Genomic DNA, 57,671 nt, shown 5'->3' on the forward strand with positions numbered 1-57,671 from the left:
CCATCAATGCCGCTTCGAGTGGCGGAAAGCCGTAGTGGTCCTCCAGCGGATGGAAGAGCGTCAGATGCGCGCCCCCGCCTTGTTGCGTCTGCCCCAATGTGACGCGTCGGTGCGTACTGCCTGCGCGATAATCCAGTGCGACGGGCCAACCGCTCGCATCGGTGACAACGGAAACGCGGTCGGGGCGCAGCATGTGCAATTCGCGCGCGTCATTGCCCGCATCTATCAGTTCGACATAGGCATTGCCGGCCAGCAGGAGGTGTCCATACAGGGCTTCCATGAATGTCGCGCCGGACTGGCGCTGGTTCGGGCGCTCCAGCAAATCGGTCAGCGGGTGAGCTTCCAGTTCGCTCGCTCCCTCATAAAGCAACCACGGAACCGCCGAGGCCGTTTCTGCGATCAAGCGCACCGCGCGGTGAACGATCGGGTTGCGCATGAAGCCTTCGCGAGCGAGCGTGGCATAGTCGCGCAGCGTCCATTGGGCGTCGCCCTGCGCGTGAAATGCTATGAAGCCGCCGGGTGCCGTACTTTTGAATTCAGTGCGCGCACCGGCGTTCCCCGCGGAGCGAGGCCAGGGCCATTTCCAAGCCATATCAGTTCCTGTTCTATAAAAAGTCGCGGATACGCGGTTTCGCCGATTGCTCGGGCATCAGTTCCGTAATCGCCCAGACCAGAGCATCAACTCGGTCGGGCGAATGGCCGTTGGACAGGCCGTTCGTGCCGAAATCGCACATTTCATCTTCCAGTTCGGCAAATCTGCCCGCATGATGCACCCTGCCCTGCTGGTACAGCGCAGCGATCGGCTCAGCGCGCAACCATTTGCCACGCCGCGCTCTTACCGCCTTGATCGGAACATCGGGGTCGACTGTACGGATCACCGCCGTCGCCATTTCGCCGCCCTGGTTCACCTCGACAACCAGACAATCGGCCTGCAACTTATGATAAAGGGCAACAGCCTTGGCTGCCCATTCCTGCGGCTTGACCGCATGAGCCGTCGCATCGGCCAGAACAACGGCTTCGCCCACACAATCAAGCCCGGCTGCAATGATGCCACAGGCGTCCGAGGTTTTACGTGAACTGGCAGGCGGATCGACGGCCACCACTATGCGGCGCAGCGCACCACCATCTGAAATGGCGGCCTGTTCGATCATCTGACGCGACCACAATGCGTCTTCCCGATCCTCGACCAATTCGCCGTTGAGTTCCTGTCTTCCCAGTCTGGTTCGGGCGTAACGCTCCTCTACCGTCTTCAGAAAACCGGGCGCCAGATGCTGACGGTTCTCGTCGGTGCGCATACGTGTCATCACCACGGCCGGATCGGCAAGCAGCTTCTTCATCAGTCTCGTCGGGCGCGGTGTGGTGGTTATCATCTGCACAGGTCGCTCGCCCAGTCGCAGGCCAAACTGGAGCATATCGTATGTCGCTTCGGCATTTTTCCATTTTGCCAGTTCATCGCACCAGGCCGCTTCAAATTGCGGTCCGCGCAGGCTCTCCGGGTCTTCCGAAGAAAATGCCTGTGCCACCGCTCCACTTGGCCATAGAAGCCGTCGCCTCGACGCCTCGTAGCGGGGCCGGTCGCCACGGGCGACGGTGGCGATGCCGGAGGGGCCATCGATCATCACTTCGCGCACATCGCCAAGTGTTTCACCGATCAGGGCGATGAGGCCATATTTCCGGCCCGCTCCGGCAAATGGTGGCAATCCTCTTGCCAAGCCTGTCACCCATTCAGCACCAAGCCTTGTCTTGCCTGAACCGCGCCCACCTGTAACCAGCCATGTCTGCGGCAGCTCGGGCATCATGGGAAGTTGGCTGAGTCTGCCTTTCAACAACCATTCATGTATGACGCGTTGCGCCACCTGCGGTTTCAGGTGGTTGCGCAACCATATGCGCAGCAAGCTCCGTTGCGAGGTCGACAATGCGCTCGTTGATACGTTCGAGAACGGCGGCCAAGTCTTCATTTTCTTTGATCTGGTTCTCTTTGGCAGCGGCATCCGGCTGCATGATTTCGCCAATTTTCTCAAGGCTGCGGATCATTGCGACAAGACCGTCGATCTCCGCCTTGTCGATCTTGCCCCCTCCCTGGTGGCGGCAATGCTGAGTGCTTCAGCCTTGCCCAGGAGCATGGCGGCAATTGCGCGCAACCGCTCGCTCACGCCCTCACCAAGCGTTGGTGCCTGCACTATCACCCAGCCTTCACGTTTGATTTGCCGCGCTAAAGATTGCGGCGAACGACCGCTCGCCTTGGCCAGCACGTCGATGGTCATTTTCGTACCCTCATACAAGGCACGCTGGGCGCAATCGCGCACGCTCCGCTCGTGAACAGCCATGGACCCTTCCAGAATTTCATGAAACCCGGGACCGCCGATACGACAGCAGGCAAGAGCTGGCATTTCCCGTTGAGGAAACCCTGCCAACGCCAAACTCGAAAGACGTTCTGAAGATGGGAATTTGCCAATAGGCGCGAACCAACTCCGTCCACCACGTTATCTCTGTCGTGGCCTGTCGCTCGCACTTTTGTGACTATACCCAGACACTACCAAAGCACCGTTACGCTGTCAAGAATTAATTCCTAGGATTTTAACCCTATTATCAATTCCAGCACGTCAAGGTGGTATTGCCACTTGTCGACATGGCGTGAATGAGTGAAAAGAAGTCGGCTTGCCTTGGCGGCGGATTTGCGGCCTCATGGTTCAAGCCAATTTCACAGACGGACAATTTCCGAATGGTCAGTCCATTGAAACCGCAGAAGAAACGAGGCGCAATCGCGGCATTCCTGCTGGCTATCGACGCATGGCTGGATTCCTCGCTTTACGAGATCGGCTTCAAAGCCCGCGAGTTCTGGGAAGCCGCCACGATTTTCGCAAGGCGTTTTCGCGTTAGCGGCTGGCGTCGAGGATTTATCGAAGTCTTCAGCGAAGCCTTCACATTAGGTGCCGTCGGAGCCGTCCTTATGTTGGCTCTTGCCATGCCGGCATTTCAGGATACCCGTGGCGACTGGCGCGTTCAGGATAATTTTGCCGTAACCTTCCTGGATCGCTACGGCAACGAAATCGGCCAGCGCGGCATCATCCAGCGCGATTCCGTGCCGGTAGACCAGATGCCGGATCACGTCATCAAAGCAGTTCTCGCCACTGAAGACCGTCGTTTCTTCGATCATTACGGCATTGACGTGCTTGGGTTGTTGCGCGCCATGTCGGAAAACATGCGCGCCAACTCGGTCGTGCAAGGCGGCTCCAGCATCACCCAGCAGTTAGCCAAGAACCTTTTTCTGACCAATGAACGAACCTTTGAACGCAAGATCAAGGAGGCGTTCCTTGCCGTGTGGCTTGAAGCCAATCTCTCAAAGAAGGAAATCCTCCAGCTATATCTCGACCGCTCCTATATGGGCGGTGGAACATTTGGCATCGAGGCGGCTGCTGACTTCTATTTTGGCAAGAGCGTCAAGGATTTGAACCTCGCCGAGGCTGCCATGCTTGCCGGCTTGTTCAAGGCACCTTCCAAATATGCGCCGCACATCAACCTTCCCGCCGCACGAGCACGTGCCAATGTCGTGTTGAGCAATCTTGTCGATAGCGGCTTCATGACTGAAGGCCAGGTTCTGCAAGCGCGCAGACATCCCGCCGATGTGGTCGATCGAGGCGACAAGAAAAGCCCGGATTACTACCTCGACTGGGCATTTGACGAGGTCAAACGTCTCGCCAAAAAATCGGGGCAACATTCCCTTGTCGCGCACACCACATTCGACCCCAATATCCAGCAGGCGGCGGAGGAATCACTTGAATTTCATCTGCGTCAGTTCGGCAAGGAGCGTCGCGTCAGCCAGGGTGCGATGGTCGTCATCGAAACCAATGGAGCTGTGCGGGCAATCGTCGGCGGGCGCGATTACGGTGAAAGCCAGTTCAATCGTGCCACGAAAGCGCTTCGACAGGCCGGATCATCTTTCAAGGCGTATGTCTATGCGACCGCCATGGAGAACGGCTTTACGCCGGACTCGATCGTCTCCGGTGGAGCCGTACGCTGGGGCAATTGGACGCCACAAAATTATAACCGGGCCTATGCCGGCAACATCACGTTGACGACGGCGCTGGTCAAATCGATCAACACCGTTCCGGTTCGGCTTGCCAAGGATAGTCTCGGCATTGAAGCGATCAAGGAAAAAGCGATCGCTATGGGGGTCGAGTCCGACCTGGGCTCCCACAAGACAATGGTGCTTGGCACATCAGGCATGACGGTCATGGATCAGGCGACCGGGTATAGCGTCTTTGCACAGAACGGGATGGTCGGTACCAGACATGGTATCACCCAGCTCGTTACACATACTGGCGATGTCATCTATGACTTTGCCAAGGATGCCCCACCACCCCATCGGGTTCTGACCGAACAGGCTCTCAAATATATGAACTCGATGCTGGTCCAGGTTCCGGTAATCGGCACGGGGAGACGCGCAGCCCTTCCGGGCATCGTCTCTGGCGGGAAAACCGGTACCAGCCAGTCCTATCGCGATGCGTGGTATGTCGGCTTTACCGGCAATTACACTGCTGCCGTGTGGCTCGGTAATGACGATTATACCCCAACGAACAGAGTGACAGGGGGTCGTTGCCGGCGATGATCTGGCATAGACTGATGGCCTACGCCCATCAAAATATCGACCTCAAGCCCATTCCCGGTATCGAGCACCCTTATGTCGATGCCGAAACCGCAGCAAAGGTAGCGGAAGCTGAAAAACGGAGGGCTCAGGACGAAGCCGACAAAGCCGCTGCAGAGCGGCCACCCGTCTTGTCCAATCGCACGACGCGGGTGTTGCGCGAGATGAGCAAGGCTTTCCAAGCTGCACCAATCCTGGAACCTGTCGGCGAGCCCGAAACCCTGTCGGCTCTCTGATGGCTTTCACACACCGGTGCGCGAATTCGCATCATGAACGATAACCCCCGCCAATACGCCAAGTGTCACTGTCGCTTGCTATTTGGCCCCACCCCGCGATATCAGCCAACGCCAAGACCAACTGCGTGATCCGCATGCTCAAAAATGCCCTGTTGACGTTCGTTTCATTCACGCTCGCTGTTGGCGGAGGCGGAGCCAGTGTCTGGTATATGCTCAAGGCCCAGAAGGGCATCGGTGCCATCACGATCGGCGAATGGACCGCATTTCCAGATGCCGGTACTTCCAGCGCCGATCCCTATTCGAAAGCGCGTGTGGCGCGTGAGGGCGTGCTGGCTCTCGGCCGCGCCGAGGGCTTGGCCTTCGTCGCCGAAAGCGATGCAGATGGCGAGGCGCTTCGGCGTGAATGTGCTTATGTCATCAAGGGAGATTTTCCGATTGCCCGTTTCTGGACGCTGTATGCAGCCGACCAATCGCTCGATGTGATAAAGACCGGCAAACCCCACCCTGCGGCTTTGCAATCCTATCAAATACTGCGTCAACCGGACAATACAGCCGCCATTTCAGTTGACAGCCAGCCTGCACCCGGCAACTGGCTTGCCATTCAGGGAACTGGCGCAATGTACTTCGTCCTGACATTTTACGATACGCCGATTGCCAGCAGCACCGGCTTGTCCGATGTCAAACTCCCGCAAATCCTGAAGTCCGGCTGTCATGCGTAGATTGCTATTCGCCATACTCCTTGGCTTGGTTGGCGCTGGCATTGTCCACATTGTCGTGTTGCTCCTGGTGCCGGAATTCTCGGAGCGCGATGCGTGGTCAAGACTGGCAATGTCGTCCGATCTTTACAAGATGACGCGGCTCGATGCCGAAGCGGGCGGCCCGCCGGTCGTCAAATCGGTCGACCCGCTGTTTTATGCCGCAGCCTGCCGTTTCGATCTCAATGACGGCCTCGTTCAGATCGAGGCACCCGACATCGTGCCTTTCTGGTCCATGTCCGTCTATGACCGCAACGGACACAACATCTACAGCTTCAACGATCATAGTGCCGTTAATGGCCATCTGGATGCCGTGGTTCTGTCGCCAGCGCAAATGCTTGAGGTGCGCAAACAGCTACCCGAAGATCTCGAAGGCTCAATCTTTATCGAAACGCCGATCAATGAGGGGATCGTCGTCATTCGCAGTTTCGTGGCGGACGACAGTTGGAAGCCCATTGTCTCACGCTTCCTGAAACGAAGCGTATGTGAACTCAAGGGTTTTTGAGAGATCCCGCCACCGTGCAGGATGCGAGTGGAAATCCGGCACCCACTTTTCGAGCCGATGCTCCAGAACATCGCGCCTAAAGGGTAATATGCAGGGTGCTTCAAGCCTTTGTTTTTGTGCATGTCGTTGCCCCAAAACCGCTGCACACTTTTGGGCGACATGCACTAATGACGCGGCACAGGTTTTCTCACTTGCGTTTGTGGCTTGCGTGAATCCATCGCACTGGTTCCACCCTCGCTGCCCCGAGGCCGCTCATAGCGCACTCCAGGGAAGATGATTACGGCAGCGGGGGTTCCGCTTTCTCGTGATGGTCTATTGGTAGCCGCTCGGCGCGGCATGAATGACAAAACTATGCCCATGATCCGTGCATTCCTCTCGGTTTTCCCGGAGCTCAACGCAACGCCTCCAATGTCGATAAGGCCACCAGAGAGTTAACGGAACGCTAACGGATCGCCGCTAATTTGATCTTTGTTTCAGGTCATGGCGAAGCCGACACATTGGCGGCCCAGCATGACGTGTGTTGTGTAGAGTGTTTCAAGGCGTATCTCTCGTGCCATCTTCGGATTTCCGACACCTCACCATTACGGGTGAAAGAGACAAGGCCGAAAGGCTTTTCCGCGCAGTGATTTCGGCTTACTGCGCACTTACACGTCCGTCGCGCCGGGAAACCGCGCAAGTTGACGTCCTCACACTTCCGCTGCTCGCCGACGTATCGCCCGAAGCGTTGCGCTATGCGGCGGCAACGCTTTCCGAATGCACACAAGCGCCGATGGGACTTTTGCAACGCCTGTGCGAGATGCCAGTGGGGATTGCTGCTCCATTGTTGATCCGCTCGGCACTGCTCGACGAAGTGCATCTCCTTTCGCTGATCGGGGCTCACGGCTTACCGCACGCGCGCGCCATAGCGCGGCGAAAAGACCTCAATCCGGCAATCGCTCATCTCATACGCGCACTTGAAAGGCGCAGCCCCGAGCACGCATCTGCGGAAACGGCAAGTTCGGGAGAGCTTACGCAAAACGCCGATGCAACAGGATCGAAAGCCGACCACAAACAGCCCACTACAGTGGAGGATGCGCGACTGCGTCTACGTTCAATGATGCGTGCCAATCAGCCTCCCGTTGAGGGCCAAATCGGCGCGCGCGACAACTCAATAATCCATGCCAGGTTGCTCGACACGGCGCTGAGCGGAAACACGGCATTTTTCCACACAGCGCTGGCCGATGCACTCGCTGTCGACTTTTCAACGGCGCAATCCCTTGCCACCGCAGCGCAGCCCTCATTGCTGGTCGTCTGCCTGCGTGCCCTTGATCTTTGCGAAGAGAAAGCTTTCCTCATTGCTGCTGCGCTCTCGCCGGGAATGTTTTCGTACTCACATGCCATTTTTCTCTTCCTGGAGCACTATCGCCGCCTCAGCCGCGCAGAGGCTGTCAATCAGATTAGAAGCAGGGCAACGGACGCATCGCCTCAAGCGGCCAACAGCACGTCGTCTGGCAACGCAACAACTGCTCAACTCATCAACAGCGACATACTCAGCGCTTGATCGAAATCAGGTCGTCGATCGAAATTGATCCGACTTCGATCTCGACAACCCAGATATCGGGATCAAAGCGCTTTTCCTTCTCGATCCGATTATCGAGCGCCTCGCCATCTTCGCCAATGCCGACAGGACAGAAGAAACGGTCGTCGGGCTTGGCGCTATCATAGCTGGTCTGCGGGGCTGGCCCGAACAATTCGACGTCGCCGATCCTGTCCCTTGCAAATACAAAGACGGCACCGGCTTCAGTTGCCCCGCGTTTGATCACGACGCTAAACCCGCCCGCACCGAAAACGCGCCGCATCAAGGCAGAAACCCAAAGATCGGTGGTTACGCGCATTTCGCGATCCTGATCATATTGCTGGCTGTCGCGGATCGGGTCAGCCGGATGCCCGGCCAGTGAGCGTGAAGCAGACCCTTGTCAATCGGTGAGGCCGATCTCGCGCATCTTTGTATAGACGGCTTCGTCGGGTTCACCTGTTTCCGGCAACCTGAAAATGGCCTGGAATTCGCGCAAGGCAGACTTGGTGCGCGCGCCCAATACACCGTCGAGTTGCATGTCTTCGTTGCCGAACGCTTTCAATCCTGCCTGAATTTTCAAGACAAGGACGTCCGATCCTGGCGCGGGAGCCACCACATTGTTGTCAGCGGCGATGGAAGTTGTCTCACCCGCACGCGGCGTTGGCGTTGGAACGACCGAGGCGGTCGTGGGTGTCGCGCCCAATTGATCGAGCAAGGCGCCATCTATTTCACCTGAGGCATCGAGGCCGATCCTCTGCTGGTATGAAGCTATTGCGCTTTTTGTGTTCGGCCCAGCAATCCCGTCTATCCCGCCAGAATAAAAGCCAAGATTTGTCAGGATGGTCTGCACCTGCTCAACAACCGGATCACCCTTTGCCACTGCATATGAAGCGGGGCGCACAATGTTGATGGTGGTCTCTGGTTCTACCGGAAGAGCCAGAGGCATTATCTGAACGGTTCGGGTTGCGAAAAACGCGCTCGAATGCGGGAAAGGCTGATACCACAAGGCATTTGCCGACACGTAAAACAGCGTCACAAGAAAAGCGGTCGATCCACCCACAAGCACCGGATTGCGTGAAACTGCGCCGCCCAGTGCCATTGCACCGTCGTGAAACAGGCGGTTGCGCCGAGGTGCAGCCTTTCTAGGCCGTTTTGCGGAGCGAGCCATTCGCATCCTCCTTATCGGTCCGCTCAGACGACAGCGGCAGTACAACCAGTTTCTCGGCTTGGCCCTTCGGCCCATCGACGGGCAAACTGATCGTTACAGTGGTTCCTTCGCCGGGCATGCTTTCAACCGACATCGTACCTTCATGCAGGGCAACCAGTCCCTTTACCAATGACAGGCCCAGTCCGGTCCCTTCAAATCTGCGTGTGTAATCATTGTGGACCTGCATGAAAGGCTGGCCAAGATTGCCAAGGTCCTCCTCGGCAATGCCAATCCCCGTGTCACGCACCCAAAGATGCAGGCGCGAGCCAATCCTCTGGGCACCGATCATCACCTCACCGCCTTCTGGCGTGAATTTGATCGCATTGGATACGAGATTGATCAAAATCTGACGGACAGCGCGGCGATCCGCGTTGATCTCCCCGGCATCCTGCGCAATCCGCGTGCCAAAGCTGATGCCTTTGGTTTCGGCCTGCAACTGCATCATCGAGCGGCACATCTCAACCGCCTCGCCAAAACGGAATGGCTCTGGCTGTGCGGAATAAGCGCCTGCCTCGATTCTCGAAACGTCCAGTATGGAAGTCACCACGTCCAACAGGTGATGCCCGGAATCACGTACGAGCCCGACATATTCCTTCTGGCGTGGATCTCCGAAGGGGCCAAACATTTCATGCAAGAGCATATCGGAAAAGCCGATGATCGCATTCAAAGGAGTACGCAATTCATGGCTCACTGCTGCCAAAAACCTGCTTTTGGCAACATCGGCGCTGGCAGAAGTCTCGTTTGCTTCCGAAAGCGCATTTCGCAGTTCAACGATTTCGTTGTTTTCACGCAGCACGGCGACATACAGGTCCGCATTGTCGGCGACGCTCATCAATTCAAACGCGAATGGTCGATAATTGTCGCCCATTGCAGGTGAGTCGTCCTTGGGCAATCGAATACGCAATTCCAATTTGCGCAGCGATGCTCCCTCACGCATGTCAGCCAATGCCTCCAGGTAGGCAATGCGATCAGCCAGGTGAATTCTATCGAAAAGACCTGTTCCGATGAGGAGTTCGGGCGGCAATTTCAAGATCGTGCGGGCTTTGTCGCTGGCATCAGCGATGTCACCCTGCCTTGCAACCCGCAATATAACAGCATTGAGGCTTTGTTCGAGGTCGTTGCCACTCGTCCTGTATTGTTCGGGCACCGCATCACGGCGAAATCCTGCGATACGGGGAACAAATGTACCTGCCCATGCGAACGGCAGCAGCCAATGCCAGGCCGCGGGCCCTGTCATATCCGGCGCCGGCATCCCGGCAAATGCGAATTGCATTGCGATGGCGCCAAGCGCGGCAAACACGCCCAACATGGCCTGTCGGCGAGAACCAGAAACCCAGCCTGCTTCCAGCGGAAGGGCAAGAGCCAATATGGCAACTGGCGAGGCAAGACCGCCAGCAGCGGCGATCAATCCACCAAGCATAGGCACCGCAGCCATCAGAGCGAGACAGGCTGCGCCATTCATTCGACCGGACGCGGCCACCAGAAGGGCTATCAGCCAGCAAATACTGAATGTTGCGAAGATCACGGCCAGCGTGACAGACGCTCCCAGATTGGCGGTCACCAGAGTGACTGCACTGCCCGCCACAATGAAAGGCGCACATAGCATCAAGCCGATGAAACGACGGTGACGCTGGCGGCAAGCGCGGTCCACGACCGAGGCATGCACGAGGCGTTCGCAACCGGCGGCGATCGCATCTGGCAGTTCAAGGTATCGGGTCGCGGCAGAACTCAACTCAACGCACTCACTGTGACCATCATGGAGGATCAATTCTTACTCAGCCCGAACCTCGCATTCAGCCTTTAAGGAAAGGATAAAGCAGGCCACGGTAAACCCGTCTGATCGTGCGAAAATGGGGCCTATTTCCTGATTTGCCGCGCGGATTGTTGCCATAGTAAACGGAGGGTTAGCCCATCTCGAGCCGGGGGACTTCCTCCTCGCGCGCATGAACAAGCCAATTCAGACCTGTACATTCAATAAAAACAGCAACTTGTATGGTTAGCAAATGGTAAAAAACAACGTTCAACTTGTTCTTGACCCCGAAATTGAGCGCTTTATTTCAAAATCATCTAAAATTTGACGAAAATTTTCGTGTTGCGCGCAATGGGGTTTTTCCTGCCTGTGTCAGTCTGATCCCAGAAGAAGGAAGAGCGCCGATATGGCGTAAAGTCCGGTCACGACAAGAGGGCACACAGATGGGATTTCTGATCAGAGCCGCATTTTGGTTTTCACTGGTGCTTCTGGCACTGCCGCTGGATGTAGCACCGGACCAGAATGGCCGGGAAAGCGTTGGCGCGATCCAGGCATTGGTCGCGGCTCGGGAAGCCGTCGGTGACATTGCCGGCATCTGCGAGCGCAAACCGGATGTTTGCGAGACAGGCAAGTCTGCCATGCACACAATCGCCGAGCGCGCCAGGCAAACCGCGAAACTTGCAGCCAACGTTCTCGAAGACACATCCCCCGAACCCGACACGTCGACGATAACCGGCAGCGTGCCACTTCAGGATTGAGTGATGGCGATCCTGCCCGGATCATCCACCGAGGCCAGCGCATTCTTTCACAAGGCGCGACAACTTTTTTCGTGACGATGTCACGGCGCATGTCTATATCCTTCGATATGGCAACGACCATTCAAACAATTCTTGACGACTTCTCGTTCCTTGACGAGTGGGAAGACCGCTATCGCTATGTGATCGAGTTGGGTGAAGCGCTTCCGGAATTCCCGGACAGCGCACGCACCGCCGCGAACAAGGTTCCCGGATGCGTCAGTCAGGTTTGGCTCACCACCGCTTATGGCGCGGGAGATGATCCGGTCATCACCTTCCAGGGCGATTCAGATGCGCATATCGTGCGTGGCCTGGTCGCCATCATTCTCGCGCTCTTTTCAGGAAAGCATGCGAGCCAGATCAACCAGCCCGACGCCGACGCAACGCTGAAGACGCTCGGTCTTGACGAACATCTGTCATCCCAGCGCGCCAACGGCCTGCGCTCGATGGTAAAACGCATTGTGCGCGACGCCGAAACGGCACTTCATCAAACCGCCTGACTGCCTTTTTTCTCCTCACGCAATCGTTGGCCGATATCCGTGCGCACCCCAATGCAGCGTCTTGCGATTGCTGGAATTGCGCATCTTCTGTTCGGGATTGTAGTGGCGCGCCAGAACACCAAGCGCGCTTTTCAGGACGATCTTTGCAGAACGTATCGGCCATCCGCGTTCTGTCTCGACCCGCTCCAGACCCTTCAGGAAGCAGCAGACATCAATCAAAACGCCTGAAAGTTCCGGCCCCACGGCAACGACCGCATTCTCCACACGCAAACGCGCTCCAAGTGCTGCGTCCGTCAGTTCCGCAATTCCACCCGAACCGCCCTTTGTCCCGGATGCGCCGCTGCCATCCCAACTGGCACCCAGACGCGGCATGATCTGGCCCTGCGTATAGTCCGCCCTCAGCCGCTCTCCCGCTTCATACTCGCCCATTGTTAAAAAGGCACGCCGGCCTTCGTCTTGCGCCGAACCAGTTGGGCAAGTGGAGATTCCGAAAGATTGGCCAGGACGATGCGAGTGCCACCATCAATATCTACCTGCGCGACACCGATCTCACGCTGGCTCTGGCCGTCCTTGCCTTTCAAAGCCATTTGATTGGCCAACGTCGCTCCGGCAGGTGCCAATGCGACACTGTGGGTCGCTTTGACAATCATGCCCTGCGATGCCAGCAATTCGAGAATTTCGTGGTCAAACGAAATCGCCCCTCGCTCCGCCGCCTCAATCAGCACTTTGCCATTGTTCGCGGCTGGGCGCACTGATGCCGGTCCCCTGGACAAGAAACGCAAAAGGCGGCGAGCGGCCTGTTCAAGCATATCATCCTGACGCATCTCATAGCCCCATCCGGCTGCGGAACGCCGCCGACGCCACACGTTCGAACGTCAGCACAACGCGATCGAAATCAGGATCGTCGCGCATGTCCTCAATAAGCTGACATGCATGCACCACCGTCGTGCGATCCCTGCCAAATCCGCGGCCAACCTCGCCCATATTCAAGCGAAGCACGACGTGGGCCACATACATGGCGATTTGACGGACCCGGGCCACCGGCAGCGTCGTTCTTCCGGGCTTGCGAATTTCCTTGCCAGACAAGGAAAACAACGCCGATGCAATGTCGATCAGACACTCGCACACTTCCATAGCCAACTCATCGCGCCGCTTCGGCGTCGATTGAAAATCACTGACGATGGGATGCGCTCCCGTCCTCGATTGGTTTCGATCATCTGAAAGGGTCGCTGAGTTGGCATGCACGAGAACATTCTCCATAATTAGGAATATGTTCTTATATTCACAATTCACTGATGTGTGAACAAACAAAGAACTCCAATATTCTCGTAATTTCCACAACCCATTGAATCAGCTTTATTTTCTATATCCACAAGGTGAAATATCGCGCAGTTTTCTCCCCATCCGCTCATCGTCACCGATAGTTGCCCAATCGAAATATGGAGAGATTGCGGATATGGGGCTATTTCACGAGGAGGCGGAAGCTTTTGCAGCGCAAAGGATAGCGAATACCGCATATGCAGGCGAAATTGTTGCAAGCCGCCTGATCTGCGGCGTGGATCTTGCAAACGCGCTTGCCGCTTCGGCTGAAACGAAGAAGAAAATCATCAATCGTCTCGAACGCATGATCGAGCGCGAACGTCTCAAAGGTCTTCGCAAGCACTGGAGCTACGACCTGAACCGCCATATCGCGCTAAAGCACGCTCTCGACAGGCTGAAGCACGTCGAGATTTAAAGGATCATCGCGCGCGCTAAATCAGCATGATCCAGCGCGCCCTATCGATTCGAAATTGGTAGATGGACTACCCGTCAGATATTCCAGCAGGACGAGGCTGAAAATTGCCGCAAAAACGCGGATCAGGGCGGATATCCCGAGTGATCGTACGCCTTAGCGGGCCTTGCGTTTGCGTCCAAGCCCCATCTGCTTGGCAAGTTGCGACCTGGCGGCCGCATAGTTCGGTGCCACCATCGGATAGCCTGCATCCAGGCCCCATTTCTCGCGATACTGATCGGGTGACAATCCGTAATGCGTCATCAGATGGCGCTTCAACGATTTGAATTTCTTGCCGTCTTCAAGACACACAATGTAATCATCATGAACCGACTTCTTCGGGTTCACCGCAGGCTTTTGCTTGTCGACAGGGGCCTGTTCGCTGGCACCACCCACGCGCCCCAATGCGGAATGTATATCTGCAATCAGGTTGGGCAACTCGCCTACCGGAACGGGATTGTTACTTACATATGCTGCCACCACATCGGCAGTCAGTTCGATCAGCATGTCGCTGTTACGTGAAGGTGTTTCAGCATGTTCCATTGTTCGGTGCCCTACCGTAATATATTGACTTTGATGGCCAGCTTACAAAAGAGCTGCACTCAGCTTCGTTGGGGGTGCGAGATCTACTATCGCAGTTACATCCTTCATGAGCCTGACATACAAGTAAGTCAATTCGTCCTACGGTCTATATCCAATGTTATTCACCAAACATCACGGTTAAACATCGATTAACAACCTCGATTACAACTTACACGATATATTTCAAAGATAAGTGCCACTACATGACGTTACGAAATATTTACGTTACGATGCTCGCACAACTCGTCGCGCGCGCCGTCATTGCCTTGACCGAGCGTCAATTCGCGCACGCTGCTCCCATGAAGACTGTATTTCCAATCACTTAACTGGACCGTTGGTTGGGGCAACCGGATCGCCGGTCCGTAACCCACACCGGAATATCCAATCACAATTCTTCCTGGCCCACTTGAATGGCATCAACTCACATGCTCATTCGGTGCACAAGATTTTCAGATGCGGGGCATGATGACAATATCCACAACATTTCTTTCGGCCATTCCTCCACAAGCTGAAAAACATCCAGTTTCCGACTCACGCCACGGCATTGCGCAGAATCGATGATTACGCTTGGCTCAGAGCCGCCAACTGGCAGGATGTATTTCGCGAACCATCCCTCCTGGACCCGGAAATTCGTACCCATCTCGAAGCCGAGAACGCCTATCAGGCCAAATTGATGGCCGACACCACTGATCTGCAAAAATCGCTATTTGCCGAAATGAAGGGACGCATCAAGGAAGACGATTCCTCGGTCCCCATGAAGGACGGACCCTATGCTTACGGGTCGTCCTTCAAGCTTGGCGGTCAACAGCCGCGCTTCTTTCGCCAATCACGCGATGGTGGCGATGAGAAAATATTGCTCGACGGCGATGAAGAAGCCCAGGGCAAAGCCTATTTCCGCATCGGCGGGATAGATCATTCATCCGATCACAAGCTGCTTTTGTGGGCGCATGACGACGTGGGTTCCGAATTTTTCACGCTGCGTGTCCGCGACGTCACCAACAATGTCGATCTGCCGGACGAAATTCCCGACAGTGGCGGGTCAGGCGTATGGGCTGCGAATAATGGCGGGTTTTTCTATTCGCGGCTCGACGCCAACCATCGCCCATCAAAGGTGCTGTTTCACAGACTGGGGGACAAGCCAGAAAACGACCGGTTGATTTATGAAGAGCCTGATCCGGGCTTGTTCATGAATGTCGGTGGCACACGCAGCGGCGAATGGATTCTGATCGGGATCAACGATCACGAAACATCCGAATACAGGATCATGAGCGCCAAAGGCCTTGATGAACAACCCAGGATTGTCTCACCGAGACAAACAGGGCTGCAATACGATCTGGAAGAGGGCGGCGATGTCTTCTTCATCCTGACCAATGCCGATGGTGCCAAGGACTTCAAGATCATGACGGCGCCCGCACCTGACCCCAGACGTGCCAACTGGAAAGAACTGGTGCCACACGAACCGGGGCGATTGATCCTCTCGCTGATTGGCTTTGCCAACTACCTCGTGCGCCTTGAGCGAAAGGATGGCTTGCCCCGCATCGTCGTGCATGAGCGCGCAAGCGGCGAAGAACACGTGATCTCCTTTAATGAAGAGGCTTTTTCGCTCGGTCTGGCCGGTTCTTATGAATACGACACCGACATATTGCGCTTTTCGTATTCCTCGATGACCACGCCAGCACAAGTCTTCGATTACAATATGCAGACACGCCAGCGTGTCTTGCTCAAAACGCAGGAAGTGCCCTCTGGTCACGATCCCGTAAATTATATCACGAGACGCCTCATGGCGCCCGCCCATGATGGCGAAATGGTGCCCATCTCCCTTATCCATCGGCGTGACGTCGCGCTTGATGGATCGGCCCCCTGTCTCCTTTACGGTTATGGTTCTTACGGGATCACCATCCCGGCATCGTTCAACACCAGTTGCCTGTCTTTGGTTGATCGCGGTTTCGTTTATGCCATCGCCCATGTTCGCGGCGGCAAGGACAAGGGCTACACTTGGTACGACGATGGCAAACGCTTGAAAAAAGCAAACAGTTTCAAGGATTTCATCTCAGCGGCTCGCCATCTCGTCAGCGAAAACTACACCTCCCATGAGCGCATCGTCGCCCAGGGCGGTTCCGCCGGCGGCATGCTCATGGGTGCTGTGGTCAACATGGCTCCCGATGCCTTTGGTGCCATCATCGCGGAAGTCCCCTTTGTCGATGTCCTCGCTACCATGCTTGACGAGACACTCCCCCTCACCCCGCCTGAATGGCCAGAGTGGGGCAATCCGATTGCATCGGAAGAAGACTATCAAACAATCGCGTCCTATTCGCCCTATGACAATGTCAGCTCTTACAACTATCCGCCGATCTTGGCGGTTGCAGGTCTAACCGATCCGCGCGTTACCTATTGGGAGCCGGCCAAATGGGTCGCCAAACTGCGTGAATACAAGGCAGGCACCAATCCCGTATTGTTCAAGATCAACATGGATTCAGGTCACGCAGGTGCCTCGGGGCGCTTTTCACGTCTTGAGGAAGTCGCTTTCACCTACGCGTTTGCACTGAAAGTAACGGGTGCACTGAATGTAACTGGCGCACAAAAACTAACGGGCGCGGAAACGCCGCAACAAACAGGCTGAAAACAGGTTCAGTTCGGCGCGGGTTTTCGCGCCGGATATCCATTTGGATGCGGCGGGATAGCCTTGAGATAGGCGGCAATTGCCGCGCGGTCCTGAGGCAAAAGTTCGGCGATGTTTTGCTGCACATCGACCATCGCACCGCCAACCGTATCGAAATCCGGCGTAAAGCCGGTTTCAAGGTAATCGGCGATTTCCGATTGCGACCACACGCCAATGCCGCCATCACCGGTGGTGATATTGGGTACGATCCCTTCACCTTCTGCTGCAACAGCACCCGAAAGCCATGCCCCCTTCTTGCTGCCTCCAGTGAAAAAACGAGGTGTGTGGCATTCGCCACAATGTCCGGGGCCTTCCACCAGATACCGCCCGGCAAGAACTTCATCGGAAACAGTGGCGTCAAACGCGACCACCGGTTCCTTGCTCAGATAAAGCCGCTTCCAAAGTCCAAGACCTCTGCGCAAGTTGAACGGAAAGCTCAGCGAATGATCGGGAGCCTTGCCCGCAACTTCTGGAAGCGTTTTCATGAAAGCATAGAGATCGGCAATATCTGATGGTTTCATGCGTGCATATGACGTGTAGGGAAATGCCGGATAAAAATGCTCGCCCGATGGAGATACGCCCATCAGCATTGCATTGGCGAGGTTCTCGAGCGACCACGTTCCGATACCGTCTTTCTTGTCTTGAGAGATATTCGGCGCGACGAAAGTGCCGAACGGCGTTTTCAGCGCCAGCCCACCGGTCAGTTGAAGGCGCGCATCGCCTTTCGACCCGGGCTTTGCATGGCATGAGGTGCAGCCACCCGCATAAAAGATGCGTTTGCCTCTGGCTGCATCGCCAGGGTCAAGATTTGCCAGAACTTGTGGGTCAAGCCTGACCGGTGCCGATAAAACCACCCAGCAAGCGCGCCGATACCGCCCAGCACAAGCAAGGCGGCGATGAGTTTCTTCAGCGATAGCATTGACGAGGATCAGCTCTTCTTGATTCGATAACTCTTGTGGCATGTACCGCAATTTGAGCCGATTGCACCGATCTCGGCCTTCAGCGCATCTACGTCGGCTGGAGCCGCCGCTACTGCTGCTTTCACGTCGAGAAGATATTTGTCTTCAATAGCGTTAAACCCGTCCATGTCTTCCCATATTTTCGGCGCAGCCGTTGTATCCCCGGTATTGCTGCCCTCAGGGAACATTGCATCCGCATCGAATTTTTCCGCATTGGCCTCTAGCGACTGCAAGGCTGCCAATACTTCGGCAGAATCAAAAGGCTGCTCGCCCTTGACCACCTTGACGAGACCGCCAACGATCTTTCCGCGCTCCTTCATCAATGCCTGTCGATCTGCCAACGGATCGGCAAACGCGGCTGTTCCGGCAAAAGCGAGCAGAGAGATGGCCAGTGTAAGCTTTTTCAACTTCATTCGTCAGGCTCCATGTTGAGGACAATGCGCAATAGGTATCCAACGATCAGGCTGGCTTAATTCTTCCAAAATTTCGCTTCACGCTTGCGTGAATGGCGTCCGGGACCGGTTGAAATGAAAAGCCCCGGTCGTGCCGGGGCTTTTGCATTGTGTCAGGATGTCGCTTTTTCGTACATCTCAAGCACATGATCCCAATTGATCAGGCTGTCGACAAATGCTTCGAGATATTTCGGCCGGGCGTTGCGATAATCGATATAGTAGGAATGTTCCCATACATCGACGCCCAGGATTGGCGACCCACCGTGAACAAGCGGGTTTTCGCCATTTGGCGTCTTCGAAATCGCCAGCTTGCCATCCTTGACCGAAAGCCAGGCCCAGCCCGAACCGAACTGCGTCGTGCCGGCGGCAATAAAATCAGCCTTGAACTTGTCGTAGCCACCAAGGTCGGCATCTACCGCCTTTTGCAATGCGCCGGGCAATTTGTTGCCGCCGCCGCCCTTCTTCATCCACTGCCAGAAATGGACATGATTGAAGTGCTGGGCCGAGTTGTTGAAGAGACCGGCATTCTTGCCGAATGACTGCTTGACGACTTCTTCCACCGAAAGATCGCCCATGCCGGCTTCAGCCGCCAATTTGTTGCCGTTGTCGACATAAGCCTTGTGATGCTTGTCGTGGTGATATTCGAGCGTCTCCTTCGACATATAGGGCTGCAAGGCCTCGTAGTCGTAGGGCAAAGCGGGAAGTTCGAAAGCCATAATATACTCCTCAATAATAATCCGGCACTGTTACCGGATAAAGATAGGTCTGTATCGCCCCGGAGCAACTCCTGAACGAAGCGCCGGTTCCCTTTTATGGGTTCAGTCGGTGGAAGTCGAATGCGCCCAGGACCAATAAAGTTCCCGTGCTTTCTTGGCGACCGGCCCAGGTTGCAAATTTCGATCCTCTATACGGGTAATCGGCACCACCTTTGAATGGTTGCCGGTCGAGAATATCTCATCTGCCTCCAGAAAGTCACGCACTGACAAGGTTTTTTCCGTCGTTTTGAACCCGTAATCGGCAAGCAATGTCACGGCACGAGCACGCGTTATGCCAGACAGAAAGGTTCCATTGGCGGCTGGTGTAAACACATGCCCCTCTTTCACCAGAAAAACATTGGAAGAAGCGGTTTCAGCAACATTGCCAAGCATGTCCAGGACAAGGGCATTGTCGAAACCTCGCATCTTGGCTTCCATGATGGCACGCCCGTTATTGGGATAAAGACATCCCGCCTTCGCATTTGTCGGCATGGTTTCAAGGCTTGGACGCCGGAAGGGTGAAACCGTCACCGAGAACCCTGATGGCGCAAGCATCGGTGCTTCATAAAGGCAAAGGCAAAAGCGGGTCGATGCCGGATCTGCCGGGACACCCATATAGCCGCCATGCTCGGCCCAATACATCGGGCGAATATAGACCGCCGTCTCGCCATCGAATTTCTTCAAGCCATCCAACGTCAACTCGACGATCGCCTCAGGGCTCATGGTGGGCTTCAACCCCAGCGCAATGGCCGAGGCATTCACTCTTGCGGCATGCAAATCAAGGTCAGGCGCGACACCTTCGAACCAGCGGGCACCATCAAACACACTGGTTCCCAGCCACATGGCATGGCTGCGCGGGCCAATAATTGCAACATTGCCGTCGTGCCAGTCGCCATCCACAAATGTCCAGGTTGTCGATTGAGCAGCAATGGCGAGTGTCATCTTATCATTCCGTTCGTTCGGCTGTGAAAGCACGTACCATTGGAAAACGCTTTTGGGGCGTTTCGTCAATCATCCTCACATTTATTTGTTGATGCCAGCAAGGCTGGATTCTCAATCAGTGCTTGCACCGGCACCCATCTCACTTCACAACGAACCTCATGCAACACACAGCCTATGTATTCGATGCCTATGGCACGCTTTTCGATGTTCACGCTGCTGTTCGCCGCCATGCGGAGGCTATCGGCCCGCACGGACCGTTGCTTTCCGAAATCTGGCGCACCAAGCAGCTGGAATATTCATGGGTCAGAACGCTGATGGGTGCCCATGTCGACTTTTGGCATCTGACCGAGCAGGCGCTTGACTTTGCGCTGCGCAAAGTCCCAACCGCCGACCCATCGCTACGCACAAACCTGCTTGAGGCATATTGGCATCTGGATTGTTACCCGGAAGTTCCCGGTGTGCTCAAGGCGCTCAAAGCCAATGGGGCCAAGGTCGGCATCCTGTCGAACGGTTCGCGGGAAATGCTGGACGCCGCCGTCAAGTCTGCTGCACTCGACCAGATCCTTGACGAAGTTTTTTCGGTGGATGCGGTCAAACGCTTCAAACCCGAAGCGCCGGTTTACGAAATGGTCACGACCGCCTGGCGGCTCTACCCCGAAGCGGTATCATTTCAGTCGTCCAATCGCTGGGATATTGCGGGCGCAACAAAAGCCGGGTTTCGCACCGTGTGGGTAAACCGCAGCAATCAACCCGAAGAGTACGAAGATTTTTCACCCGGCCTCATTCTTCCTTCGCTGGAGGGCTTGTTGAAAAGCGCCTGACGCACTGTTGCAAAATAACCACAACACCGGCTCGTCACAGCTTTGCCTTTGTTTGTCCACCCTCCAGCCAGATTTGCGGCTACCTATCGCCGTCGATTGTGCCGGTAGATACCGTGCGAACCTCGCGCCCAGACATTTTCTTATGCGCAGATTTCTAAGAAAAGGCCCAAATGTCCAAAATTGCTTCATCTTCCCCGGCCATTAGCCGGCGCGCTTTCTTGAATGTCACGGCGTTAGGCGCTGCTTCGCTTGCGGCTTCGGCTTGCACCACGACCGGCCGGAGAGCGCCAGAGGCGCAGTCGCCTGTTAGCGTTGAACCGGATATGGGCAGCTACACCACGATGTATGGGCCGATAATCGACGAAGGCTATGAAATTCCGGCCGTTCCGATCCAGAAGATCGATCCTCAGTTTTTGCGCCAGATCGTGACGGACCCAACCGGTGAACGCCCCGGTACGATCGTGGTCGATACGTCCGCGCACTTCCTGTACCTCGTGCGTGAAGGCAGGCAAGCCATCCGTTACGGCGTCGGTCTTGGCCGTGCCGGCTTCGAGTGGTCGGGCAGCGCCGTCGTTCAGTGGAAGCGCAAGTGGCCCACATGGACCCCTCCAGCGGAGATGATCGCCCGCCAGCCTGAACTGGAGAAATACAGCGCCGATAATGGTGGCATGGAGCCGGGCCTGAAAAACCCGCTTGGCGCACGCGCTCTTTATATCTTCCAAAATGGCGAAGACACGCTCTATCGCCTGCACGGATCGCCGGAATGGAATTCCATCGGCAAGTCGGTTTCATCGGGCTGTGTGCGCCTCATGAACCAGGACATCATCGACCTCTATGATCGGGTCCCCAACAGCACCCCGATCATCGTCACTTCAGGCATTGGTGCACAAATTGCGGCGACTGATTATCAAATGGCGAACCCCATCGATGCGGGCGTGCCTGAAGGTTCGGAGCTGCTTGGCAAAGTGCGCAGGTCGTGGTTCTAAACTTGAACCACGTTCTCGCCGGATAGTTTTGCTTTCACGCAATTGCGGACGGAAAACCGGAAACCACTTTTCCTGCAATTGTGACACTTGTTTCACGCAATTGCGGACGGAAAACCGGAAACCACTTTTCCTGCAATTGCTTTAACGACCCCGTGACAGGCTCCCCAATATGCCGCGCACGATTGCGCGGCCAACCGATGAGCCAACCGACCTGACAACCGATTTTATCGCCGCTTCGGTGACGCTCTGGCGATTAGAAGTTCTGCGCGCCGGCGCTTTTTCTTCCGCGTCGTTGTGCGACGCGCTGGCTCGGCTTCACCAGCGTCATCGCCAAAGCCTGGAATGGACCAGCGTGATCGGCTGCTGCCTTGCGCTTCTTGCGCTTCCTGTTCGGCGGCATGTGCCTCCAGCGCTTTCTTTTGCAGCATTTCGAAAGCGGACTCGCGGTCCACGGTTTCATCATACTGCCCGGCAACCGGGCTCTCGAGAATAAGCTTTCTGCGTTCCTCCGGTGTGATCGGGCCGAGGCGTGAAGATGGGGGTCGGATCAATGTGCGCTGCACCATTGAGGGAACGCCCTTGACCTCCAGCGTCGAAACCAACGCCTCACCGGTGCCAAGTTGAGTGATCGTGGTGGCACAGTCGAAATCGGGATTAGGCCGGAATGTATCGGCAGCCGTTTTGACGGCCTTTTGCTCGCGCGGTGTGTAAGCGCGCAGTGCGTGCTGAACGCGGTTGCCGAGTTGGGCAAGAACGGTCTCGGGTACATCCAGCGGGTTTTGCGTGACGAAATATACACCCACCCCCTTCGAGCGAATCAGGCGAACCACCTGCTCGACCCGTTCAATCAGCGCCTTGGGTGCATCGTCAAACAGAAGATGGGCCTCATCGAAAAAGAAGACCAGTTTTGGCCGGTCGGGATTTCCGACTTCGGGAAGAACCTCGAAAAGTTCGGACATCAACCACAGCAGGAATGTCGCATAAAGGCGCGGGCTCATCATCAGTTTGTCGGCGGCCAACACGTTAATGGCACCACGCCCGTCGCGGGTGGTGCGCATGATGTCGGCGATCTTCAAGGCCGGTTCACCGAAGAAATGGTCACCCCCTGCTGCTCCAGAACGAGCAGCGAGCGCTGGATTGCACCCACGGAGGGCTTGGTAACATTGCCGTAGCGTGCGCCGATCTCGTCTGCGCGCTCGGCAATGTTTGCCAGAAGCGACTGAAGGTCCTTCATGTCCAGAAGCAGCAACCCTTCCTCATCGGCGATGCGAAAGGCGATGTTCATCACCCCTTCCTGTGCGTCGGTGAGGTCCATCAGCCGCGACAGAAGCAAAGGGCCCATTTCGGAAACGGTGGCGCGAATGGGATGGCCTTGTTCGCCGAACAAATCCCAGAATATAACGGGAAATTCCTGAAATTCATATGGCTCCAGCTTGATCTGCTGTGCCCGCTTGGCGAGGAAATCCTTAGCCGTTCCCATCATGGCAATGCCGGATAGATCACCTTTGACATCTGCGCAGAAAACCGGAACGCCGGCATTTGAAAACCCTTCCGCCATGATCTGCAGCGATACGGTCTTGCCCGTCCCGGTTGCGCCCGTCACCAGCCCATGCCGGTTTCCATAGGCGAGCAAAAGGTGCTCCGGCCTTTGATAGCTGTCATCCGGCTTGCGGCTGGCGCCCAGGAACATGCTGTCGTCTTCACTCATAGTGCAATCTCCGCAAACCCGATGTGTTCAATTTCGCAAGCCGGTGCTTTGTGGCAGGTATAGTCAGGCGCTCGCGAAAATCAAAGACGCAAGTTTACGTCAGAACCTGCCAATCCAAGACATCTGTTGCATTGCGGTACGAGGCGAGGGCTCGTAAAGTAGGCGTGGTCTGGCCGATGTGGCCGAGAATTGAATGCAGTGGAGGGCGTCGCAACCTTGGCCGAAATCGGAAAAAGTCACGATGCGCAAGAGCAACAGTGGCTGGCGCTTGCCGAGAAGGCGTTGGCGGGCGCGTCCTTTGACGAAACGCTGGTGTCCCATACAGACGATGGAATTCGCGTCGAGCCGCTTTACGCCCGCTCCACCGATTCGAAGCCCGAAATTCGCGCCAAACCAACGGCTGCGTGGACAATCTGCCAACGCGTCGATGACCCTGATGTCGAGCGCGCCAAAACTCAAATCGCGGAAGATCTGGCCCAGGGCGCTACCGGGCTTTCGCTGGTTTTTGAAGGCGCACCCAATGCGTTCGGCTACGGTTTGCCGAACAGCGCGCAAACGCTCGAACAGGTATTGGACGGGGTGGCGCTCGATCGAACTCACCTGCGCATAGACGTTCACCCGGCGAGCCGCGCCATGGCCGATTGGTTGGCTGATCTGCTGAGCCGGCGTCAGGTCGACCCGGCAAAACTCAGTCTTTCATTCGGCATTGACCCAGCGGCCATATTTGCAGGAACCGGACGGCTGCGCATGTCCATCGAAGCGCTTCAGGCTTCCATGCCGCAATCTCTGGCGCATTTCTTCTCCGTGGGCGTGCCCGGCGTCCTTCTGGAGGCCGATGGCCGTGTATTCCACAATGCCGGCGCGTCCGAAGCGCAAGAACTGGGCATCATGCTGGCATCGGCGGTATCGCATCTGAGGTTGTTTGAAGAGGCCCGCCAGGCCCTTGTCTATGCAGCACCCCATATCGGCTTTGCGCTGAGCGTCGATCAGGATCAGTTCCTTTCGATCGCCAAGATACGCGCCTTGCGCAAGCTTTGGACGCGGGTGCAGGAAGCATGTTCGATCCCGCCGTCAACGGCCATCGTTCACACTGAAACATCTCAACGCATGCTGAGTGCGCTGGACAGCGAGACAAACATCTTGCGCAACACCATCGCGTGTTTTGCCGCTGCAACGGGTGGAGCCGATTCGATTTCGGTCCTGCCGCATACATTTGCCCACGGCCTGCCGGCTGGCTTTGCCCGGCGCGTTTCACGCAACACGCAACTCATCATTGCGCGCGAAAGCCATCTCGATCATGTCGCGGACCCGGCCAATGGTTCTGGCGGCGTCGAAGCGCTCACGGACGAGCTTTGCCAGGCTGCATGGACCGAGTTCCAGCGCATCGATGGCGAAGGAGGCGTCCTGCACAGCCTGAAAGCCGGACACATCCAGAAACGGATCAACGCCGCAATGGCCAGTCGCCGCAAAGCCTATCAATCTGGGGAACGGGCGATCATCGGCACCACACTTTACCCGGTGAAAAGCGAGCGGCCGGTCGAAACACTTGCTGCCGAGCAGCACCCTCTGCCAACCGATGGCATCGTCTTTTGCGAGGCGCTTTCTCCCATGCGTATCGACCAGTCGATCAAGGCCCATTCATGATACCTGATTTCAGCAAGATGAACTGGCAGGCCCCCAGCGCTGCGCCTGCAAAAGTGGACGGCCAGTGGCTCACGCCAGAGGGCATTGCCGTGAAACGGCTCTACGACCACGGTGATCTGGAAGGCATTGAAAATCTTGATACTTATCCGGGAATAGCGCCATTTCTGCGCGGCCCCTACCCGACAATGTACGTCCAGAAGCCCTGGACCATCCGCCAATATGCCGGTTTTTCCACGGCCGAAGAATCCAACGCTTTTTACCGGCGCAATCTTGCTGCGGGGCAAAAAGGGCTTTCGATCGCCTTCGATCTTGCCACCCATCGCGGTTACGACAGCGACCATCCCCGTGTCTCCGGCGATGTTGGCATGGCAGGTGTTGCCATCGATTCCATACTTGATATGCGCCAGCTTTTCGACGCCATCCCGCTTGACGAGATGACCGTGTCGATGACCATGAATGGTGCAGTCCTGCCAATTCTGGCGCTCTACATCGTGGCGGCAGAGGAACAGGGGATTGCCCAGAAAGATCTGGCAGGAACCATTCAGAACGATATTCTGAAAGAGTTCATGGTGCGCAACACCTATATCTATCCGCCAAAACCATCGATGCGGATCGTGTCGGATATATTCTCCTATACATCACGGCACATGCCGAAGTTCAATTCGATCTCCATTTCCGGCTATCATATGCAGGAAGCCGGAGCGACGGCGGACCTCGAACTCGCCTACACGATTGCAGATGGCATCGAATATGCCCGCGCGGGCGTGGCTGCCGGCATGGACATTGACCAATTTGCGCCGCGCCTCTCCTTTTTCTGGGCAATTGGCATGAATTTCTTCATGGAAGTTGCCAAGCTGAGAGCCGCCCGTCTCATATGGGCGCAGCTTATGCAGAAGAATTTTGCCCCGAAAAACCCAAAGTCGCTCTCACTTCGCACGCATTGCCAGACCTCCGGCTGGTCGCTTACCGCGCAAGACCCCTACAACAACATCATTCGCACCATGATCGAGGCGATGGCGGCAACTCAGGGGCACACGCAGTCTTTGCACACCAATTCATTTGATGAAGCTTTGGCGCTCCCGACCGATCATTCGGCGCGCATTGCGCGCAATACCCAGATCATCCTGCAAAAGGAGTCCGGTACGACGCGCATGATCGACCCATGGGGTGGTTCGGCCTATGTCGAGCGTTTGACGCATGACCTTGCGACGCGCGCACTTGCCCATATCGAGGAAGTCGAAAAACTCGGCGGCATGGCAGCGGCCGTGGAGAAAGGCATCCCCAAGCTGCGCATCGAAGAAGCCGCAGCCCGCACCCAGGCGCGCATCGACTCAGGCAACCAGACGCTGGTTGGCGTCAACGCCTTCCGGCCGGAAAACGATATCGAGGTCGATGTACTCAAGATCGACAATGCCGAGGTCAGGGCACGCCAGCTTTCCAAACTGCAACAGTTGAAAGGCACGCGCGATGTCGGCGCGGCTGAAAGTGCACTCGATGCACTGACGCGCGCAGCGGAAAGCGGAGAAAACCTGCTTGAATTTGCCATTCGCGCAGCGCGTGCCAAAGCCACCGTCGGTGAAATTTCACTGGCGCTAGAAAAAACGTTCGGACGTCACGTCGCCTCGGTTCAAACAATTGCAGGGGTTTATCGCAAGGAACTCGGTAGCAATCCGGTGGTTGATCGCCTTCAGGATAAAATTTCAACTTTTGAGAAGAAATCTGGCTGCAAACCGAGGATTCTTGTCGCCAAAATGGGCCAGGACGGTCATGATCGTGGCCAGAAAGTCATCGGAACCGCCTTTGCCGACCTCGGATTTGACGTAACAGTTGGAGCGATGTTCCAGACGCCGGAGGAAATTGCCAAGCTTGCGGTGGATCATGATGTCCATATCGTTGGTGCCTCTTCGCTCGCCGCAGGCCATTTGACCTTGATCCCGGAGCTGAAATCCACCCTCAAAAAGCTTGGGCGAGAAGACATGTTGATCGTTGCCGGTGGTGTCATCCCGCCACAGGATTATGATGCGGTACGCGCTGCGGGAGCCGCTGAAATCTTCCCGCCCGGAACGGTGATTCCCGAAGCTGCCGAGCGCCTCATGGATCGGTTAATTTCAGAGAGCTGACCACATTGCAGCGTGTTTTTAGGGACCGAAGTGCTTCGGGTTATTCGTCAATCCGGTATTTCCAAACCGACGATTTCCCATTCCTTGCCGTTTACGCTGGCGACATCGCCGGATTTCTTGCCGTAAAGAGCCCTTGCCATCGGCGAGACATGGGAAATTGATCCAGTGGCCGGATCGGCTTCGTCTTCACCGACAATTCTCCAGCTTACGGACCCGCCGTCCTCGTTTTCCAGGCGAACCTTCATGCCGAAGCGAACAACGTCACTATCCGGCTCCGGTCTCGACAATTCGGCACTTTCCCGCCGTGCCGTCCAATAACGCAGGTCGCGCGAAGTCAACGCGATGCGTTCCCGGTCGGAGGCCGCTTCTGCTTCCGCCAGATGTTCGCGCAGCTTTGCGAGTTCTGCCTCGATCAGGATCAGTCCATTTTCGGTGACGAGATTGCGGTGTTCGCTGACCGGCCGTTCGCCAATGCCGGCGATGGCGTTCTCGCTGTCTTCTTCTCTGGTGAATGCTCTGCTCATCGAATAAACTTAGGCGTCGCATGAACGCTTCACAAGTCATTCATTGCGTGCGGGCATTGCGTGCGGGCATTGCGTGCGGGCATTGCGCGCGGGCACCAAAGGACGATCTGGCACGATTCATGCGCTGCAAGCAGGGAACCAAGGGACTCTGTGCCGATGTTGAACAGGAGAGCATTGCTGACGGGGGAATCGGGACCCTGACGATCGGGCTGTCTCCAGGCAGTACATCAGCGGCCACCTTGCCAAGTATCGAAACGGCAGTTTTGCGCGGTGCCATCAACGCCACCGACCTCGGCCTTCAGCCAAATCGCCTGGACGATCAGAGCAAGGCATTTGCCAGATTGCTGGACGATGCCAGCAAAGGAGATGCCGCGATTTTCCTGCCTGCCGGCACCTATGTCATCTCAAATCTGACATTGCCTGCCCGCGTGCGCCTCTCCGGCGTGCCCGGCGCAAGCCGTATCGTCTACGCAGGCAACGGTCATCTTTTCATGGCCGAGCAAGGCGAACATATCGAACTTACCGGACTGGTATTTGACGGGGCCAACAATTGGATTGACGACTATGCGCAAGGCCTCGTGGATTTGCGTGATGTCAAACACGCGGTCATCGACAATTGCCAGATCGTTGGAAGCGCCAAACACGGGATCGCGCTGGAACGGGTAGCCGGGCGCGTGGAGCGCACACTCATTTCAGGCGCAGCCGAGGCGGGGCTCTATTGCGTTCAAGGCACTGGAATGTCGATATCCGCCAACACCGTCTCGGACTGTGCGAATGGCGGCATTCTCATCCACCGGTGGCAAGCTGGCGACGATGGCACCATCGTCAGTGGAAACCGTGTTGAACGTATTCAGGCGCGTAACGGCGGCACCGGTCAAAATGGCAATGGCATCAACGTATTTCGTGCAAACAACGTCGCCGTTTCGGCAAATATCGTGTCCGACTGCGCATTTTCCGCCATTCGCGCCAACAGCGCGAGCAATCTCCAGATCACTGCCAACACCTGTCTGCGCTCCGGCGAAACGGCGGTGTATTCCGAATTCGCCTTTGAAAGTGCAATCATCAGCAATAATATTGTCGACGGTGCTGCCAATGGCATCTCCATCGTCAATTTCAACGAAGGCGGCCGCATGGCGGTGTGTTCGGGCAACATCGTGCGCAACCTCACATCCGTTGGTCCCTACCCTGCTGAAGCAGCCGGTTTCGGCACCGGCATCAGCATAGAGGCCGACACTTCCGTCACCGGCAATGTCATCGAAGGCGCACCGCTTTACGGGGTGCAGATCGGCTGGGGACCCTTCATGCGCAATGTCATTGCCACCGGCAACATCATTAGAAAAGCCGGAACCGGAATTGCCGTATCCGTGGTCGAAGGCGCGGGTTCGGCGGTGATTTCGGACAATCTCATTGATGGAGCCGAAAACGGCGCGATCATCGGGCAGCGATGGTCAAAGCCAGTCACCGGCGACCTCGCAGCAATAGGTAACGCCGGCTACGCGCATCTAACAGTCGAACGCAACCGCGTCAGCTAGAACAACTTCAGGCAAAGGCCGCGGTGGGGCGCAGACTTGCGACAGGAAGGCCGTTCCAGTTGGTCATGGCCGGTCTGGCAAGGTCTGAAAGCTTTGCAACCAGCGGGCCGTCATTCGCCAATTGCTTTGCAAGAACTGCCGCAACCATCACTTCTGCTGCCCTTATCTCCCCATCATCGCATTTCAGCGCTATACCAAACCCCAGTTCTGGCAATGCGGCACAGTAGACGCCTTCCGCTCCCACCTTAGCGAATATCTGCCCCGGAGCGGCTTTCATCAACGCCATATCGAACCTGTCTGTTCCTGAAACCAGAAATGGCTCAGCCATGCAGGCAGCCATCAGGCGCTTGGCAGCTTTGCCCTTTGCGGAGCGAGGCCCGCTCCAGAAACCATGCGGGCAAATCCAAGCGCCAGGCTTTTAAGTGGAACAGCATAGGTAGGGATCGAACAGCCATCAGTGCCACGATGGTCTGCATCATGTGCGGCTCCCGTCACTTCCTCCATCGTGCCCCGCACCATTTCCTGCAAGGCATGGTCAGCTTTTACGTAGCCGCGAGGGGCAATGCCGGAGTGAGCGCAGGTACACAGGAAGCCTGCATGTTTGCCCGAACAATTATTGTGAAGTGCACAGGGCGATCCGCCCGTCCGTGCCAAAGCAATTGTCGCCTTCTGGTTGGTCGGCCAATGCGCCCCACATTCCAATGCCGTATCATCAAGGCCAGCCTTGGCTAACATTGCGCGCGCAAGTTCCGCATGGGCCACTTCCCCCGAATGTGAGGCACAGGCCAGTGCCAATTCCCTGTCTTCAAAGTCATAAGCATCGGCGGCCCCGCTCTCCACCAACGGCAAAGCTTGAATGGCTTTTACCGCAGAACGCGGAAACACCGCCTTTTGCGTCTCGCCGATTTCCCACACGGTTTTGCCATCGGCGTCTATCACGGCAATTGCGCCGCGATGGGCGCTCTCCACAACCGTGCCTCTCAGCACGTCGACCAGAACCGGATTTGTCATGATGTCACCTGATTTGAAATCGCGAATAGCCTGACATAGCGCCTATGGCTATTCTTTGCTCAGCCCAGATGCCAATAATCCTCCGTCCACAGTCAGGGTATGACCGTTGACGTAGCTGGCCTCCGGTGAAAGCAGGAATGCGGTTGCGGCCGCCACTTCATCTGGCTGACCGAAACGGCCTTGCGGGATGTGTCGTAGCCAAAACGCCGGGTCATTGACACCAACCCCTTCCATAGGGGTCTCGACGACACCCACTGCTACGCAGTTGACCCGCACGCTGCGATTGCCAAATTCGCTGGCCAGCACCTCGGACAGCAATTTCACCCCGGCATTTGCCGCACCATGGGCGAGATGTCCACGATTTGCCCGAAGACCGTTGGCCGCCACGATATTGACGATGGAGAGCGAAGCACCCATCCGTTCCAGCGCTGCCCTGGAAGCGATGAACGCGGCGACGAGATTGATCTCGAGCGCCTCGCGCAGAAATTCCACGCTGGTTTCCTCAGCCGAGACAAACGCACTGGGCGTGGTTGAATTGACCAGCCCGCCAACCAACCCCAAACGGTCAACCACCTCGTCAAAGGCTGCCGCGACAGCATCTTCATCCGTCGTATCGGCTTCAAGAAATATCGCATTTTCATCGCCAAGCGTGTCTTCGGCAATGTCCAGCGCATCGATATCAGCATCGACCACTGCCACCGGCCAGCCATCGTCCAACAGCCTTCTGGCAATGGCCATGCCATTGCCAGATGCACCACCGGTCACAATGGCGGATTGTCTCATCTGATACGATCCAGGATAGACACGTAATTGGCCACCGCAGCACCGCCCATATTGAAGATGCCGCCAAGCTTTGCGCCCGGCACCTGAATGCCGCCCGCCTCGCCCGTAAGCTGCATTGCCGTCAGGACATGCATGGAAACACCGGTCGCGCCAATCGGGTGCCCCTTGGATTTGAGACCCCCGATGGATTGACCGGCAGGCGGCCATCCTTTGCCGTTTCGCCACTTAGCGCCACTTTGGCTCCCTCGCCGCGTGGTGCCAGCCCCATTGCTTCATATTCGATAAGTTCGGCGATGGTGAAGCAATCATGGGTTTCGACGAATGACAAATCTTCGAGCGTTATCCCGGCGTTTGCCAAAGCGCGGCCCCATGCCTGCTCGCAACCCTCAAACAACAGGATGTCGCGCTTCGACATGGGCAGAAAGTCCTGCACATGCTCATTGGCACGAAACGCAACGGCACGGCGCATCTTCAAGGCGTTGGTGCTGTCGGTGAGCACAAGCGCTGCCGCACCGTCTGAAACCAGCGAGCAGTCGGTGCGCTTCAACGGCCCGGCAACAAACGGGTTCTTCTCACTTTCCTGCCGGCAAAAATCATATCCGAAATCCCGGCGCATCTGGGCATAGGGATTGTCGACGCCGTTCTTGTGGTTCTTGGCGGCAATCATGGCAAGCGCATCAGACTGGTCGCCGTGGCGCTGAAAATAGGCATCGGCGATCTTGCCGAAAACGCCAGCAAAACCGGCCGGAATATCGCCATCCTCCGGCAGGTAAGAAGCGCGCAAAAGATTCTTGCCGATTTCCGGACCGGGCGTCGTCGTCATCTGCTCGGCACCAACCACCAAAACAGTGCGCGCGGCCTTGGCGTCGATGGCGCGAATGCCTTGGCGAACAGCCGCCGATCCGGTCGCACAGGCGTTCTCGACACGGGTTGCCGGTTTGAAACGGAGCCGGTCATCGGCCTGAAGAACGAGGCTCGCCGTAAAATCCTGCGCGGAAAACCCCGCATTGAAATGGCCGAGTACGATTTCGTCCACATCGTCAGGGCCAATGCCTGCATGGTCCAGCGCCTCGGTGGCAACCTGGATGATGAGTCCTTCAAGCGTTTCACCTTCAAGTTTGCCAAAGCGCGAATGGGCCCAGCCAACAATACATGCAGTCATTTCATTCTCCTTGGCGTCCGATGGCCCGATGATCTGGCGCAGACGGTATTTTCCTGCGCACCAAAATGAACCCACCCGGCCGTTCCGTAAAGCCCGCATTGCGATGTTGTTTCAGGTTCGAATTTTTTTGTTGATTGGTCAGTCAATTAAAAATAAACTGCCTGCGGGAGAAGCGATATGCCGAAAATTGGTATGGAGCCTGTGCGCCGCAAGGCGCTGATCGACGCAACGATCTCGGTGATCGGCGAACGCGGCTCATTGAATGTGACAATGTCGGACATTGCCGACCGCGCCGGCGTTTCATCGGCACTGGCACACCATTACTTCGGCCCGAAAGAGGAATTATTGCTGGCAACGATGCGTCGCCTTCTTGCCGATCTTGGCGATGACGCGGTTGCCGCTCTGCGCAATGCGACAACGCCACGCAAGCGTATATCGGCCGTCATTTCGGTCAATTTCAGCACAAGCCAGTTTCGCGAAGAAACGGTCCACGCATGGCTGGCCTTTTATGTCGAAGCGCAGAATTCCCTGACCCTGCGCCGGTTGTTGCGCGTCTATGCACGACGGCTGCATTCAAACCTGATGAGCGGGCTTATCGCGCTCATGCCACGCGGCGAGGCCGAACGCATGGCCGAAGCGATCGCCGCTCTCATAGACGGGTTGTATATCCGCAGGGCTTTGCGCGACGGTCTTCCAAACCCGGCCAGCGCCAGCGCCCTCACCGAAGATTATGTCGACGCCAAACTCGCACAACAGGCACTCAATCCATGACCCGGAAGCCAAACATCCTCATCATCATGGTCGATCAGTTGAACGGCACGCTGTTCCCCGATGGCCCGGTTGATTTTCTCCATGCGCCAAACCTAAAGGCACTTGCGTCGTGTTCGGCGCGCTTCCAGAACAATTACACGGCATCGCCCTTATGTGCGCCAGGTCGGGCTTCGTTCATGAGTGGACAACTTCCCTCGCGCACCGGGGTTTATGACAACGCGGCGGAATTCGCATCGTCGATCCCCACCTATGCGCACCATTTGCGCGCTGCCGGATACCAGACCTGTCTGTCGGGTAAAATGCATTTCGTCGGGCCTGACCAGTTACATGGCTTCGAGGAACGTTTGACGACGGACATTTATCCCGCTGATTTTGGCTGGACGCCAGACTATCGCAAACCGGGTGAACGCATCGACTGGTGGTATCACAATCTCGGATCGGTCACCGGTGCCGGGGTCGCAGAAATCTCCAACCAGATGGAGTATGACGACGAGGTCGCCTTCAACGCCGTCCAGAAAATCTATGAATTCGCACGCGTGTCCGATGATGACGAGCGGCGTCCCTGGTGCCTGACAGCCTCTTTCACCCATCCGCACGATCCTTATGTTGCGCGCAAGCAATATTGGGATCTTTACGATGACTGTCCGGCGCTGGAGCCTGAAACCGGCTTCATCCCCTATGATCAGCAAGACCCACATTCGCAGCGTCTTTACCGGGCAAGCGACTATGACAGCTTCGATATAACGCCGGAACAGGTCCGCCGTTCGCGGCGCGGCTATTTCGCCAATATCTCCTATCTCGACGACAAGATCGGAGAATTGCTGTCGGCACTGGAACGCACCAGAATGCGCGACGATACGATCATCGTGTTCTGCGCCGATCATGGCGACATGCTCGGCGAACGGGGTCTCTGGTTCAAGATGTCCTTCTATGAAGGCTCGGCGCGGGTGCCGCTGATGATTGCGGGCGACGGCGTTGCCGCGCGCCTTCTCGACGCCCCGGTATCCAACCTCGATATTCTTCCCACCCTTTGCGATCTCGCCGGCATCGACATGAGCGCCATCATGCCGTGGACGGACGGGCAGTCCCTGATGCCGCTCATGCAAGGTGAGGCCAGAACAGAGCCGGTGCTCATGGAGTACGCCGCCGAAGGCTCTAACGCGCCTCTTGTGGCAATCCGGGACGGGCGCTTCAAGTTCGTGCATTGCGAGATCGACCCGCCGCAACTCTTTGATCTTGAATCGGATCCGCATGAACAGGTCAATCTGGCGGCGGACCCGGCCAATGCCGCGCTTGTCAGCACTTTCATGGAAAAAGTTCGGGCGCGCTGGGATATGGCCGCCTTCGATGCGGATGTGCGCGCCAGTCAGGCGCGGCGCTGGGTTGTCTATCCAGCCTTGCGCAACGGTGCCTACTACCCGTGGGAATTCCAGCCGTTGCAAAAGGCATCGGAGCGCTACATGCGCAACCACATGGACCTCAATACGCTCGAAGAGCGGAAGCGCTTTCCCCGAGGAGAATAGCGGCAATGTCCCGGGCAGTGATCTCATGGAGCATATGAACGATGCTTGAAGCTGATTTCGTCATTATCGGTTCAGGGTCTGCCGGTTCGGCCATGGCCTATCGCCTGTCTGAAGATGGAAAGCACTCCGTCATCGTCATCGAGTATGGGGGGACTGACGCCGGCCCGCTCATTCAGATGCCATCGGCCCTGTCGATCCCGATGAACATGGCGCATTACGATTGGGGCTTTTCCAGCGAACCCGAACCGCATCTTGGCGGGCGTGTTCTGGCAACCCCGCGCGGCAAGGTTCTTGGTGGATCGTCGTCGATCAACGGCATGGTTTACGTGCGTGGCCACGCGCGAGATTTCGACCATTGGGTTGAGCAGGGAGCAACCGGCTGGGGTTATGCCGACGTTCTGCCCTACTTCAAGCGAATGGAAGACAATGAAGGCGGCGAGGAAGGCTGGCGCGGCAAGAGCGGACCGCTGCACGTCCAACGAGGAGCGCGCAGAAATCCGCTTTACCATGCTTTCATCAAGGCCGGTCACGAAGCCGGCTTCGAGTTGACCGACGACTATAATGGCTCCAAGCAGGAAGGCTTCGGCGCCATGGAACAGACCATCCACAATGGCCGGCGGTGGTCGACTGCCAATGCCTATTTGCGCCCGGCGCTCAAGCGAAAGAACCTGAGTCTTGTCAAAGGTTTCGCACGCCGCGTTGTCATTGAGAATCAACGCGCGACCGGCGTTGAGATCGAGACTCATGGACGCGTTCAGATCATCAAGGCGCGGCGCGAAGTCATCATTGCTGCCTCGTCCATCAACTCGCCCAAAATCCTGATGCTTTCAGGCATCGGACCAGCCCAACACCTCGCCGAACACGACATCGCGCTTGTCGCCGACCGTGCTGGTGTCGGTCAAAATTTGCAGGATCATCTCGAACTTTATATCCAGCAGGAATCGACACAGCCGATCACGCTTTACTCGGTTTTGAATCCCTTCTCCAAGGCGCTGATCGGTGCCCGCTGGCTGTTCCTGAAAACCGGCCTTGGTGCAACCAACCATTTCGAAGCTGCTGCCTTTGTCCGCTCGAAAGCCGGTGTCGATTATCCCGACATCCAATATCATTTCATTCCCGCAGCTGTGCGCTATGACGGCAAGGCGGCAGCAAAGTCACATGGCTTTCAGGCGCATGTCGGTCCGATGCGTTCGAAATCGCGGGGCGCGGTTTCCCTGCGCTCGTCCGACCCACGCGAAAAACCGGTCATCCATTTCAACTATATGGCGCACGCTGAAGATTGGGCGGATTTTCGCCATTGCATCAGGCTGACCCGCGAGATTTTCTCGCAAGCGGCGTTCGATCCCTATCGTGGCCGCGAAATATCGCCGGGCCAGAACGTTCAATCCGATGACGCACTTGATGCGTTCATCCGCGAACATGCGGAGAGCGCCTATCACCCATGCGGAACCTGCCGGATGGGGCGTGCCGACGATCCAACCAGCGTTGTCGATCCCGAATGTCGCGTCATCGGCGTCGACGGGTTGCGACTGGCGGATTCGTCGATCTTTCCGCGTATAACCAACGGAAACCTCAACGGCCCCTCGATCATGACCGGCGAAAAGGCCGCTGACCATATTCTTGGCCGCACTCCCTTGCCCCCGTCAAACCAGGAACCCTGGCTCAATCCGCGCTGGAAGGTGTCGGACAGATAGAGCATGATCGCGGCAATTCGCACTATCTGGCAGCTGCCTTGAAGACGACTGGAGAACAGCCCATGCGCGCGCAACCCACCGCATCGCACTATGTCAATGGACGCTACATCGATGATGATCGTGGCGCGGAGCTGGCGGTCATCTATCCGGCAACCGGCGAGACGATCGCCACGTTGCATTCGGCAACGCCCAATATCGTTGAACTTGCCGTCGAGGCTGCGCGTGCGGCCCAACCCGCCTGGGCGCGGCTGAAGCCGGTGGAGCGCGGGCGCATCCTTCGCCGCGCCGCCGACATCCTGCGCGAGCGCAATGAGGCGCTGGCGCGGATTGAGACACTCGACACCGGAAAGGCCATTCAGGAAACACTGGTGGCGGATGCGCCGTCAGCCGCCGACTGCCTGGAATTCTTCGGCGGGGCAATTGCCACCTTCAACGGTGATTTCATCGACCTTGGCGGGCCATTTGCCTATACGCGGCGTGAGGCGCTTGGTGTTTGCGTAGGGATCGGCGCGTGGAACTATCCGATCCAGATTGCCGGCTGGAAGTCGGCACCGGCGCTCGCCATGGGCAATTCGATGGTGTTCAAGCCTTCCGAAAACACACCCTTGTCAGCACTTGCGCTGGCTGAAATCTACTCCGAAGCCGGCCTGCCCGATGGGCTTTTCAACGTTGTGCAGGGATTTGGCGATGTGGGTGGCGCGCTCGTTGCCCATGATGCGGTCGCCAAAGTGTCGGTCACAGGGTCCGTACCGACCGGGCGCAAGGTTTTGTCGCTTGCCGGATCAAAGATGAAACATGCGACGATGGAACTCGGCGGCAAGTCGCCCTTGATCGTTTTCGACGATGCCGATCTTGAAAACGCCATTGGCGGTGCCATGCTCGGCAATTTCTATTCAACGGGTCAGGTCTGCTCCAATGGCACCCGCGTCTTCGTCCAGAAAGGCATTCACGACCGGTTTGTCGAGCGGTTGACGGAGCGCACGAAGAAAATCCGCATAGGCGATCCGCTTGATGCGGAAACACAAATGGGACCAATGGTCAGCAAAGCGCAGTACGAAAAGGTCGTCGCCTATATCGAGGCAGGCAAGCAGGAAGGCGCGACGCTTGCCTGTGGCGGCAATGTTCCATCCTTACAAGGCTTCGATGGCGGCTTTTTCATCGAACCAACCGTCTTTACCGGCGTGCAGGACGATATGCGCATTGCGCGCGAGGAAATCTTCGGCCCGGTGATGAGCGTCCTCAAATTCGAAAGTGAAGACGAGGCCGTCCAGCGCGCCAACGATACCGAATTCGGTCTTGCGGCAGGCGTATTCACCAAAGACCTGACACGCGCTCACCGCATCATTGGCGAGTTGCAAGCCGGGACATGCTGGATCAACACCTACAATCTGACGCCTGTGGAAATGCCGTTCGGTGGCGTCAAGCAATCAGGAATAGGCCGCGAGAATTCGGCAGCGGCGCTCGCGCTCTATTCGCAGGTGAAATCTGTCTATGTCGAAACCGGCGACGTCGACAGCCCCTACTGAGCCCCTCCCTATCCTTGCCCCTGCCCCGCAGTGCCGTCGAGATATTGCGTCAGTGCACATACGAGATGGTAGAAAATACTTGCTGGAACTTCGCTCGCTACCGAACGCCCGTGTTCATCAATACGGTCGATCCACAGGCCGAGCGGTGCCGGATCAATGTGCCAACGAAACAGGCGGCCAACCCGCGCCTCGACTTCCGGCTTGAGGTTCGGTCCACCCGATCCATCCAGCGCGATGGATGCCTTGATGGCTTCGGTTTGCGGCCAACTGCGCGAGAGTTCATCCAGCGGCAGCCCGTGGCGCGAGACAGCACCATACGCCAGACCGGTCGAACGATTGAGGCCATTGGCGACCGCAGATGCATAGAGCTTGCGCGCATAGCCGGTGAGGTCCGCCTGCCCGCTGCGTGCCGCGAAATCGACCAGAAGTGAAGCCCATTCGAAATGGTGCCCCGGCTCGGTCCAGTCCCCTTTCTTGCCCGTTGCCGGCTTCCAGTCGGCGTTGAAATATTCTCCAACCGTCCAGCTTTCCGCATCGAAAAAGTGATTGCGAAACAGATCGATGATGCGTGCCGCGCGCCTCAGATAGGTTCTATCGCCCGTTGCCGCATACCAGGCGAGAAAGGCTTCGAGCAGGTGCATATGCGGGTTCGAGCGGCGCAATTCCTGACCGTCGGGTGTCTCCAGAAAACCAGTGAGGCTGTTATCTTCCAAATGGCTGTCGAGAAACGCGAAAGTTTCCTCGCCCAAGCGCAAGGCGTCGGCATTGCCACACATATGGGCATGCGCCAAAGCCAGCAGCACGCAGGAATGGTCGTAGGCATCTTCTGTTGCATCGGCAACGCTGCCGTCGACATTGAGCGTTCGGACCCAGCCCCCTTGTCGGTGCGGCCATTCCTCGTCATGAAGTCGATGCCATGGGCAATGATGCTGTCAGCCGGTCCTTCCCATCCGCGCGCCTTGGCTACAGTAAAGGCGTAAACCTGCCTTGCCATCGTGCGCATACGCTTCGGCTTCATCAGCGGGGCGGCATCAAGGCCAAGCGCCTCATGGAAACCACCATGATTTTCGTCAACGCCAATGGTTGACCAAAGCGGCAGTGCCTCATGAAACAACCAGTGATGAACACGGTCGCGCCATGCACCGCTTTCGATGACGCGGTCATGAGCGGGCGTGAATCTGGTTTCCAGACGCCCACTGTTTTCAAGCTGTTCGACGATTTTCCTGACATTCTGGCTATGGCTGACCGGGGCCACAAATGTCGCGTCCGCCGTGGCAACGATAGCGATATCCTTGAGGCCCACGGCTGAAAGCAAGCGGCCCTGACTGCGGATGTAGGAATTTTCGCAATCAATGGCGACGACATCACCGACAACGACATTGCCATTGTCATCCGATGGCCCGACATCGAGCAGCGCCTGCCAGGAACCAAGGTCATTCCAGCGGAAGGTGGCCGGTGCCATGGCGATACCGTGCGCGCGCTCCATGATGGCATAGTCGATCGAGTTTGACGGAATTTCTGAATAAAGATCGAGCGGCATGTAAAGACCGAAAAGATCGCTGGTTGCGGCCTTGAAAGCAGTTTCGGTGGCGCGCCAGATATCGGGCTGAAGTGCGAGAAAAGCATCACGCATGGTGCTGGCGCGAAACAGGAATATGCCGGTGTTCCAGTAGAAATTGCCAGCCTCAAGGTAGCGGCGCGCCTTGTCGATGTCCGGCTTTTCAACAAACCGCGCGACATCGAAAATGCCGTGTTTTTCGCCGCTGACCTCGATATATCCATATCCGGTTTCAGGCTGCGCAGGCGTCACGCCAAAGACAACCAACCGGCCATCTTGCGCGGCCGGAACACCAGCTTCGATGGTTTGCCAGAATTGCTGCATCGTTGAAATCTGGTGATCGGAGGGCACCACCAGAACCAGCGCATCACCAAACTCGGACAGGGTCCGCAAGGTCGCCAACGCAACGGCGGCGGCGGTGTTTCGCCCGGTCGGTTCAAACAGGGCGCTACCGCCCGAAATGTCCATGCCGCCAAGGTCGGACAGGATACGCGTCGCGTGACGCTCTGCGGCAATGAGAAAGACGGGCGTTTCGCCGTGCGGCCTTGCCGTCAACCGGCGCATGGTCTTCACCAGCATCGAGCCGTCGCCCGACAGATCGTGAAACTGCTTTGGATTGTCTTCGCGCGACAAGGGCCACAGGCGTGAGCCGACACCGCCACTCATGACAAAACTGACAATGCGTTCGCTCATGCTACTCTCACGGGTGATAGGCCTTCACAGTCAAAATGTCTGGTTGTAGGGGCCGACTTCAGGGCTCCGGCGAAGCACGCAATCGACTGCGTCGAACATTTCTCCGCGGCGCTGCGATGACACCGGGCTTTCGACAACCACGACAAGTTCCGGCTTGTTCGAAGAGGCGCGCACCAGCCCCCATGTGCCATCCTCAGAGACAACGCGGATGCCATTGACGGTGATCAGATCGGTGATCTTTTGCCCGGCGAAGTCCGCATCTTTTGCCTTCATCTCCTGAAAATCAGCGGTGACGCGCTCCACCACGCCATATTTCAGATCATCGGCGCAATGTGGCGACATGGTCGGCGTGCCGAAGGTCAGCGGCAGGTCGCGGTAGAGGTCGGCCATGGTCTTGCCCGGGCTGCGTTCCAGCATGCCACAAACGGCCATCGCCGTGACCAGCCCATCGTCGTAACCGCGCCCGATCGGCGGATTGAAGAAAAAGTGGCCGGACTTCTCGAAACCGGCGATGGCACCGAGTTCGGCAACGCGGCGCTTGATGTAGGAATGGCCGGTTTTCCAGTAGTTGGTGACAGCCCCGTTGGCGTTCAGTTCGGGGTCCGTATGGAAAAGCCCGGTCGACTTCACGTCAACGACGAAGTTTGAGCCCGGATGGTTGCGCGAAATATCGCGCGCCAGCATGACGCCGACCTTGTCTGCGAAAATCTCGTTTCCTTCGTTGTCGACGACGCCACAGCGGTCACCGTCGCCGTCAAAGCCGAGCCCGACATCGGCTCCCGTTTCCAGAACCTTGTCGCGAATGGCATGGAGCATTTTCATGTCTTCGGGATTGGGATTGTAGTTCGGGAAGTTGTGGTCCAGTTCGACATCGAGAGGCACGACCTCACAACCCATTCGCACCAAAGCCACTGGCGCGAACGCGCCTGCCGTGCCGTTGCCGCAGGCAGCGACCACTTTGAGCTTTCTGGTGAGTTTTTCTCCGGCGTCAGGTCCGCCAGATACGTCTCGCGAAAGCCATTGACAAACTCATATGAGCCGCCCCCAATCAGATCGAAATCACCGGCGAGAACGATATTCTTGAGCGCGGTCATTTCTTCAGGCCCGAAGGTCAAGGGCCGGGCAACGCCCATCTTGACCCCGGTCCAGCCGTTCTCATTATGCGAAGCGGTCACCATCGCCACAGATGCAACATCCAGTGCGAACTGGGCAAAGTAAGCCATCGGCGAAAGCGCCAGACCAATATCCTTGACCCGCGCACCGGCAGCCATCATGCCCGAAACAAGTGCCAGTTTGATACTCAGCGAGTAGGCACGGAAATCATGCCCTGTTATGACGTCCGGCCCCACGCCAAGGCGTCTGGACAATGTTGCCAGCCCCATGCCGAGTGCCTGGACACCGATCAGGTTGAGTTCCGGTGGCTTGTCCGATCCCGGATGGCCGAACCACCAACGCGCATCATATTCGCGAAATCCGGACGGCTTGATGAGCGCCGAATTCTCAAACCCGAAGGTGTTTGGCTTTGCGTCGCTAACAATATTCAAGGCCACTACAGCGAAGCTCCAAAGGACACAGATACAATGACTTCCGGTACGGAAGGTCATCGCGTGCTAACATGGAAGCCTTTAAGGCTTGTTTATTCGCACCAGAATATCCGCTGCTCTTCAGTATTTAGGAGGGGATGGCAAATTACCCCGCCATTCAACCTTGCGGGAACGGAATGCGGAAGCTATAAGCCCGGCGTCTGGTCGCGGAGTGTAGCGCAGCCTGGTAGCGCACGTCGTTCGGGACGACGGGGTCGCAGGTTCGAATCCTGCCACTCCGACCAGTAAATTCAATAGGTTAGCTTGCTATCATAGTTGGACGCGCACAGAAACGCGCACAGAAACGCCCAAAAACATGGATTTATAGACGCGTGACCCGTTTCCCCGGCGACACTGATTTCATTCTGCTCATAGCAGGGATAATCATGTGCTGCTTTATCGTGTTTAGCGTTGGGAATATGGTGTATCAGCTAGTGATCGGCTTTGGAGGCTAACCGCTCCCGCCTTGCAATGGCTGATTTCGCCCGTATGGCGTCATTGATCAGATCAACACCTAGCTGTGTAGCTTCGTCTGGCGTCAGGATCGTATCATAGAACGTTTCCGGGCTATCCGTTGGAGTTTTTACTCTGACAGTCTCAGGATCACGCGGCATGGCTACGCGGGGAAGATACAAACAGCGGTGATCCATCAAGACGCAAAGCCGCCCCGGATCATGAACGCGATGATACCGAGGATGATAGCCCCCATTACCAGTTTCACAATCCATGCAAGCGTGTTGTTGACCTTGCTTATTTCCTCTTCAATGCGCCCAAAACGCTCATCCATGTGCCGCCACGATTCATCCTTTCTTGCTTCTGATATGTCACGTTGGCGCTGCCATGTTTCAAGCGATGACAACCGCTGTGAATTGGTCCCCAATGTGTGCTCGACGCTGACCACTCTGCTCCGCAGATCGCCGCTGTCCATTTCCGTATCCGCCATCAGTTCTTAGCCTATTTTCAGTATTTCAGTGTGTTGCACGGTGTCTCGATTATTTCGTGCAAGCTTTGAGTTTGGCGCATGTCGCGTTGTGCGCAGCGATTTCTCTTGCGAAAGGTTTATCGTTGGCAATGACAAACTGCCGTGTTCCGCTGGAAGGGTGGAGAGTACTAAATCCGGAGCCCTCAATTGCAGGAGCCGTTTGACATGACGCCACCGATAGCAGAGCAAAGCTCAGCGTCATCCAGGTTATTGACTTTCGCATTGGTTTCGCTCCTTTCGCGAATGACTTCCATTGATCTTTGCAAGGCGTCTGTACGTTCCAGAGCGCGGCCTTGAGAGACGCCGAACGCATGGCCTATCGGATATGCCACGAAGGACGCTAGAACCGCCCCAGCAAGCGCGCTGAGGACGTAGGGCCATGCCTTGGATATAAGTGCTGCGACAATGGCGGTCATGGCTTAACTCTCCACCGCTTCACGGATGGCCTTGATGCGGCGAACCAACGCGGGGCCTATAATGAGCAGCACCACGGCGCCAACCAGAGCGATCCCCGCGAACAGTGCGATTACACGCCAGTCCAGCCCTGTGGCTGATGTGATAGCCGCACCGAGACCGCCAAGGCTAATACTGCTCCACCCCCAACCTGCGGCTGATGATTTGACGGCCTGATCTACTGAAATGGGGACGGTCGGCTTTTCGACTTCAACTGGAACCTCGTTTTGAACCACTACGGGAGCGGCCATGATACCGAGTGACTGCATAGCGGGCGCTGTGAGGGCCACCAGAGCCTGATGAAGTGCGGCTCGGGTGCGAGGCCCTGCTACACCGTCCGCAGCTTCCCCGGCCTGTTTCTGGAAGGCTGCGACGCCGCTTCGTTCAAATCCGAGTAGCACAAGCGCGGTTGCTGCATACCAGTTGAGACGATCCGCATAGCCATTCAGGCCACCGTTTATTCTCTTTGTTATCATCTCGATATCGCCCCGATCGGCGTAGACATTGAGATTTCGGGTATCCCAGTACCAGATTGGGCCTAAACCCTCCCACGGGTCCGTGTTCATGGCGTCCGGCACATTCTCGAAGTTTGGAACGGCAAGAGTCGTGCTAAGCGTCAATTTGCGGCACCAGTCACGAAATGCGCGTGTGTTTGCCCTGCCTGTGATCTGGATTGGCGTCCGGCCTCGGAACTTGGAGCCGTCGCCTTTCTGTGTGTTGCCCAAATCCCTGCGGCCTTCATATCGCTTCTGCGCCGGTGTCGGTCCCCATACTTCCTTGTCGTACCGAAATGCTCCGCTTTCATGGAGTATCTGGGCAAGGAACTGCGCCAAGCGATGCGGCTGATCCAACCCCTTCATCTCACCAAAAGAATTGAGAGCGACAACCATGCTGTTGGCGTTGGACTTCTGGGATGCTGTTAAGCGCCGTCCGACAATCTTCTCGACTTGAGCGAGTGTAATAACCTCTGACATAGCGAGCCTTTCAGTCGTTTCTCAGTGAGAATTTCAGGACGTGGTAGCCGGGAAGCGGTTCATGCGGGTTCCAGCCAAGCCAAACCTTGTTCGTCCGGTAGCTGAAATAATTGCGGCCCTTGTATTCCAGCCGGTAAATCTCGACAAAACCGGTGAAGCCAACGTCAGCGACTTGCTTTACCTTCGTCACCTTCGTCATTGGCCCGCGTGGAATGCCGAGCCAATAGCCATCAAAGCCACCCGAAGGGTTGCGAATGATCCATAGCGCGCGCTGGATGACGAGGCGAAAGCCTGTGACTTTCTTCCAGCCTAGTTGGTGCTGCCCGCCGTCAAGCGTGTCGTCGGCGGTATGAAGCAGGGAAAGGGGCCAAGGCGACACGTCCTTGCCCGTCACTACGGATAGCAATGCCATAGGAACGCACAGCGTCCACGCAAAAAGGTTTGCGACAAGCGAAAGCACCGCATAGAGCGGATAGATAACGTAGGGCATGAGAAGTCCTTCCCGCCATTTCTGGCAGAGCGGTTATTCAGATTGCGGGTTGCAGCGGCCTTGAAACGCGCGCCATGAGGGCGTAAGGCTGATCTGGATCAGTCAGAGAGGGCGACTTTGCAAAACAGCACAAAACAGCACAACAAGAGAAACTCGCCGATACATGCGTTCATGGTAGCATTTGGCCTGACTGTGGCCGTGGGCATGGTATATTTCAGTTTTGCGATGGCAGGAGGATGGCCACCGTCTTGCCCAGGCATAACCGTTGACGGTTCGGTTGCTCCATCACCATGCAAGTAACCTAGTCTATTTCAGCACTTCTGCCGGATGCAAATATGTTGGCGGTGGCCGCTTTTCCATAGTGTCAGGCAGCGGAAACTTCACCTTGATGTATCCGGCCATGTCCGGTTTCATGACGATCACGTCGATGTTTAAGAACTCCGAACGTACCTTGCCGCCAACCCTAATGTTGAGCCCGAACTTCTCGTTTATATCACTATAGGCGCTCATGCCAAAACTCCCGTTGCGGTCCATCGTACTGACTGGCTTCCTGAACTCATATAATATTTTATGCCTGTCGTAGTCGGTGCTTCTGCATAAGCATACGCGTTTGCACCAATTACTATTTGATCGACAACAGGTGCCGCCGCGAAAGTCACACCAAATGAAACGTCCGTTCCAGTCGATGCTATTGTCGCAGTGCCGCTTACGGTCACTTTCTCACCAGCCTTTTTTCGGTTCGTCGCATCACCCTCGAAGCTGGAAGATATTCCAGCCAAACCGTAATACCAGTCGCCCTCTGTGTCAGGCACATTCATACCGACAACCGAGTAGAACTGACCCGTCCCAGGCCAACTATTTTCTGCGCTGATTATCCCGCGCGAGAACCCGTGCGCCGAACCAAGATTGGAAAGCGTTGGACCGATCACGACGAGGTTTTGACACCCCTGTGTGGTCCCGACACGTATGAAGTCCCGCTGGTAATTGGTGCCGTCACCTTGCCCCCAATAGTTTCCGCCAAGAATTATCACTGTCCCAAACCGGCCATTCAATGTGCCGATGGCAAATGTACATCCAGTATTATCATCGTTGTTGATGCTCTCGCCGTGGCAATTGTCGAAGATGACTGACGAAGTTTTATTGCCGGTTGAAAAGCCGTCAACCGTAACGGCGTATGGGGTTGGGTATGCGCAGAACATGACCCCCCTGAAAGCCGCCAGAACCTCACCCTCGATTTGTAGCGCAGGTATTTCCACAGCCGACCCGTTCATTGAACAAATCTGCCCGCCAACGAACTCAAGCTGGCCTGTTATCGTTATCGAATCGTTGGTATAGCCGAGATAGAGGGCCGGAAGGCCGTACAACCAGAGGTTCGTACATGGCCCGCCCATTTGCGTGCCGGAAATGCGCGTTGTTCCAAACACTTCAAGATCATCTAAAGTGAACTTAATACAGTTTGAAACAAGCAGGGCCATCGACGCAGCGTATGCACCGCTGCCACCAGCCAGGTGCACCCCGCGCACCACAATGCTACCGACAGCACCGGAACTAACAGATGAATAAATTGCAAGCGTATGAGGACCACCAGCATTTGCGGCGAATCTAGTGCGAACGTGGCCGTCACCCTCCAGCAACAGCCCGTCCGTATATTCCGCAATGGTGATCGATCCTCTATAATACCCTTCCGGTGCGTAGCCGCGACCGTTGTGGTCTTTTGCAAAATAGAGCCACTGGTCGATTGCTTCTTGATCGCTCGTAGTGCCATCTGCGGTTGGACGCCACCAGCGAAGATTTACCCAACCATCAACCGGAACGCGCTGCCAAACCTTCGACGTGTCATCAGTCGAACGCACATACATGCCCTGATGAGTATCTGCTGTGACTTTTGCAGAAACGGCAGAGTAATCAACAAGCTTGAAATCGCCCTCAAGACCTGCCTCGGTCAAACGAGCGTTTGAAATTGTGGTTGTGTCGAGCGCGGCCAGCGCGGTGAGAGTGGATGCCGTTACCCCCGCATCGAGTAAACTACGGACTTCCGCAAACGTCTTTGCTTCCCGCGCATCGCCCGCTGCGTTATCAACCAGCATCGTGTTGGCTGTGATGGCCGGGAGAAGTGCGCCGTTTTTCCCGCTATCCTTCAACAGTTTCCCGGTTGTGCCATCGAGCAGCGCGATATTGCCATCAGTGGACGAGGCAGGGCCTATGACGTCGCCCGCACCGGCTGGCGTTACCCATGATCCATCACCGCGCAAATATGTCGTGCTGCCTGCTGTTCCTGTCGCGCTAACATCAGACACCGTTACCGTGTCTTTTGCGGCCAGATCGCCAAGCGTTGGCAGGCCCGTCAGGTCTGAATATGCGCCGGTCGTTGCCACTGTCGCTAGATCGGCGGATTGAATGGCGCTATCTGCCAAGGCAAGGCTGGCAATCGACGCGCTATTGAGGGCAAGCGTTCTATTGGCTGCGAGCGTGCCGCCACCTGTCAGCCCCGTCCCCGCCGTGATGGTGAGTGTTGGCTGGACCGCACTATCGGCTTTCGCACCCTGTGCCGCGCTGGCCCCTAATGCCGCGATAGCCTGAGCCGTGGTTAGCGGGTTCATGGCCTTGGTGTATTCGGTCCCCGCCTCTGCCTCTGCCTGTGTGGCGAAGGGACGACCTACCTTGACCACGTTTTCAATTGTAATGCCGCGCGTCGTCAGATTATCGCCCGCAAGAACATCGTTCTTGTTTGGCGTTGCGTCGGCAGGCAAATTCTTGATTCTTATATTGGCCACTGACAGGCTCCATTCATAGAAAAGCCGCCTCAGTGGGCGGCGGTCGGGACGGGATTTTTGGGAAACTCAGAATGCTTTGATGATGACGTTCATGACCATCGTGGGCTGCACATTGTTGTGCGCGCTCCCTGATCCGGCATTGGCAGTCGATCCGGTGATGGTATGGGTGTGTGCGCCCGCCGCCCCCATGTTGGAAATCAGGTAGTTCGGCTGGCCTTGGCCCTCTTCAAGGCTACCGGACACGTACGCCCCATAAGGCCCAACAACATTTCCGCTGTGCACATGCGACCCCGCGCTTGCAGCCGCTAATGAACCCGCGCTATGGGCGTGCGCCGCAAGTTCTGCCGTGGTCAGCGCATGTGTCTGGCTACCACCTGACGCGCCAAGAACTGCCGATGTGATTGTCGGGTTGAGCCGGTCAGCACTTGTCCCGCCCATGTTATCCAAGCCCGCGAGAACTCGCCCGCGCATGTCAGGAACATTGAACGTAGTCGAGCCATCACCCGAGCCATGCGCTGTGCCGATAGCCGTGAACAGGGCTGCATATGCCGTTCGATATACCGCTTGCCCATAGCAAAGCAGCCAGCCAGTCGGGGCCGTTGTCCCCGCGAACCCCATCAAAGCGCCCGCAGGCGTTGCGGATTGCACCTGTGAGAATGTCGCTGCATCGTTCGCAGATGTTCCCGAGGCCAAGCCCGTAACCTTGAACCCGCCCATTGGAAGGTCGGCCAGCATTGGACTTGAGCCATTGCGGGCAAGTGAGCCAGTAAGGCCGTTTGCGATGTCCTCCAAGACAGGGTTGTGCTGGTTAGTCGTGATATTCTGGCCTTCTGTAGCGAAGTACGACGCCACCAGATTGAATACCCCGAATGCTGTTCTTGCCACTGGACATGCTCCATAGAAAAAGCCGCCCTGTGTGGACGGCTGAAAATCGGTTGATGTTGGGAGATTGCGGGCCTATGCTGGCCAGCTATTGTTCTAAGGATGACGGGCTATTGAGCACCAAACATGAAGCCGAAATATTCGGCACAGTTGTCGCGGTTATCGTGAGCGCGGGCATATTATGGGGAATGCAAAAACTAGCGCATGCTTGGCCACTGCCCGCATGGTTTGCATTCGTCGGCGTTACTGCCGCGTGTATGTTACTCCTAGCGTGGATGCTGGATAAGAGAGCTTCGGACCGAGCAAAGCGCGGGCAATACGATCGCTCACTAGAGCCGTAGCCCTATCCGTTTTCCCAAGCTTGTTTACCCCGTCATAAATGGCCTGCCCCGCCCCGCCTTGACGGGTTAGCAGCCGAGCAATCTCAGAATATACCGCGTCCTGCTTGCCTCTGAGTTTTTCCGGCGTTTGGCCCGTTAGAGCCTGAACAATGCTTTTCGTGGCCTGAATAGGTTCACCTTGAGCCGCTTTGCCAATAACTCCGGGCTGTGTCAGTTCGCCAATTCTTCGATCTGTTGCCTGGCGGGCGTAGGTCTTTGAGTTTTCAGCCACAGAGGCGCGAAGATCAAAGGACGTTGCCGCTCTATCGAGTTCGTCAAACAGTGCATCAGCCTTCGGCTTTCCGATAGCTGCTGTCAGCTTTTCACGATTGGCGCGGCTTGACAGGTCTTTGATTGCTTTGACGGCCTCTCTGGCGTCCGTACTGCCGTCCTGAACGGTTCGTGTGACATTTGCCATCACATCATCCAGACGGGAACGAACGCCTTGTGCAAGGGCTCCCTTTTCCGGCCCCGTCATGCCGTGAACAGCCTCGTTCACCTGATCGCGGGTCATGGAAGGCGAAAGCAACTTCGAGCCTAGTTCAACTGCCTTCGATCTGCGGATAGGGTCCGCCGCCGTCTCAAGCGCGGTTCCATATTCGGGAACCAGTTCTTTCAGGTTATCACGCAGTTCGCGAGACAGGTTTGAATAGGATCGGCCCTTTGCCGTTGTCCCGCCAAGTTTGCCCGCTCCATCGGCTTGATCCGCCACTTCGTTCAAGCCGCGTGTGATGTAATCAAGCTGGCGCACGTCAGGAAGGCGTTCAAGCGTCACTGTGCCATCGTCTGCCACCTTGGCAAGTATCTGGCTGGACTGATGCCCGTCCGCACGCATGAGCGCGTTTGCCTCGTTGATTGCGCTTTGAGGAACGCGGGTCTTGACGATATGCTCGATCGCCTGCCCGCGCGGGTCTGCATAGTCGATTGCAGACTTGTAGGCGTCGTCATAGGCGCTGCTTCTCGCACCTGCACTATTCTGCCGGATTGCCGTTCGCGCCGCTGTGACGCCCTCTGGCTGCCCTAGATTGGTATTTAGAGCATCGGCAACGGATTGAGTTGCGCGGCCCGTCCTGTCAGTAATGGCTTGACGAGCATCAATAGCACCGGGCCCGCCGCGCTGGATCGCCGTATCGAGGACAGAGCGCGCATTCGGGCCAGCATCGGCAAGCATCGCGTCGGAACCGGCGCGCGCCATGTTGGCTTGGCCTGTTGTCCCAAGCGAACCGTCAGATTCCAGAACATTGCCGAGAAGGCGAAGCGTTTCGGGAGAAGCCCCCGCCTGCTTGCCGATAGGACCGGCAGAGAGCAAATGCTTGACGCCTTCATATAATTTTGAAGCACCGGCCCCAAGAAGAGGGAATGCGCCACCCGCGACTATGCCGCTGCCAGCACCAGTCCCACCTTCTAGCAACCGGCTTTTTGCATCAGTTCCACTGCCAGCGCCATAGACACCGCCGAGCACCCCGCCATCAGCCATGCCCGCAATAACGCGCGGCAATAGCGCCGACCCCGCAAACTTGGCCGACGCTGTTAATGGGGCCGCCGATACGCCTTGCGCAACGCCACCCGCCAATTGGCCGGTGAGATATGAGCCGGGATTATCCTTCTGGGCCTGTGTGGCGTCCCCACGCATTTCCGAAAGCACCTGATCACGCGGAACACCGGAAAGCATACTTGCCGGATAAGACGCCAGTTCATCACCAAACCCAAGGGTAGCAGCGTCCGCCGCACCCATAGCAGCAGAACCACCCATGCTATATGGCTGTGCTACCTCGCCAGTCTGCGGATTGTATCCTTCCACACCGGGAGGGAAAAGGTTGGGACGCCTTGCGGCTGGTTGGTAGCCGGGTCAACCGTCGCAGACGTATCAGCACCAAGCATCTTCTTGAGCGCCGCAACCGCGCCGGACGGGTCATCACCCGTCACACGGTATTTCTTGCCGTTTGGTCCAGTGATCTGGAATGTCGCCATTACTCGACTTCCTGGATATGATAGCCGTCTATGACGGTTGGTGAATTTTTCGTGATTGCATCAGGGAACAGTGGATTTTGATTAGACCACTGCGCCAGCCCGCTAAAGAACCCGTTATCCAGTCGCCCGCCATGTGAATTCATGTATTCGCTGGCCTGCTTGGCAACGTCGATATTGCGCTTTTCAACTGCCATGCGATATTCAAGCAACTTCTGGTTGCCTTGTGGCGTCTTGGTAAGGCCGGGTGACATTGACGCCAAGAATTCACGGTCCTTATCCGACATAGCGCCAGGCATACCCGCACCACCGGCAGGATTGCGCAATTCAAGCGCCATCTGGTTGCCCATCGCTTGGATGAACTCAGCGTCGGACACGTCACCAACGTCCATGCCGAGCGACTTGGCAACACGTTTTGCCGCTAGAACACTATCCCCGCCTGTGCCTGTGTACACATTCGGCAACATGCTCGAAAGCTGCTGATATGTGGCGAGTTTGTTCGGGGCTTGCTGGCCTGCGTCGATGATTGAAATCGTCTTGTCAGCAAGGTTTTTGCCGAGCGATTTATCGTATTCGGATTCACCGCCTGTGGTAACGTTCACCAATGGCCCCTTGCCACCCGAAATCATGAAGTCCTGATATTCTTTCGTTCCGGGCTGCAAGCCTGCCTGCTGCGCCCGCATGTTGAGCGCCTGCACGCTATCGGGAATCTTGGGCTGTGGATTGCGAAGCGCGTCAATCTCAAGCTGGCCCTTTTCCAACTGCATTTGGCGCATTGGATCGTTGGCCTGCTGTTTCGCCTGCATTTGCTGGCCGAGCAATATTCCTGCAATCTTGCGTGTTTGATCGCTCGCTGCCGGATTGGATAGCGCCTCGATAATAGCGGGGTTAAGCCCCTGCTGTGCTTGGCCGGGAGGCAATGCGCCTGCTGTACCGCCTGCCATGACAGGGATTTTCGACAGGTCTTGCTGTGCGGCTTGCGCCACTTGCTGCGGCTGGGGCTGAACAATCCCCGGCTCCACAACTGAACCGGTAATACCGTCTTCGCCGGTCATCATGCGGCCCGTCCCGACCAACTGCTGACCATTGGTCACCCCTGCGTCAGCACCTCGCGCGATAGGCACTTCGCTACTCTGCCCTCCCTGCATTGGCATGGGAGAGGCAAGCGCCTGCGCTACGCCTGATGTCGGATCATTGCTCGCCACTTGGACGGGCTGGCTCTGATCGATGGCGTTGATAGCCGCAACGGCTGGTTGTTCAGATGCTGGCGAGTTATATGCACTTCTAAGCCAATCTGGCGCATTCGAACCGTGCCCGCCCGCGCCCCATACTGCGGGAGCGCCAAAGCCAATATGCATGGAACCGGGCTGCATATACCCATCGCCAGCACCAAAGCCGGTGATACCCGCCGCCTTGCCGCGTCGAACGATATCGGCAAAGATCGGCTGATCCTGCGGGTTTGCCCAATCAAGTTTTCTGCCGTCTTTGTAGAAGAATACATCGGCAGCATTGCCGTGGTCGTGGCGGTGTGAACCTGTCCTGTGCGGGCCTTCCGCGTCCTGCCCGCCTGAAAACACTTTCATGGTTACGCCCATTTCAGGCAGGAAACTGCCAAGATCGGATGCCAGCTTATCGCTGAGCGGCTGGTTTCGTGTCGCGCCTTGGTTTGCATAAGAAAGCCAGTCCGTTCCCGCCGCAAGTGGGGAATATGACGGTGATGCGACAGCCTCCGCGCTCTGTGGCATGGATGCAGACGCGCCACCCGCGCTAGGAGCAGGCGGGAAACCACCCGATACGCCCGGTGCCTCTGGAAAGCCGCTGGTGCCACCCTGCAAGAGCGATTGAACAATACCGCTGTTTGTCGTGGCGTTGGCATCCTCGGCCTTGTCAAGACGAGCCTCCTTGAACTTGCCGGAAAGCGCGTCTGCCACACGAGCCGCACCTTGCGTCCATGAAGCAACCGGCGACGTATCGCCAGCTTTTTGCAGCAATGCGTCGGCAATAGCGCGCTGCCGTGCAATCTGCTCAGGGGTTAGCTGTGCGCCGCCTGGCCCCCACACAAAGCTTTCAAGCGGGTTAGACAACGCCATGAGCCGCCTCCGTCGCAAGAGCATAATCGACGTGGTAGAACCCGTCATCGTCCTTCAAAGCAGCATCTGGGATGGTATCTAGAACCTCGTCGGCCATCACGCCTATCTGCACCGGCCCGCCCATTAGACGGTAAGAATAAACATGGAGCCCGTTGAACAGCGTGCCGACACGCTTGATATCCGTTTTCAGTCTGCGGTCAGAGAATGGAATGGCGCCGATCAAGGATGAACCTAGCCCGAATAATCCGCCCATCGCGGCCTGCGAAGATTTCAAATCAGCTTGGTATTTCTGGTTCACCAAACCTGTGTAATCCACACCGCCGACGCCCGTTTGAGGGGTAGCACCGAATTGAGGCATGGAAACCTGCGAGCCAGACGTAAGCGCGGTTATTTCGTTTATCGGTTGGTTGCGGTTCTGCAATGCCTCTGTGTAAGCCTGCTGTCTGCCATTGAGCGCCAACTGGTTCAACTGGTCGCTGTTGCCCTGCGTCAAGCGGTTCATTTCCGAATTCCAAGCATCCGAACCTTCGCGGATACCCTTATTCGCAAGCGTTGTGCGCAGAGTGTCCTCGTTCTGGTGCTGCTGCTCTAGAATGCGCGGCGATGCTAGGTCATAGGCCCATTGCGATGCATCGTTATTGTTGAACGTGAACGGGTCATTGAGATAATCTTTCAGCTTACCGGACTGCTCCGCCGCCAATGTTCCAAGGTTCAAACTGGCCTTGTCCGACTGATCCTTGATAGCCTGTTGTGCAGGCGAAAGCGTCGTCGTCTGGCTGTAATGCGGCGTCTGGATCGGGTTCCCATCCGCGCCCATGACGGTATTGGTGCCCGTCTGATTATATACCGACGAACCATCAGGGCCGAACTGATCGACCATGTTCATGGCCTGCGTCGTCGCGGCTGTTTGCTGATTATATTTTGCCTGCGCTGCGGCGGTTTCAGCGGGATCTGGAGCCTGTGGCGTAGAAACCATGTTATATAACCTTTTCAGTTACTTAGAAGCGGTATTCATCTCTAAGTATCCCAACGATGTAGCCGTCGCGGCCCGGCCCGAAATGCTGGCGTAACAAGCCTTCAACTTGTCCACCGAGCCGTTCGGCAATGCGCACGACCTTGGGCTGTTCAGTCACAGCGGTCATTCGAATGACCTTGAGAATGTCGAAGGCATAGTGGCCGACCTCAGCGAAGAACCCCTTGGTCCATCCATGCCCGGCAACGGTCACATGCACGTCAGTGACCTCGAAGTGATTGAAGATCACCCCGGCGATTATCTCGCCGTTTCTCTCGATACCCATTGCAGTAAATGGCGGACAGATAACCGACCCGACCCGTTCACCAACAAATCGGGCAACACGATTATCAGTGACGATCAAGTCACGATCTCGCAAACCTGATATGTCAGGTCTGTTCTGATGATTTCAGCGTCAAGTGGAACAACCGAGCCGCTGGTAATCTGGATGCCTGTTGCAACGGTGTAGCCCGAGCCTCCAACGCTCTGCCAGTTTTGAGACAAGACCGCATCCATGCGCCCGCCCCATGTGCTTTCACCCCAAACCGCATTGCCCCACTGATTGCCGATTGGAACGACTGGGGCAGATGGCGGGCTCGATAGCGTCAGATCATAGTCAAACTGGCATGATATGAGCGGCTCGATTGGGATGGCGGCGCGAACCACACAACGGGCAATTTCTGCGATCTTGAGTGAACCCGGTGAACCAAAATCCTCGAACAATGGGACATAGCGCCCGGTATAGGTGGCATCTTGATCCAGTCCGCCTACATAGGCTTCAACAACCTTGCCGTTGACGGACCCGAAGAACAGCCTGCCCTTGAACACCTCGAAGCACGTTCCATCCCAATTGGTGAATGGCGACCACGCGCCCATCGTTGCGTTTGCAATGAACATGACCGGCTGATCGTCGATTGTCGTGGGAGGCGATACCAGAACCATTTGAGCATCAGGCCAGACTTCGCAATTCCAGCCCGAACCACGATTTGCAACAGCCTCGTTCCATGCCGTTTCAATCGGATATGACACGGCTGCGGGGGATAATGCGGCAACGTCTCGTTGAATGGCTTGTGAGAGAGGCACAAAGCCAATTGTAGTGGCAATGACGATATCACCACCCGCGTGGATAAATGCCGTGGGCCCAAGTGGACGGCCAATCCGGTAAACACCAACCTTTTCCCAGTCAGATGCGTCAGAAGGATTGGAGCCTTGGTATACGGCTACTTCGCCTTTTGTCGAAACGAATATGCATTGTTCCGAAAGGCCGCCCGATGAGCCGCTATCCAGTGACCACGTAGCCCCAAACAATAGCGAACCACCGAGGGAGAAAACACCACCGAGCGGGAACTTCTTCAATTCCCCGGTAATGCTATCGACGGGTAAATACCAGAAATCCAGGCTTTCCTTTTCAATGAAGAAAAGGCGCGTCTTGTAGGACCATACAAAGGACAGATCGGCAGAAGTCAGGCCGGGGCTCCCCTCGAACGTCAATGCCCCTGCAAGCGTCGTTACCGTGCCGTCTGCAACCGCTGCGCCAGTGGCCGCATCCGTCAGAGATTCTCCGTTCTCAAACGTCCCGGTAATGCCCGTTAGATATAGCCTTCCATCCGTCCCGTTTGCATCAATGGAGACAATCGTTGCGGTTGCGCCGGAAGTCCCGCCCGTTAACACTGATCCAGCGGTGAAAGCCCCGGTTTCTGTGTTATAATCGATCGATGCATATCCACCTTCGAGAGATGGATAAAAGCCCGTCCCGTCATAGTTAAAGCCGAAATCCTCGCCATTTACGCCAACAAGGAAAATCCCACCGGCAGTAGCAAACTGAACCACGATCCAATTGCCGCCTGTCGTGTTTTCGTAGACTTCCTTGCCGATTGTCGAATCTTCGCCAAACGTATCGCCGGTGTTCGTCTCAAGCGGCTGATCCATTTCATCGGAGAGATAGTAGTTATCAGGCGATGAGATCAGGGTAATATCGTAAATCGATGAATCCGTCGCGCCAAACAGCTTTTCAGTTGTTCCTGCAACATATGCGAATAGCGCAGTGGTGTCTTTCGAGCCATCACCAAGTGTTGCATAGAGAGCGGAACCTCGACGCAAGACAGCACTTGTCGCCGTGACGAAGAAATTCTCCAGTACAGCCGCGCCTTGTGGCGCACCCGGAACCGAGGGTTGAGCAAGGTTGCGATTGCTCACCCATCCGCCCGTAGGAGCCGGGAAACTTTTCATCCTTGACGTTCGCGGCTTGTTAGGCGCTGCGGGGCGTCTCATGTCAGCTACCCAAAGAGCCGGGATAAGCATAGCCCGCATTGCCGAAGTTGCGGGCTGGGCCTACAGCAATGATTCTGCGGCCCTTGTCGGTGCCTATGTCCTCCGCAAGCGCCTTTTCATAGTTTGCCATATCCTCGGAGTATTCGAGACGCTTCTGTGCCCTCCAACGCCAGATAAGGCCAAGCGTGAGCAACCTGTCATCGAGCAGAAACTCATCGTTATCGTTGTCGAACTCGTTCTTGAACGCGCCCGCACTCTGAGACTGAGCAAAGTTCTTGGACAGGTAATAGAACTTTGCCTGCTCCCCGGTGGCTGGCGCTGGCCAGAACTGCATTTTACCGTTTAATATCGTCCAGACGCCGGGGTTTGAAATCCCCAAACCGTTTTGGAAATCAATCAACTGGTCGAGATCGCGGACAGGCGTAAAACGCCATGTGGCCCACGTCCCTGAGTGAATGTCCCCCTTGATCGGGAGACGGTCATAATCAGATGGAAGATCGAACACGGTATCCGTACCGTTACCGGTGATCGTGTTGAACTTGAACAGCATCTGCCAGTCGTGCGACTTTGCAATATCCCGCGCCGTTTCCGTAACGAGGTCTGCAAGTTCCAACTCGAATTGCTGAGTTGAGCCGAAGATTGTTGACGGTTTGCGCCCGACGAGGCGCAGACCTGCCGACTGCATGGCTGGCAAAATGCTCATAATTATGCCGCGACCTTCCCGGACTCGACTTCATCCGCCATGCGGACCAAGGTTGCATGGGCTGGATTGCCACGTGGGGCCTCGCCAGTCTCGCTTTTGATGTAGGCTTTGATGTCCTCTGCGGACCAATCATCGAACGCACTTGTCCTTTTGCCGTCCACCTCACCGACAGCCGCCGCTTCGGGTGCAGGTGCTGAAGCCGGGCGATCTGATTTCATGTCGGCAATTTGGCGCTGCAAATCAGCAATGGTCGCGGCCATGTTTGTCACATTGGCGCTTCCATTGGCATTATCGAGATAAGCCTGGGCCTGATCCTTCAAAGCCCGCCCACCAATGCCGAGCGTCTTGAGGTTGTTACTATCCAGCGCAGCAAGGGTTTCAGCGGTGTAGATGCTGAGTGCCTTCAATTCGGCGCGCTTGGCTTCCGTGAGGAAAGGGAGTTCCTCCACTGGCGTCCCGTCCTGCACTTGCTGACGGTTCTGCTTGAAGCGGAGATATTGATCATTCCACTTCATTGCATAGGTGATGGCTTCCTGATCGCCGGTAACGGGATCGGTAGACCACGCATGGAATGAATGCGCCGGGAAAACTTTGATCGAATTGCGGTCCCCCGCAACGCGGATTTCGCAGAGTTCGATGTCTTTGAATATCGGACGCCCTGCTTCTTTCGTCGCCGCGTCGTTTTTGATCTTGTCGGCACGGAATGTCACAACAAGATTGTTCTGTTCGCCATTAGCCATGGTTCATTGCCTTTCTGAGAGGATGCAAAAGAAAAGGCGGGGACCGAAACCCCCGCCATTGGTGACTACGCGCCTGCGTTGGTTTCCTTGAACCAGGCAAATTCGCCGCTTGGAACGCCGCCCGTAATCGTGGGAGCGGTCCATTTGCCGGAACCCGTCGCCATGGTCATGGCCGGTTCGGTGAGAATGGTAACAGCCCCCGAAGCGATTGCTGCCGAAGCCTTGGCGAAGATATAGCGATGGCCG

At 56.5% G+C, this 57,671-nt stretch carries 47 protein-coding genes, 1 tRNA gene and 8 pseudogenes (2 of these 56 cut by a window edge); 18 read left to right on the top strand and 38 right to left on the bottom strand.

Annotated features, from left to right (window positions below; translation table 11 throughout):
• The 4 genes in view from AC0L7S_RS02180 to AC0L7S_RS02195 are tightly spaced (at most 13 nt apart) and all read right to left on the bottom strand, a layout consistent with a single transcriptional unit that may run on beyond the window.
• A protein-coding gene (locus tag AC0L7S_RS02180) for a phage portal protein (protein ID WP_473472870.1) crosses the window boundary here: on the bottom strand, positions 1–592 show its 5' portion. Its footprint begins 587 nt before the window's first position; the window shows 592 of its 1,179 coding nt (coding positions 1–592); it begins with the start codon at positions 590–592; its stop codon lies off the left edge, out of view.
• 13 nt (positions 593–605) lie between these two features.
• Positions 606–1,892 (bottom strand): DNA-packaging protein, encoded by a 1,287-nt coding sequence (locus tag AC0L7S_RS02185; protein ID WP_473474142.1) that lies wholly within the window; start codon positions 1,890–1,892, stop codon positions 606–608.
• A complete protein-coding gene (locus AC0L7S_RS02190) occupies positions 1,834–2,034 on the bottom strand; it encodes a hypothetical protein (RefSeq protein ID WP_473472871.1) in 201 nt (66 codons plus the stop codon). Before AC0L7S_RS02190 ends, AC0L7S_RS02185 begins: the two co-directional genes overlap by 59 nt.
• Entirely contained in the window at positions 2,031–2,327 is a 297-nt protein-coding gene (locus AC0L7S_RS02195; protein ID WP_473472872.1) for a hypothetical protein, read from the bottom strand. The genes AC0L7S_RS02190 and AC0L7S_RS02195 overlap by 4 nt, the downstream gene beginning before the upstream one ends.
• Positions 2,328–2,722: 395 nt before the next feature.
• On the opposite strand from AC0L7S_RS02195, the pseudogene AC0L7S_RS02200 reads away from it, so the two are divergent.
• From AC0L7S_RS02200 to AC0L7S_RS02215, 4 genes and pseudogenes are all read left to right on the top strand, one after another.
• Positions 2,723–4,881, top strand: a pseudogene (locus AC0L7S_RS02200) (transglycosylase domain-containing protein).
• Positions 4,882–5,015: 134 nt separating this feature from the next.
• The gene (locus tag AC0L7S_RS02205) at positions 5,016–5,600 is read left to right on the top strand and encodes a DUF1214 domain-containing protein (protein ID WP_473472873.1); all 585 of its coding nucleotides are present in this window, start codon (positions 5,016–5,018) and stop codon (positions 5,598–5,600) included.
• Positions 5,593–6,141 carry a DUF1254 domain-containing protein gene (locus AC0L7S_RS02210; protein ID WP_473472874.1) on the top strand — a complete coding sequence of 183 codons (549 nt, stop codon included), beginning with the start codon at positions 5,593–5,595 and terminating at the stop codon, positions 6,139–6,141. Before AC0L7S_RS02205 ends, AC0L7S_RS02210 begins: the two co-directional genes overlap by 8 nt.
• A 550-nt stretch (positions 6,142–6,691) precedes the next feature.
• Complete coding sequence (locus AC0L7S_RS02215) at positions 6,692–7,681, top strand: hypothetical protein (protein WP_473472875.1); 990 nt, start codon at positions 6,692–6,694, stop codon at positions 7,679–7,681.
• On the opposite strand, the gene AC0L7S_RS02220 is transcribed toward AC0L7S_RS02215, so the two are convergent.
• The 3 genes from AC0L7S_RS02220 to AC0L7S_RS02230 form a co-directional block, all read right to left on the bottom strand.
• Entirely contained in the window at positions 7,671–8,015 is a 345-nt protein-coding gene (locus AC0L7S_RS02220; RefSeq protein WP_473472876.1) for a DUF1491 family protein, read from the bottom strand. The two genes, AC0L7S_RS02215 and AC0L7S_RS02220, sit on opposite strands and share 11 nt — an antisense overlap.
• A gap of 81 nt (positions 8,016–8,096) precedes the next feature.
• Complete coding sequence (locus AC0L7S_RS02225) at positions 8,097–8,864, bottom strand: peptidoglycan-binding domain-containing protein (protein ID WP_473472877.1); 768 nt, start codon at positions 8,862–8,864, stop codon at positions 8,097–8,099.
• Entirely contained in the window at positions 8,839–10,593 is a 1,755-nt protein-coding gene (locus AC0L7S_RS02230) for a PAS domain-containing sensor histidine kinase (RefSeq protein ID WP_473474143.1), read from the bottom strand. Before AC0L7S_RS02230 ends, AC0L7S_RS02225 begins: the two co-directional genes overlap by 26 nt.
• 503 nt (positions 10,594–11,096) lie before the next feature.
• On the opposite strand from AC0L7S_RS02230, the gene AC0L7S_RS02235 reads away from it, so the two are divergent.
• Together AC0L7S_RS02235 and AC0L7S_RS02240 are read left to right on the top strand one after the other, a co-directional pair.
• Positions 11,097–11,411 (top strand): DUF5330 domain-containing protein, encoded by a 315-nt coding sequence (locus tag AC0L7S_RS02235; RefSeq protein WP_473472878.1) that lies wholly within the window; start codon positions 11,097–11,099, stop codon positions 11,409–11,411.
• Positions 11,412–11,518: 107 nt separating this feature from the next.
• Positions 11,519–11,947 (top strand): SufE family protein, encoded by a 429-nt coding sequence (locus AC0L7S_RS02240; protein WP_473474144.1) that lies wholly within the window; start codon positions 11,519–11,521, stop codon positions 11,945–11,947.
• Between the two features lie 15 nt (positions 11,948–11,962).
• Here the strand turns inward: AC0L7S_RS02240 and AC0L7S_RS02245 are convergent, their stop codons facing one another.
• From AC0L7S_RS02245 to AC0L7S_RS02255, 3 genes are read right to left on the bottom strand one after another with little or no spacing between them, the layout of a single operon-like run.
• Entirely contained in the window at positions 11,963–12,376 is a 414-nt protein-coding gene (locus AC0L7S_RS02245; protein ID WP_473472879.1) for a DUF6456 domain-containing protein, read from the bottom strand.
• A gap of 2 nt (positions 12,377–12,378) precedes the next feature.
• A complete protein-coding gene (locus AC0L7S_RS02250) occupies positions 12,379–12,771 on the bottom strand; it encodes a hypothetical protein (RefSeq protein WP_473472880.1) in 393 nt (130 codons plus the stop codon).
• Position 12,772: 1 nt separating this feature from the next.
• Complete coding sequence (locus tag AC0L7S_RS02255) at positions 12,773–13,258, bottom strand: helix-turn-helix domain-containing protein (RefSeq protein WP_473472881.1); 486 nt, start codon at positions 13,256–13,258, stop codon at positions 12,773–12,775.
• A gap of 145 nt (positions 13,259–13,403) precedes the next feature.
• Between AC0L7S_RS02255 and AC0L7S_RS02260 the strand changes: the two genes are divergently transcribed.
• The gene (locus tag AC0L7S_RS02260; protein ID WP_473472882.1) at positions 13,404–13,682 is read left to right on the top strand and encodes a cytoplasmic protein; all 279 of its coding nucleotides are present in this window, start codon (positions 13,404–13,406) and stop codon (positions 13,680–13,682) included.
• Between the two features lie 153 nt (positions 13,683–13,835).
• On the opposite strand, the gene AC0L7S_RS02265 is transcribed toward AC0L7S_RS02260, so the two are convergent.
• The gene (locus AC0L7S_RS02265) at positions 13,836–14,261 is read right to left on the bottom strand and encodes a Ros/MucR family transcriptional regulator (protein ID WP_473472883.1); all 426 of its coding nucleotides are present in this window, start codon (positions 14,259–14,261) and stop codon (positions 13,836–13,838) included.
• A 504-nt stretch (positions 14,262–14,765) separates the two neighbouring features.
• On the opposite strand from AC0L7S_RS02265, the pseudogene AC0L7S_RS02270 reads away from it, so the two are divergent.
• Positions 14,766–16,920: pseudogene (locus AC0L7S_RS02270) on the top strand (S9 family peptidase).
• A gap of 8 nt (positions 16,921–16,928) precedes the next feature.
• On the opposite strand, the pseudogene AC0L7S_RS02275 reads toward AC0L7S_RS02270, so the two are convergent.
• From AC0L7S_RS02275 to AC0L7S_RS02290, 4 genes and pseudogenes are all read right to left on the bottom strand, one after another.
• Positions 16,929–17,878 (bottom strand): annotated as a pseudogene (locus AC0L7S_RS02275) (cytochrome c).
• A gap of 9 nt (positions 17,879–17,887) precedes the next feature.
• Positions 17,888–18,325 carry a c-type cytochrome gene (locus tag AC0L7S_RS02280; RefSeq protein ID WP_473474145.1) on the bottom strand — a complete coding sequence of 146 codons (438 nt, stop codon included), beginning with the start codon at positions 18,323–18,325 and terminating at the stop codon, positions 17,888–17,890.
• Positions 18,326–18,483: 158 nt separating this feature from the next.
• Positions 18,484–19,086, bottom strand: coding sequence for a superoxide dismutase (locus AC0L7S_RS02285; protein WP_473472884.1), 603 nt, complete (start codon positions 19,084–19,086; stop codon positions 18,484–18,486).
• A 102-nt stretch (positions 19,087–19,188) separates the two neighbouring features.
• Positions 19,189–20,067 (bottom strand): branched-chain amino acid aminotransferase, encoded by an 879-nt coding sequence (locus tag AC0L7S_RS02290; protein ID WP_473472885.1) that lies wholly within the window; start codon positions 20,065–20,067, stop codon positions 19,189–19,191.
• Positions 20,068–20,225: 158 nt separating this feature from the next.
• Between AC0L7S_RS02290 and AC0L7S_RS02295 the strand changes: the two genes are divergently transcribed.
• The gene (locus tag AC0L7S_RS02295; RefSeq protein ID WP_473472886.1) at positions 20,226–20,888 is read left to right on the top strand and encodes a haloacid dehalogenase type II; all 663 of its coding nucleotides are present in this window, start codon (positions 20,226–20,228) and stop codon (positions 20,886–20,888) included.
• 170 nt (positions 20,889–21,058) lie between these two features.
• Positions 21,059–21,874, top strand: coding sequence for a L,D-transpeptidase (locus tag AC0L7S_RS02300; protein WP_473472887.1), 816 nt, complete (start codon positions 21,059–21,061; stop codon positions 21,872–21,874).
• 141 nt (positions 21,875–22,015) lie between these two features.
• On the opposite strand, the pseudogene AC0L7S_RS02305 reads toward AC0L7S_RS02300, so the two are convergent.
• Positions 22,016–23,582: pseudogene (locus tag AC0L7S_RS02305) on the bottom strand (helicase HerA-like C-terminal domain-containing protein).
• Positions 23,583–23,798: 216 nt separating this feature from the next.
• Here AC0L7S_RS02305 and AC0L7S_RS02310 point away from each other — a divergent pair.
• Both AC0L7S_RS02310 and scpA read left to right on the top strand, forming a co-directional pair.
• The gene (locus tag AC0L7S_RS02310; RefSeq protein WP_473472888.1) at positions 23,799–25,226 is read left to right on the top strand and encodes a methylmalonyl-CoA mutase subunit beta; all 1,428 of its coding nucleotides are present in this window, start codon (positions 23,799–23,801) and stop codon (positions 25,224–25,226) included.
• Positions 25,223–27,346: a methylmalonyl-CoA mutase gene (scpA, locus tag AC0L7S_RS02315; RefSeq protein ID WP_473472889.1), complete on the top strand. Its 2,124-nt coding sequence runs from the start codon at positions 25,223–25,225 to the stop codon at positions 27,344–27,346. The genes AC0L7S_RS02310 and scpA overlap by 4 nt, the downstream gene beginning before the upstream one ends.
• 47 nt (positions 27,347–27,393) lie before the next feature.
• Here scpA and greA read toward each other — a convergent pair whose 3' ends face one another.
• Entirely contained in the window at positions 27,394–27,870 is a 477-nt protein-coding gene (greA, locus tag AC0L7S_RS02320) for a transcription elongation factor GreA (protein WP_473472890.1), read from the bottom strand.
• A 20-nt stretch (positions 27,871–27,890) separates the two neighbouring features.
• Between greA and AC0L7S_RS02325 the strand changes: the two genes are divergently transcribed.
• Entirely contained in the window at positions 27,891–29,402 is a 1,512-nt protein-coding gene (locus AC0L7S_RS02325; RefSeq protein WP_473472891.1) for a TIGR03808 family TAT-translocated repetitive protein, read from the top strand.
• 7 nt (positions 29,403–29,409) lie between these two features.
• Here the strand turns inward: AC0L7S_RS02325 and AC0L7S_RS02330 are convergent.
• From AC0L7S_RS02330 to AC0L7S_RS02340, 3 genes and pseudogenes are all read right to left on the bottom strand, one after another.
• A pseudogene (locus AC0L7S_RS02330) lies at positions 29,410–30,416 on the bottom strand (asparaginase).
• Between the two features lie 45 nt (positions 30,417–30,461).
• Entirely contained in the window at positions 30,462–31,196 is a 735-nt protein-coding gene (locus AC0L7S_RS02335) for an SDR family NAD(P)-dependent oxidoreductase (RefSeq protein WP_473472892.1), read from the bottom strand.
• Positions 31,193–32,358: pseudogene (locus AC0L7S_RS02340) on the bottom strand (acetyl-CoA acetyltransferase). The gene AC0L7S_RS02335 and the pseudogene AC0L7S_RS02340 overlap by 4 nt, the downstream one beginning before the upstream one ends.
• Before the next feature lie 177 nt (positions 32,359–32,535).
• Between AC0L7S_RS02340 and betI the strand changes: the two are divergent.
• The 4 genes from betI to betB all read left to right on the top strand — a co-directional run bounded on the left by betI (position 32,536) and on the right by betB (position 37,872).
• Positions 32,536–33,129 carry a choline-binding transcriptional repressor BetI gene (betI, locus tag AC0L7S_RS02345; protein WP_473472893.1) on the top strand — a complete coding sequence of 198 codons (594 nt, stop codon included), beginning with the start codon at positions 32,536–32,538 and terminating at the stop codon, positions 33,127–33,129.
• The gene (gene betC, locus AC0L7S_RS02350) at positions 33,126–34,652 is read left to right on the top strand and encodes a choline-sulfatase (protein ID WP_473472894.1); all 1,527 of its coding nucleotides are present in this window, start codon (positions 33,126–33,128) and stop codon (positions 34,650–34,652) included. Before betI ends, betC begins: the two co-directional genes overlap by 4 nt.
• Before the next feature lie 41 nt (positions 34,653–34,693).
• A complete protein-coding gene (betA, locus tag AC0L7S_RS02355; protein WP_473472895.1) occupies positions 34,694–36,346 on the top strand; it encodes a choline dehydrogenase in 1,653 nt (550 codons plus the stop codon).
• A gap of 62 nt (positions 36,347–36,408) precedes the next feature.
• Positions 36,409–37,872 (top strand): betaine-aldehyde dehydrogenase, encoded by a 1,464-nt coding sequence (gene betB, locus AC0L7S_RS02360; protein ID WP_473472896.1) that lies wholly within the window; start codon positions 36,409–36,411, stop codon positions 37,870–37,872.
• An 8-nt stretch (positions 37,873–37,880) separates the two neighbouring features.
• Here the strand turns inward: betB and AC0L7S_RS02365 are convergent.
• Together AC0L7S_RS02365 and AC0L7S_RS02370 are read right to left on the bottom strand one after the other, a co-directional pair.
• Positions 37,881–40,123, bottom strand: a pseudogene (locus AC0L7S_RS02365) (AGE family epimerase/isomerase).
• Between the two features lie 30 nt (positions 40,124–40,153).
• Positions 40,154–41,673 (bottom strand): annotated as a pseudogene (locus AC0L7S_RS02370) (phosphomannomutase/phosphoglucomutase).
• Between the two features lie 201 nt (positions 41,674–41,874).
• On the opposite strand from AC0L7S_RS02370, the gene AC0L7S_RS02375 reads away from it, so the two are divergent.
• A tRNA-Pro gene (locus AC0L7S_RS02375) sits at positions 41,875–41,951 on the top strand.
• Between the two features lie 404 nt (positions 41,952–42,355).
• Here the strand turns inward: AC0L7S_RS02375 and AC0L7S_RS02380 are convergent.
• The 16 genes from AC0L7S_RS02380 to AC0L7S_RS02455 all read right to left on the bottom strand — a co-directional run.
• A complete protein-coding gene (locus AC0L7S_RS02380; RefSeq protein WP_473472897.1) occupies positions 42,356–42,649 on the bottom strand; it encodes a hypothetical protein in 294 nt (97 codons plus the stop codon).
• Between the two features lie 182 nt (positions 42,650–42,831).
• Positions 42,832–43,104, bottom strand: a complete 273-nt coding sequence (locus AC0L7S_RS02385; protein WP_473472898.1) for a hypothetical protein — start codon at positions 43,102–43,104, stop codon at positions 42,832–42,834.
• Positions 43,105–43,107: 3 nt separating this feature from the next.
• A complete protein-coding gene (locus AC0L7S_RS02390; RefSeq protein ID WP_473472899.1) occupies positions 43,108–44,115 on the bottom strand; it encodes a glycoside hydrolase family 19 protein in 1,008 nt (335 codons plus the stop codon).
• A gap of 10 nt (positions 44,116–44,125) precedes the next feature.
• On the bottom strand, positions 44,126–44,605 hold the full coding sequence (locus AC0L7S_RS02395; RefSeq protein ID WP_473472900.1) for a DUF7338 family protein: 480 nt from the start codon (positions 44,603–44,605) through the stop codon (positions 44,126–44,128).
• A 306-nt stretch (positions 44,606–44,911) separates the two neighbouring features.
• Positions 44,912–45,115 (bottom strand): hypothetical protein, encoded by a 204-nt coding sequence (locus tag AC0L7S_RS02400; RefSeq protein WP_473472901.1) that lies wholly within the window; start codon positions 45,113–45,115, stop codon positions 44,912–44,914.
• A complete protein-coding gene (locus AC0L7S_RS02405) occupies positions 45,112–47,379 on the bottom strand; it encodes a hypothetical protein (RefSeq protein WP_473472902.1) in 2,268 nt (755 codons plus the stop codon). Before AC0L7S_RS02405 ends, AC0L7S_RS02400 begins: the two co-directional genes overlap by 4 nt.
• A 66-nt stretch (positions 47,380–47,445) precedes the next feature.
• Entirely contained in the window at positions 47,446–48,264 is an 819-nt protein-coding gene (locus AC0L7S_RS02410; RefSeq protein ID WP_473472903.1) for a phage tail protein, read from the bottom strand.
• A 240-nt stretch (positions 48,265–48,504) separates the two neighbouring features.
• On the bottom strand, positions 48,505–50,394 hold the full coding sequence (locus tag AC0L7S_RS02415; protein ID WP_473472904.1) for a hypothetical protein: 1,890 nt from the start codon (positions 50,392–50,394) through the stop codon (positions 48,505–48,507).
• Positions 50,395–50,408: 14 nt separating this feature from the next.
• Complete coding sequence (locus tag AC0L7S_RS02420; protein WP_473472905.1) at positions 50,409–50,612, bottom strand: hypothetical protein; 204 nt, start codon at positions 50,610–50,612, stop codon at positions 50,409–50,411.
• Entirely contained in the window at positions 50,612–52,699 is a 2,088-nt protein-coding gene (locus AC0L7S_RS02425) for a hypothetical protein (RefSeq protein ID WP_473472906.1), read from the bottom strand. Before AC0L7S_RS02425 ends, AC0L7S_RS02420 begins: the two co-directional genes overlap by 1 nt.
• The gene (locus tag AC0L7S_RS02430; protein ID WP_473472907.1) at positions 52,686–53,675 is read right to left on the bottom strand and encodes a tail fiber domain-containing protein; all 990 of its coding nucleotides are present in this window, start codon (positions 53,673–53,675) and stop codon (positions 52,686–52,688) included. The genes AC0L7S_RS02425 and AC0L7S_RS02430 overlap by 14 nt, the downstream gene beginning before the upstream one ends.
• Before the next feature lie 22 nt (positions 53,676–53,697).
• A complete protein-coding gene (locus AC0L7S_RS02435) occupies positions 53,698–54,075 on the bottom strand; it encodes a GNAT family N-acetyltransferase (RefSeq protein WP_473472908.1) in 378 nt (125 codons plus the stop codon).
• Positions 54,072–55,907, bottom strand: a complete 1,836-nt coding sequence (locus AC0L7S_RS02440) for a hypothetical protein (RefSeq protein WP_473472909.1) — start codon at positions 55,905–55,907, stop codon at positions 54,072–54,074. Before AC0L7S_RS02440 ends, AC0L7S_RS02435 begins: the two co-directional genes overlap by 4 nt.
• Before the next feature lie 76 nt (positions 55,908–55,983).
• Positions 55,984–56,685, bottom strand: a complete 702-nt coding sequence (locus AC0L7S_RS02445; protein ID WP_473472910.1) for a phage adaptor protein — start codon at positions 56,683–56,685, stop codon at positions 55,984–55,986.
• A 2-nt stretch (positions 56,686–56,687) separates the two neighbouring features.
• Positions 56,688–57,425 (bottom strand): hypothetical protein, encoded by a 738-nt coding sequence (locus AC0L7S_RS02450; RefSeq protein WP_473472911.1) that lies wholly within the window; start codon positions 57,423–57,425, stop codon positions 56,688–56,690.
• 65 nt (positions 57,426–57,490) lie between these two features.
• On the bottom strand, positions 57,491–57,671 hold the 3' portion of the coding sequence (locus tag AC0L7S_RS02455) for a hypothetical protein (protein WP_473472912.1). The gene runs 122 nt beyond the window's last position; 181 of the gene's 303 nt are visible here — the last part of the coding sequence; the start codon falls outside the window, past its right edge; its stop codon occupies positions 57,491–57,493.

This window comes from Mesorhizobium sp. G2-6-1, from assembly GCF_055809095.1.

Bases quoted from the DNA above. Each gene is read 5' to 3' on its own strand.
- AC0L7S_RS02190 (WP_473472871.1), bottom strand. From the start codon at position 2,034: ATGATCCGCAGCCTTGAGAAAATTGGCGAAATCATGCAGCCGGATGCC.
- AC0L7S_RS02195 (WP_473472872.1), bottom strand. From the start codon at position 2,327: ATGGCTGTTCACGAGCGGAGCGTGCGCGATTGCGCCCAGCGTGCCTTG.
- AC0L7S_RS02205 (WP_473472873.1), top strand. From the start codon at position 5,016: ATGCTCAAAAATGCCCTGTTGACGTTCGTTTCATTCACGCTCGCTGTT.
- AC0L7S_RS02210 (WP_473472874.1), top strand. From the start codon at position 5,593: ATGCGTAGATTGCTATTCGCCATACTCCTTGGCTTGGTTGGCGCTGGC.
- AC0L7S_RS02220 (WP_473472876.1), bottom strand. From the start codon at position 8,015: ATGCGCGTAACCACCGATCTTTGGGTTTCTGCCTTGATGCGGCGCGTT.
- AC0L7S_RS02225 (WP_473472877.1), bottom strand. From the start codon at position 8,864: ATGGCTCGCTCCGCAAAACGGCCTAGAAAGGCTGCACCTCGGCGCAAC.
- AC0L7S_RS02235 (WP_473472878.1), top strand. From the start codon at position 11,097: ATGGGATTTCTGATCAGAGCCGCATTTTGGTTTTCACTGGTGCTTCTG.
- AC0L7S_RS02240 (WP_473474144.1), top strand. From the start codon at position 11,519: ATGGCAACGACCATTCAAACAATTCTTGACGACTTCTCGTTCCTTGAC.
- AC0L7S_RS02245 (WP_473472879.1), bottom strand. From the start codon at position 12,376: ATGGGCGAGTATGAAGCGGGAGAGCGGCTGAGGGCGGACTATACGCAG.
- AC0L7S_RS02250 (WP_473472880.1), bottom strand. From the start codon at position 12,771: ATGCGTCAGGATGATATGCTTGAACAGGCCGCTCGCCGCCTTTTGCGT.
- AC0L7S_RS02260 (WP_473472882.1), top strand. From the start codon at position 13,404: ATGGGGCTATTTCACGAGGAGGCGGAAGCTTTTGCAGCGCAAAGGATA.
- AC0L7S_RS02265 (WP_473472883.1), bottom strand. From the start codon at position 14,261: ATGGAACATGCTGAAACACCTTCACGTAACAGCGACATGCTGATCGAA.
- AC0L7S_RS02285 (WP_473472884.1), bottom strand. From the start codon at position 19,086: ATGGCTTTCGAACTTCCCGCTTTGCCCTACGACTACGAGGCCTTGCAG.
- AC0L7S_RS02290 (WP_473472885.1), bottom strand. From the start codon at position 20,067: ATGACACTCGCCATTGCTGCTCAATCGACAACCTGGACATTTGTGGAT.
- AC0L7S_RS02295 (WP_473472886.1), top strand. From the start codon at position 20,226: ATGCAACACACAGCCTATGTATTCGATGCCTATGGCACGCTTTTCGAT.
- AC0L7S_RS02300 (WP_473472887.1), top strand. From the start codon at position 21,059: ATGTCCAAAATTGCTTCATCTTCCCCGGCCATTAGCCGGCGCGCTTTC.
- scpA (WP_473472889.1), top strand. From the start codon at position 25,223: ATGATACCTGATTTCAGCAAGATGAACTGGCAGGCCCCCAGCGCTGCG.
- greA (WP_473472890.1), bottom strand. From the start codon at position 27,870: ATGAGCAGAGCATTCACCAGAGAAGAAGACAGCGAGAACGCCATCGCC.
- AC0L7S_RS02325 (WP_473472891.1), top strand. From the start codon at position 27,891: ATGAACGCTTCACAAGTCATTCATTGCGTGCGGGCATTGCGTGCGGGC.
- AC0L7S_RS02335 (WP_473472892.1), bottom strand. From the start codon at position 31,196: ATGAGACAATCCGCCATTGTGACCGGTGGTGCATCTGGCAATGGCATG.
- betI (WP_473472893.1), top strand. From the start codon at position 32,536: ATGCCGAAAATTGGTATGGAGCCTGTGCGCCGCAAGGCGCTGATCGAC.
- betC (WP_473472894.1), top strand. From the start codon at position 33,126: ATGACCCGGAAGCCAAACATCCTCATCATCATGGTCGATCAGTTGAAC.
- betA (WP_473472895.1), top strand. From the start codon at position 34,694: ATGCTTGAAGCTGATTTCGTCATTATCGGTTCAGGGTCTGCCGGTTCG.
- betB (WP_473472896.1), top strand. From the start codon at position 36,409: ATGCGCGCGCAACCCACCGCATCGCACTATGTCAATGGACGCTACATC.
- AC0L7S_RS02380 (WP_473472897.1), bottom strand. From the start codon at position 42,649: ATGGCGGATACGGAAATGGACAGCGGCGATCTGCGGAGCAGAGTGGTC.
- AC0L7S_RS02385 (WP_473472898.1), bottom strand. From the start codon at position 43,104: ATGACCGCCATTGTCGCAGCACTTATATCCAAGGCATGGCCCTACGTC.
- AC0L7S_RS02390 (WP_473472899.1), bottom strand. From the start codon at position 44,115: ATGTCAGAGGTTATTACACTCGCTCAAGTCGAGAAGATTGTCGGACGG.
- AC0L7S_RS02395 (WP_473472900.1), bottom strand. From the start codon at position 44,605: ATGCCCTACGTTATCTATCCGCTCTATGCGGTGCTTTCGCTTGTCGCA.
- AC0L7S_RS02400 (WP_473472901.1), bottom strand. From the start codon at position 45,115: ATGAGCGCCTATAGTGATATAAACGAGAAGTTCGGGCTCAACATTAGG.
- AC0L7S_RS02415 (WP_473472904.1), bottom strand. From the start codon at position 50,394: ATGGGTGGTTCTGCTGCTATGGGTGCGGCGGACGCTGCTACCCTTGGG.
- AC0L7S_RS02420 (WP_473472905.1), bottom strand. From the start codon at position 50,612: ATGGCGACATTCCAGATCACTGGACCAAACGGCAAGAAATACCGTGTG.
- AC0L7S_RS02425 (WP_473472906.1), bottom strand. From the start codon at position 52,699: ATGGCGTTGTCTAACCCGCTTGAAAGCTTTGTGTGGGGGCCAGGCGGC.
- AC0L7S_RS02430 (WP_473472907.1), bottom strand. From the start codon at position 53,675: ATGGTTTCTACGCCACAGGCTCCAGATCCCGCTGAAACCGCCGCAGCG.
- AC0L7S_RS02445 (WP_473472910.1), bottom strand. From the start codon at position 56,685: ATGAGCATTTTGCCAGCCATGCAGTCGGCAGGTCTGCGCCTCGTCGGG.
- AC0L7S_RS02450 (WP_473472911.1), bottom strand. From the start codon at position 57,425: ATGGCTAATGGCGAACAGAACAATCTTGTTGTGACATTCCGTGCCGAC.